At 42.8% G+C, this 57,671-nt stretch carries 57 protein-coding genes and 2 pseudogenes (2 of these 59 only partly in view); 14 read left to right on the plus strand and 45 right to left on the minus strand.

All coding sequences use genetic code 11. The features are described 5' to 3' along the window. The 3 genes from mreBH to M1D69_RS13200 form a co-directional block, all read left to right on the plus strand. Positions 1–852, plus strand: partial view of a cell shape-determining protein MreBH gene (gene mreBH / locus M1D69_RS13190; protein WP_024121252.1) — the 3' portion only. 156 nt of this gene lie to the left of the window's left edge; only the last 852 of its 1,008 coding nucleotides appear in the window; its start codon lies off the left edge, out of view; the stop codon is at positions 850–852. Positions 853–954: 102 nt separating this feature from the next. After that, positions 955–1,086, plus strand: coding sequence for a protein YkpC (locus tag M1D69_RS13195; RefSeq protein ID WP_024121251.1), 132 nt, complete (start codon positions 955–957; stop codon positions 1,084–1,086). Between the two features lie 113 nt (positions 1,087–1,199). Next, positions 1,200–2,432: an aminopeptidase gene (locus M1D69_RS13200; protein WP_458105847.1), complete on the plus strand. Its 1,233-nt coding sequence runs from the start codon at positions 1,200–1,202 to the stop codon at positions 2,430–2,432. A 27-nt stretch (positions 2,433–2,459) separates the two neighbouring features. On the opposite strand, the gene M1D69_RS13205 is transcribed toward M1D69_RS13200, so the two are convergent. Both M1D69_RS13205 and M1D69_RS13210 read right to left on the minus strand, forming a co-directional pair. Beyond that, positions 2,460–3,371 carry a ketopantoate reductase family protein gene (locus M1D69_RS13205; RefSeq protein ID WP_458105846.1) on the minus strand — a complete coding sequence of 304 codons (912 nt, stop codon included), beginning with the start codon at positions 3,369–3,371 and terminating at the stop codon, positions 2,460–2,462. Positions 3,372–3,432: 61 nt separating this feature from the next. Further along, a complete protein-coding gene (locus M1D69_RS13210; protein ID WP_024121248.1) occupies positions 3,433–5,052 on the minus strand; it encodes an ABC-F family ATP-binding cassette domain-containing protein in 1,620 nt (539 codons plus the stop codon). Positions 5,053–5,236: 184 nt separating this feature from the next. Here M1D69_RS13210 and M1D69_RS13215 point away from each other — a divergent pair, with 184 nt between their 5' ends. Beyond that, positions 5,237–5,506, plus strand: a complete 270-nt coding sequence (locus M1D69_RS13215) for a hypothetical protein (protein WP_010334087.1) — start codon at positions 5,237–5,239, stop codon at positions 5,504–5,506. Positions 5,507–5,541: 35 nt separating this feature from the next. Here M1D69_RS13215 and sipT read toward each other — a convergent pair whose 3' ends face one another. From sipT to M1D69_RS13295, 16 genes are all read right to left on the minus strand, one after another. Further along, positions 5,542–6,123 carry a signal peptidase I sipT gene (gene sipT, locus M1D69_RS13220; RefSeq protein WP_044156035.1) on the minus strand — a complete coding sequence of 194 codons (582 nt, stop codon included), beginning with the start codon at positions 6,121–6,123 and terminating at the stop codon, positions 5,542–5,544. A gap of 142 nt (positions 6,124–6,265) precedes the next feature. Beyond that, on the minus strand, positions 6,266–8,170 hold the full coding sequence (locus M1D69_RS13225; protein WP_044156037.1) for a PTS fructose transporter subunit IIABC: 1,905 nt from the start codon (positions 8,168–8,170) through the stop codon (positions 6,266–6,268). Positions 8,171–8,184: 14 nt separating this feature from the next. After that, positions 8,185–9,096 carry a 1-phosphofructokinase gene (gene pfkB / locus M1D69_RS13230; protein WP_193660469.1) on the minus strand — a complete coding sequence of 304 codons (912 nt, stop codon included), beginning with the start codon at positions 9,094–9,096 and terminating at the stop codon, positions 8,185–8,187. Beyond that, complete coding sequence (locus M1D69_RS13235) at positions 9,093–9,848, minus strand: DeoR/GlpR family DNA-binding transcription regulator (RefSeq protein WP_044156039.1); 756 nt, start codon at positions 9,846–9,848, stop codon at positions 9,093–9,095. Before M1D69_RS13235 ends, pfkB begins: the two co-directional genes overlap by 4 nt. Positions 9,849–10,126: 278 nt before the next feature. After that, positions 10,127–11,320 (minus strand): sporulation-delaying-protein transporter subunit SkiZ, encoded by a 1,194-nt coding sequence (gene skiZ / locus M1D69_RS13240; protein ID WP_458105845.1) that lies wholly within the window; start codon positions 11,318–11,320, stop codon positions 10,127–10,129. Then, a complete protein-coding gene (locus tag M1D69_RS13245) occupies positions 11,317–12,009 on the minus strand; it encodes an ABC transporter ATP-binding protein (protein ID WP_458105844.1) in 693 nt (230 codons plus the stop codon). The genes skiZ and M1D69_RS13245 overlap by 4 nt, the downstream gene beginning before the upstream one ends. Beyond that, positions 12,010–13,146 (minus strand): efflux RND transporter periplasmic adaptor subunit, encoded by a 1,137-nt coding sequence (locus tag M1D69_RS13250; RefSeq protein WP_458105843.1) that lies wholly within the window; start codon positions 13,144–13,146, stop codon positions 12,010–12,012. A 4-nt stretch (positions 13,147–13,150) separates the two neighbouring features. Further along, a complete protein-coding gene (yknW, locus tag M1D69_RS13255; protein WP_458105842.1) occupies positions 13,151–13,846 on the minus strand; it encodes a toxin SDP protection protein YknW in 696 nt (231 codons plus the stop codon). Positions 13,847–13,966: 120 nt separating this feature from the next. After that, positions 13,967–15,781, minus strand: coding sequence for an ABC transporter ATP-binding protein (locus M1D69_RS13260; protein ID WP_458105841.1), 1,815 nt, complete (start codon positions 15,779–15,781; stop codon positions 13,967–13,969). A gap of 10 nt (positions 15,782–15,791) precedes the next feature. Continuing rightward, positions 15,792–17,549 (minus strand): ABC transporter ATP-binding protein, encoded by a 1,758-nt coding sequence (locus tag M1D69_RS13265; protein ID WP_458105840.1) that lies wholly within the window; start codon positions 17,547–17,549, stop codon positions 15,792–15,794. 238 nt (positions 17,550–17,787) lie between these two features. Further along, the gene (moaD, locus tag M1D69_RS13270; RefSeq protein ID WP_044156050.1) at positions 17,788–18,021 is read right to left on the minus strand and encodes a molybdopterin converting factor subunit 1; all 234 of its coding nucleotides are present in this window, start codon (positions 18,019–18,021) and stop codon (positions 17,788–17,790) included. Next, complete coding sequence (locus tag M1D69_RS13275; protein ID WP_458105839.1) at positions 18,014–18,487, minus strand: molybdenum cofactor biosynthesis protein MoaE; 474 nt, start codon at positions 18,485–18,487, stop codon at positions 18,014–18,016. The genes moaD and M1D69_RS13275 overlap by 8 nt, the downstream gene beginning before the upstream one ends. Further along, positions 18,487–19,008, minus strand: a complete 522-nt coding sequence (mobB, locus tag M1D69_RS13280) for a molybdopterin-guanine dinucleotide biosynthesis protein B (protein WP_458105838.1) — start codon at positions 19,006–19,008, stop codon at positions 18,487–18,489. Before mobB ends, M1D69_RS13275 begins: the two co-directional genes overlap by 1 nt. Then, the gene (locus M1D69_RS13285) at positions 18,969–20,261 is read right to left on the minus strand and encodes a molybdopterin molybdotransferase MoeA (protein ID WP_202852477.1); all 1,293 of its coding nucleotides are present in this window, start codon (positions 20,259–20,261) and stop codon (positions 18,969–18,971) included. The genes mobB and M1D69_RS13285 overlap by 40 nt, the downstream gene beginning before the upstream one ends. Positions 20,262–20,278: 17 nt before the next feature. Next, positions 20,279–21,298, minus strand: coding sequence for a MoeB/ThiF family adenylyltransferase (locus tag M1D69_RS13290; protein WP_458105837.1), 1,020 nt, complete (start codon positions 21,296–21,298; stop codon positions 20,279–20,281). A 51-nt stretch (positions 21,299–21,349) separates the two neighbouring features. Further along, positions 21,350–21,949, minus strand: coding sequence for a molybdenum cofactor guanylyltransferase (locus M1D69_RS13295; RefSeq protein ID WP_458105836.1), 600 nt, complete (start codon positions 21,947–21,949; stop codon positions 21,350–21,352). 132 nt (positions 21,950–22,081) lie between these two features. On the opposite strand from M1D69_RS13295, the gene M1D69_RS13300 reads away from it, so the two are divergent. Beyond that, entirely contained in the window at positions 22,082–23,047 is a 966-nt protein-coding gene (locus M1D69_RS13300) for a sporulation protein (protein ID WP_458105835.1), read from the plus strand. A 43-nt stretch (positions 23,048–23,090) separates the two neighbouring features. Here M1D69_RS13300 and rok read toward each other — a convergent pair whose 3' ends face one another. The 3 genes from rok to ahpA form a co-directional block, all read right to left on the minus strand. Further along, positions 23,091–23,666 carry a transcriptional regulator Rok gene (rok, locus tag M1D69_RS13305; protein WP_044156058.1) on the minus strand — a complete coding sequence of 192 codons (576 nt, stop codon included), beginning with the start codon at positions 23,664–23,666 and terminating at the stop codon, positions 23,091–23,093. Between the two features lie 451 nt (positions 23,667–24,117). Further along, positions 24,118–24,576 (minus strand): thiol-disulfide oxidoreductase YkuV, encoded by a 459-nt coding sequence (gene ykuV / locus M1D69_RS13310; protein ID WP_059292859.1) that lies wholly within the window; start codon positions 24,574–24,576, stop codon positions 24,118–24,120. Between the two features lie 81 nt (positions 24,577–24,657). Continuing rightward, on the minus strand, positions 24,658–25,200 hold the full coding sequence (ahpA, locus tag M1D69_RS13315; protein ID WP_044156061.1) for a biofilm-specific peroxidase AhpA: 543 nt from the start codon (positions 25,198–25,200) through the stop codon (positions 24,658–24,660). Positions 25,201–25,443: 243 nt separating this feature from the next. Here ahpA and M1D69_RS13320 point away from each other — a divergent pair, with 243 nt between their 5' ends. Continuing rightward, positions 25,444–26,247: a mechanosensitive ion channel family protein gene (locus tag M1D69_RS13320; protein ID WP_458105834.1), complete on the plus strand. Its 804-nt coding sequence runs from the start codon at positions 25,444–25,446 to the stop codon at positions 26,245–26,247. A gap of 34 nt (positions 26,248–26,281) precedes the next feature. Here the strand turns inward: M1D69_RS13320 and M1D69_RS13325 are convergent, their stop codons facing one another. The 14 genes from M1D69_RS13325 to fadH all read right to left on the minus strand — a co-directional run bounded on the left by M1D69_RS13325 (position 26,282) and on the right by fadH (position 36,750). After that, on the minus strand, positions 26,282–26,527 hold the full coding sequence (locus tag M1D69_RS13325; protein WP_010334064.1) for a YkuS family protein: 246 nt from the start codon (positions 26,525–26,527) through the stop codon (positions 26,282–26,284). A 60-nt stretch (positions 26,528–26,587) separates the two neighbouring features. Further along, positions 26,588–27,712 (minus strand): N-acetyldiaminopimelate deacetylase, encoded by a 1,125-nt coding sequence (locus M1D69_RS13330; protein ID WP_458105833.1) that lies wholly within the window; start codon positions 27,710–27,712, stop codon positions 26,588–26,590. Positions 27,713–27,782: 70 nt separating this feature from the next. Further along, on the minus strand, positions 27,783–28,493 hold the full coding sequence (gene dapD, locus M1D69_RS13335) for a 2,3,4,5-tetrahydropyridine-2,6-dicarboxylate N-acetyltransferase (RefSeq protein ID WP_024121226.1): 711 nt from the start codon (positions 28,491–28,493) through the stop codon (positions 27,783–27,785). Positions 28,494–28,598: 105 nt separating this feature from the next. Continuing rightward, positions 28,599–29,054 (minus strand): flavodoxin, encoded by a 456-nt coding sequence (locus M1D69_RS13340; protein WP_458105832.1) that lies wholly within the window; start codon positions 29,052–29,054, stop codon positions 28,599–28,601. A 15-nt stretch (positions 29,055–29,069) separates the two neighbouring features. Then, positions 29,070–29,963 (minus strand): WD40/YVTN/BNR-like repeat-containing protein, encoded by an 894-nt coding sequence (locus M1D69_RS13345; protein ID WP_458105831.1) that lies wholly within the window; start codon positions 29,961–29,963, stop codon positions 29,070–29,072. Beyond that, positions 29,953–30,429, minus strand: a complete 477-nt coding sequence (locus M1D69_RS13350; RefSeq protein ID WP_458105830.1) for a flavodoxin — start codon at positions 30,427–30,429, stop codon at positions 29,953–29,955. Before M1D69_RS13350 ends, M1D69_RS13345 begins: the two co-directional genes overlap by 11 nt. Positions 30,430–30,544: 115 nt before the next feature. Next, a complete protein-coding gene (gene ccpC, locus M1D69_RS13355) occupies positions 30,545–31,426 on the minus strand; it encodes a transcriptional regulator CcpC (protein ID WP_044156069.1) in 882 nt (293 codons plus the stop codon). A gap of 146 nt (positions 31,427–31,572) precedes the next feature. Further along, entirely contained in the window at positions 31,573–32,016 is a 444-nt protein-coding gene (gene cbpB, locus M1D69_RS13360) for a cyclic-di-AMP-binding protein CbpB (RefSeq protein ID WP_024121221.1), read from the minus strand. Positions 32,017–32,154: 138 nt separating this feature from the next. After that, positions 32,155–32,346: an AbrB antirepressor AbbA gene (gene abbA / locus M1D69_RS13365; protein ID WP_003218673.1), complete on the minus strand. Its 192-nt coding sequence runs from the start codon at positions 32,344–32,346 to the stop codon at positions 32,155–32,157. Positions 32,347–32,485: 139 nt separating this feature from the next. Beyond that, positions 32,486–33,004, minus strand: a complete 519-nt coding sequence (locus tag M1D69_RS13370; RefSeq protein ID WP_024121220.1) for a ribonuclease H-like YkuK family protein — start codon at positions 33,002–33,004, stop codon at positions 32,486–32,488. 107 nt (positions 33,005–33,111) lie between these two features. Next, positions 33,112–33,351, minus strand: a complete 240-nt coding sequence (locus M1D69_RS13375) for a YkuJ family protein (protein ID WP_003218671.1) — start codon at positions 33,349–33,351, stop codon at positions 33,112–33,114. A gap of 190 nt (positions 33,352–33,541) precedes the next feature. After that, positions 33,542–34,450: a manganese catalase family protein gene (locus M1D69_RS13380; RefSeq protein WP_458105829.1), complete on the minus strand. Its 909-nt coding sequence runs from the start codon at positions 34,448–34,450 to the stop codon at positions 33,542–33,544. 248 nt (positions 34,451–34,698) lie between these two features. Continuing rightward, positions 34,699–35,922, minus strand: a complete 1,224-nt coding sequence (locus M1D69_RS13385; protein ID WP_458105828.1) for an EAL domain-containing protein — start codon at positions 35,920–35,922, stop codon at positions 34,699–34,701. A 63-nt stretch (positions 35,923–35,985) separates the two neighbouring features. Continuing rightward, entirely contained in the window at positions 35,986–36,750 is a 765-nt protein-coding gene (gene fadH / locus M1D69_RS13390; RefSeq protein WP_458105827.1) for a 2,4-dienoyl-CoA reductase, read from the minus strand. Between the two features lie 144 nt (positions 36,751–36,894). Between fadH and M1D69_RS13395 the strand changes: the two genes are divergently transcribed. The 4 genes from M1D69_RS13395 (at position 36,895) to M1D69_RS13410 (ending at position 40,265) form a co-directional block, all read left to right on the plus strand. Beyond that, on the plus strand, positions 36,895–37,755 hold the full coding sequence (locus tag M1D69_RS13395) for a metallophosphoesterase (protein WP_458105826.1): 861 nt from the start codon (positions 36,895–36,897) through the stop codon (positions 37,753–37,755). A 57-nt stretch (positions 37,756–37,812) separates the two neighbouring features. After that, entirely contained in the window at positions 37,813–38,307 is a 495-nt protein-coding gene (locus M1D69_RS13400) for a L,D-transpeptidase family protein (protein ID WP_458106152.1), read from the plus strand. Positions 38,308–38,382: 75 nt separating this feature from the next. Continuing rightward, positions 38,383–39,675 carry an MFS transporter gene (locus M1D69_RS13405; RefSeq protein ID WP_044156081.1) on the plus strand — a complete coding sequence of 431 codons (1,293 nt, stop codon included), beginning with the start codon at positions 38,383–38,385 and terminating at the stop codon, positions 39,673–39,675. Between the two features lie 125 nt (positions 39,676–39,800). Continuing rightward, positions 39,801–40,265, plus strand: coding sequence for a YkyB family protein (locus M1D69_RS13410; protein WP_458105825.1), 465 nt, complete (start codon positions 39,801–39,803; stop codon positions 40,263–40,265). 41 nt (positions 40,266–40,306) lie between these two features. On the opposite strand, the gene cheV is transcribed toward M1D69_RS13410, so the two are convergent. Continuing rightward, entirely contained in the window at positions 40,307–41,218 is a 912-nt protein-coding gene (gene cheV / locus M1D69_RS13415; RefSeq protein WP_458105824.1) for a chemotaxis protein CheV, read from the minus strand. Between the two features lie 207 nt (positions 41,219–41,425). On the opposite strand from cheV, the gene M1D69_RS13420 reads away from it, so the two are divergent. Then, positions 41,426–41,587, plus strand: a complete 162-nt coding sequence (locus M1D69_RS13420; RefSeq protein ID WP_003238943.1) for a hypothetical protein — start codon at positions 41,426–41,428, stop codon at positions 41,585–41,587. Between the two features lie 202 nt (positions 41,588–41,789). Further along, positions 41,790–42,973 (plus strand): annotated as a pseudogene (locus M1D69_RS13425) (aminotransferase A). A gap of 9 nt (positions 42,974–42,982) precedes the next feature. Here the strand turns inward: M1D69_RS13425 and kinA are convergent. Both kinA and M1D69_RS13435 read right to left on the minus strand, forming a co-directional pair. After that, positions 42,983–44,803 carry a sporulation histidine kinase KinA gene (gene kinA / locus M1D69_RS13430; protein WP_458105823.1) on the minus strand — a complete coding sequence of 607 codons (1,821 nt, stop codon included), beginning with the start codon at positions 44,801–44,803 and terminating at the stop codon, positions 42,983–42,985. A gap of 162 nt (positions 44,804–44,965) precedes the next feature. Next, positions 44,966–47,080 (minus strand): peptidoglycan D,D-transpeptidase FtsI family protein, encoded by a 2,115-nt coding sequence (locus tag M1D69_RS13435; protein WP_458105822.1) that lies wholly within the window; start codon positions 47,078–47,080, stop codon positions 44,966–44,968. Between the two features lie 338 nt (positions 47,081–47,418). On the opposite strand from M1D69_RS13435, the gene M1D69_RS13440 reads away from it, so the two are divergent. Continuing rightward, positions 47,419–48,198: a CAP domain-containing protein gene (locus M1D69_RS13440; protein ID WP_458105821.1), complete on the plus strand. Its 780-nt coding sequence runs from the start codon at positions 47,419–47,421 to the stop codon at positions 48,196–48,198. A 39-nt stretch (positions 48,199–48,237) separates the two neighbouring features. Here the strand turns inward: M1D69_RS13440 and M1D69_RS13445 are convergent. Next, positions 48,238–49,103 (minus strand): annotated as a pseudogene (locus tag M1D69_RS13445) (NAD(P)-dependent oxidoreductase). Between the two features lie 138 nt (positions 49,104–49,241). Next, on the minus strand, positions 49,242–51,209 hold the full coding sequence (locus M1D69_RS13450; protein ID WP_458105820.1) for a methyl-accepting chemotaxis protein: 1,968 nt from the start codon (positions 51,207–51,209) through the stop codon (positions 49,242–49,244). A gap of 157 nt (positions 51,210–51,366) precedes the next feature. On the opposite strand from M1D69_RS13450, the gene M1D69_RS13455 reads away from it, so the two are divergent. Further along, positions 51,367–52,068, plus strand: coding sequence for a GNAT family N-acetyltransferase (locus M1D69_RS13455; RefSeq protein ID WP_458106151.1), 702 nt, complete (start codon positions 51,367–51,369; stop codon positions 52,066–52,068). Here M1D69_RS13455 and splB read toward each other — a convergent pair. The 5 genes from splB to ptsG all read right to left on the minus strand — a co-directional run. Further along, positions 52,061–53,089 (minus strand): spore photoproduct lyase, encoded by a 1,029-nt coding sequence (gene splB / locus M1D69_RS13460; protein WP_024121198.1) that lies wholly within the window; start codon positions 53,087–53,089, stop codon positions 52,061–52,063. The two genes, M1D69_RS13455 and splB, sit on opposite strands and share 8 nt — an antisense overlap. A gap of 77 nt (positions 53,090–53,166) precedes the next feature. Then, on the minus strand, positions 53,167–53,406 hold the full coding sequence (splA, locus tag M1D69_RS13465) for a splAB operon transcriptional regulator SplA (RefSeq protein WP_044156104.1): 240 nt from the start codon (positions 53,404–53,406) through the stop codon (positions 53,167–53,169). Positions 53,407–53,496: 90 nt separating this feature from the next. After that, the gene (gene ptsP, locus M1D69_RS13470; protein ID WP_059292877.1) at positions 53,497–55,209 is read right to left on the minus strand and encodes a phosphoenolpyruvate--protein phosphotransferase; all 1,713 of its coding nucleotides are present in this window, start codon (positions 55,207–55,209) and stop codon (positions 53,497–53,499) included. Further along, on the minus strand, positions 55,209–55,475 hold the full coding sequence (locus tag M1D69_RS13475; protein WP_010334034.1) for a phosphocarrier protein HPr: 267 nt from the start codon (positions 55,473–55,475) through the stop codon (positions 55,209–55,211). The genes ptsP and M1D69_RS13475 overlap by 1 nt, the downstream gene beginning before the upstream one ends. 98 nt (positions 55,476–55,573) lie before the next feature. Then, positions 55,574–57,671 carry the 3' portion of a PTS glucose transporter subunit IIABC gene (gene ptsG, locus M1D69_RS13480; protein WP_458105819.1) on the minus strand. The gene runs 2 nt beyond the window's last position, so 2,098 of the gene's 2,100 nt are visible here — the last part of the coding sequence; only part of the start codon is in view: it crosses the right edge, with 1 base visible at position 57,671; the stop codon is at positions 55,574–55,576.

Below are 57,671 nucleotides of genomic sequence, written 5' to 3' on the forward strand. Positions count from 1 at the left end.
ATCGGTAAAACACCGGGAAAAATTGTCGCTGTCAGACCGATGAAAGACGGCGTTATCGCTGACTACGACATGACAACTGATTTGTTAAAGCACATCATGAAAAAAGCCGGAAAGAGCATCGGCATGTCGTTCAGAAAGCCGAATGTCGTTGTGTGCACACCATCAGGCTCAACTGCAGTGGAACGCCGCGCCATCAGTGACGCGGTGAAAAATTGCGGAGCGAAAAACGTCCATTTAATTGAAGAACCGGTGGCAGCTGCAATCGGAGCGGATTTGCCTGTTGACGAGCCGGTTGCTAACGTGGTGGTAGATATCGGCGGCGGGACGACGGAAGTCGCGATTATTTCCTTTGGAGGCGTTGTCTCCTGCCATTCAATCAGAATCGGCGGAGACCAGCTTGATGAGGATATCGTTGCTTTTGTGCGGAAAAAGTACAATTTGCTGATCGGTGAACGCACAGCTGAGCAGGTTAAAATGGAAATTGGCCATGCATTAATTGAGCATGTGCCGGATGCAATGGAAATTCGCGGACGTGACCTTGTGACGGGGCTACCGAAAACCATTATGCTTCAATCAAATGAAATTCAAAATGCGATGCGTGAATCTCTCCTTCATATTCTTGAAGCGATTAGAGCCACACTTGAGGACTGTCCTCCTGAATTAAGCGGAGACATTGTCGATCGCGGCGTAATTTTAACAGGCGGCGGGGCGCTTCTTAACGGGATCAAAGAATGGCTGTCAGAAGAAATCGTTGTACCTGTACACGTGGCGCCAAACCCGCTTGAATCCGTGGCAATCGGCACCGGCCGTTCTTTAGAGGTGATTGATAAGCTCCAAAAAGCGGTTAAATAATCCTTTTCTCGCAAAATCTCAGAAAGTAATTGAAATTCCTGCTTCTTTTTTCCTCTCTCGCTTCATATTGTGGGAAATGGAGAAACGATAAGGAGGAAACAGATGCTTAGAGATTTAGGAAGACGGGTAGCGATTGCAGCCATTTTGAGCGGAATCATTCTTGGGGGCATGAGCATTTCACTGGCAAACATGCCTCATGCGCCTGAAGGCACTGTAAAAATGAATCATCCATAAGTGTTGAAAAGCCCAAGACCATTTTGTTTTGGGCTTTTCTCTTTGCACTCCTTTCTTTTCTTTATAGGAGATTATTTGATATGATGAGAAAAAAGCACGAGGAGGAAAGATTGATGGATACATTTTCAGAGAAACTAAATACATATGCCCAGCTGGCGGTTGAGGTCGGCGTTAATGTCCAAAAAGGCCAGTATGTGGTGGTAAATGCTTCGACGGAGGTTCGCGATTTCGTCCGTCTGATTGTAAAACATGCATATGAAAAAGGCGCAAAAAATGTAACAGTGAATTGGCAGGATGACGAAGTGGCCAAATTAAAATATGAACTGGCGCCGTTTGAAGCCTTTGAAGAGTATCCTGAATGGGAAGCGAAAGGCAGAGAAGAGCTTGCCAAGAAAGGAGCTGCTTTCATTTCAGTCGTATCCTCAAACCCAGATTTACTGCAAGGTGTAGATTCCAAACGGATTGCCGCCTTCCAAAAAGCAGCAGGAAAAGCGTTACATACATACAGACAATACATTCAATCAGATAAAGTGAGCTGGACTGTCGTCGGTGCTGCATCAGCAGGTTGGGCTCAGAAAGTGTTCCCTGACAAATCAGAAGAGGAAGCGACACAGCTTCTGTGGGAAGAAATTTTTAAAGCAACACGCGTAAACGAAGAAAATCCGGTCCAAGCGTGGATCAATCATGATCAAAACCTTCATGAAAAAGTAGATCATTTGAACCAAAAACATTACGCCGCTTTACATTATCAAGCAGAAGGAACTGATTTAACAATCAAGCTTCCGAAAAAACACGTTTGGGCTGGAGCCGGAAGCGTAAATGAAAGCGGACATGAATTTATGGCCAATATGCCGACAGAAGAAGTATTCACGCTGCCGCAAAAAGACGGGGTTGACGGGTTTGTATCGAGCACAAAACCGCTCAGCTACGGCGGGAATATTATCGAAAACTTCACGCTCACATTCAAAAACGGCCGTATTGTTGACATTAAAGCCGAAAAAGGAGAAGACATTTTAAAAGAATTGGTCGAAACAGATGAAGGCTCTCACTATCTTGGTGAAGTAGCTCTTGTCCCGTACGATTCGGCTATTTCACAGTCAAATATTCTTTTTTACAACACTTTATTTGATGAAAATGCGTCAAATCATCTGGCGATCGGCAGTGCCTATGCTTTTAATATTGAGGGCGGAAAACAGATGTCTCGCGAAGAGCTTGTCAAAGAAGGCTTAAATGAAAGCATTACCCACGTAGACTTTATGGTTGGTTCTAAGGATATGAACATTGATGGAATTACTGAAGACGGAAAAAGAGAGCCTATCTTTAGAAATGGAAATTGGGCTTTTTAAATAAAGAAGGAGGCTTTCGCCTCCTTCTTATTTTTTTGCTTCATACATTTGCAGATTGGCATAAACTGTTTCTAATATTGGTGTTGAAAGAGACAAACGCTTTGCTTTATCAAGCAAAAAGCCGTGCAGATGATTTCCTTCAGTCGTTTGACCATTTTCCATATCACGGAGCATGGAGGATTTCATATGATAAGACATGCTTGTCATTGTGCGGAAGCTGTCTTCTTCAAGCTCTGGATCAGCCGGAACTCCTTCCTTGCGCAAGATCATGCCGATTTCCCCAATGAGTGTTCGCGCAGTGTGCCGCCCGCTCTCTGTTTCAAGGATTGGTCCAAGCGGTCTTTGAAATAAGGTTGTCACTCCTGCTTGTGCTGCAATAAACAGATATTTTTTCCAGATGTCTTTCTCAATATGCCCGCTAATGATGACCTCTGCCTTCACTCCTGCAAATGCTTCCTCAAGCTCTTTTATCCGTTCCGTGCGCTCGCCGTCCCATTCACCGAACACAAAACGATGCGACGCACTTGTATGGTTGATTTCTCCCAGATTGTTTAAAGCACTTTCTATGAAACACAGCCCGCCCAGCACCTGATCTTTCGAAAATGCCGTAAACAGCTGCTCGTAGTGACGATAACCGTTTAAGAAAGGAATAATGACTGACTCGCTGTGGACAAAAGGTTTGACATCGCTAATCACCTGACCGAGTGAATATGCTTTAGAAGCGATGATGATCACATCAAACTGTTCTTTTTCTCCTGCAGTGATTACTGCGGGCTGAAAGGACACGTCACCCTTTTCACTATGAATAACTAGTCCCGTTTGTTTTAACTGTTCAGCTCTTTTTTGGCGGACAAGAAACGTCACCGCATTCCCTTTCTCTGCAAGCCGTCCGCCAATATAACCGCCTACTCCACCTGCTCCGACAATTAAAAATTTCAAGTTAATGTCCCCTTTCTTTTCTATGTACAAAAAAAAGCAGAGAATTCTCTGCTTTTTTTTATTACGCGTATAGTTCAGCCAGTTTTTTCTGCACATCAGCATTTTCAAGGAACTCGTCATAGCTCATTTGCTTGTCAACAATGCCATTAGGTGTAATCTCTATGATTCTGTTGGCAATCGTCTGTACAAACTGGTGGTCATGTGATGTAAACAGCATAGCGCCTTTAAAGCTGATTAAGCCATTATTGAGCGCTGTAATAGATTCTAGGTCTAAGTGGTTGGTCGGTTCATCCAAAATTAAAATATTGGCGCCAGAAAGCATTGCTTTCGAAAGCATGCAGCGAACCTTTTCTCCCCCGGATAAAACATTTGCTTTTTTGTGTACTTCTTCACCGGAAAACAGCATGCGTCCTAAGAAGCCGCGTAAAAAGCTCTCACTTTGATCATGAGGAGAATATTGGCGAAGCCAGTCTACAAGATTTAAATCACTGCCTTCAAAATATTCGCTGTTGTCTTTAGGGAAGTACGCTTGAGATGTCGTCACGCCCCATTTAAATGTTCCGCTGTCAGCTTCCATTTCCCCGGAAATGATTTTGAACAAAGTAGTAACGGCCAATTCATTACGCCCTGTAAAAGCAATTTTATCTTCTCTATTCATAATAAAGCTGACATTGTCGAGAACTTTTACACCGTCAATTGTTTTCGTTAATCCCTCTACCCGGAGAACATCATTACCGATTTCTCGTTCCGGTGTGAAGTTGACGTAAGGATAACGGCGGGAAGACGGTTTAATATCATCAAGAGAAATTTTATCAAGAAGTTTCTTTCTTGAAGTCGCCTGTTTTGATTTAGACGCATTTGCGCTGAATCTGGCCACAAACTCTTGTAGCTGTTTAATTTGCTCTTCTTTTTTCTTGTTCGCTTCTTGAGAAAGCTTCAAAGCAAGCTGGCTTGATTCATACCAGAAATCATAGTTTCCGACGTAGATTTGGATTTTGTTAAAATCAAGGTCAGCAATATGTGTACACACTTTATTTAAAAAGTGACGGTCATGGGATACAACAATCACAGTGTTTTCAAAGTTAATCAGAAACTCTTCCAGCCACTGAATTGCCTGAAGGTCCAAGTGGTTCGTCGGCTCATCAAGAAGCAGGACATCGGGCTTGCCGAATAATGCCTGAGCCAAGAGAACCTTCACTTTTTCGGAACCGCCAAGGTCTTCCATCTTCTTCGTGTGAAGATCTTCTGAGATGCCGAGACCTTTTAGAAGGATCGCAGCTTCACTTTCTGCTTCCCATCCGTTCAGCTCTGCAAATTCACCTTCGAGCTCTGCCGCACGAATTCCGTCTTCATCCGAGAAATCAGGCTTCATGTAAATTGCGTCTTTCTCCTGCATAACCTCGTATAAACGCTTATGTCCCATAATCACAACTTTTAGCACTTCATATTCTTCGTACTCAAAGTGGTTCTGTTTCAGGATGGCAAGACGCTCGCCAGGACTCATATGAACATCGCCTGTCTGAGGCTCAATTTCTCCTGATAACACTTTCAGAAACGTTGATTTACCAGCACCATTGGCACCAATTAACCCGTAGCAGTTGCCTGGGGTAAATTTAATATTTACATCTTCAAATAACTTGCGATCCGCAAAGCGCAAGCTCACATTATTTACAGCAATCATTTAATATCCTCCATCATGTCTATCATCATTAAAAGTATACCATGAATGGAAGACAAGAGAAATGCTTCCCTGATAAAAGCAGGCAGAAACACTTCTACACTAAAAGGGCGAAGCTGTGATACAATTGAAGACAAAGAGGATGCATCCAGATGGAAAATCATACATTCTTACTCGGAGGAACACATTGAGGCTTTTAACACTGACTGAATATTGCTTATTGATCTTTTTTACAGGCTTTTATCTTGCCGTAACTGGCTTTACCGCCAAAGATATCGGCTTATATATCGGGATCGCCCTGATTTATATCTTCTCACATATCTTCTCTAAACGGTTATTAGAAAAACGCGGCAAAGAGAACAAGCAAGTGCACCTTTTCTTCAGTGTGCTTGCCATTATCGGTTCAGTATTTGTCACTGTATTATGCATTGCATTGGTCGCTTCTTTTTCCAATTAAAAAACGCCTGCTGTCCAAAGGCCAGCAAGGCGTTTTTATTTGGTTTGGCGCATTTCATTAAACGGGAAAAATACAAACTTCGACGTACCCACAATCCGATCTTCCGCAATCAGTCCGAGGCCATTTCTGCTGTCCATGGAGTTTAGCCGGTTATCCCCCATGACGAAATATTTGCCTTTCGGTACTTTCACCGGGCCAAAGTCGCCTGTAAGACTGACACCAAGCTTTTCTGCCTCTTTTTTGTTTTTAGACAAATAAGGCTCGGCAACTTTTTTTCCGTTTATATAAAGCGTGTCATCCTTCATTTCCACGGTTTCTCCAGGCTTACCGATCAATCGTTTGACGTAATGGATTTTTGAAGTCTCACCATTGATGATGACGATATCTCCCCGCTCCAGGTCACCGATATAGTGTACCGTTTTATTGACAAACAGTCTTTCGCCGTCATGTAAAGTGGGGTACATAGATGAACCTTCGACTAAATACGGTTCAAATAGGAAGTGGCGGATAATGAGTGCCAGCAGGACAGCAATGACAATTGCTTTTCCCCATTCCCAATACGTATTGGTTTTTTTCTTCCCCGCTTTTTCAGTTTTTGTTTGATTTTCTTCGGTCAAAGTGTTTCCTCCTAGACGATTGCTATGTCAGTTGTTTCCCTTCTTTTACTTTATCATAATTTATTATAAAATACATAACTTAACCGCGCTGCCGCGAGAAGATAGAGAAAAAGCGTCCTTTAGTAACAGGACGCTTTTTTCCTTATTTTTCAGTTACAGGTTTTTTCACGATACCTAGGATCATCGCCATAATCACAGCACCAATTACAATACTTAATAAGTAAAGGAGCGGATGGTTTGTAATAAAGGCTACGAATATGCCTCCGTGAGGTGCAGGAAGGGTTACACGGAAGAATTCAGTTAATCCGCCGGCAACCGCTGCACCGACCACAGCCGCTGGAATGACGCGAAGCGGATCAGCCGCAGCAAACGGGATTGCGCCTTCTGTTACGAAAGCCGCACCCATGAAGTAGCATGTAATACCTGCTTCACGGTCACGCTGAGAGAACTTGTTTCTGAAAATTGTTGTTGCAAGTGCGATACCTAATGGAGGAACCATACCTCCGGCCATGATCGCTGCATGAGGCGCATAGTTGCCTGCATCAATCATCGCGATACCGAACGTGAAGGCTGCTTTATTAAGCGGACCGCCCATGTCGATCGCCATCATACCGCCTAAAATAATACCCATTAACACCAAGTTTCCAGTACCAAGGCTTTGAAGCCAGTCTGTTAAGAAATTCATGAATGCTGCTACAGGTGTATTGATTACAAATTGCATTAATACGCCAGTGATAAAAATACCAAACAGCGGATAAATCAATACAGGCTTCAATCCATCAAGTGACTGAGGGATAAACACAAATACTTTTTTCAATAAAATCACGACATAACCAGCAAGGAATCCGGCAATCAAACCGCCTAAGAATCCAGCATTCGCTTGAGTGGCCATAAACCCGCCGACCATACCAGGAGCAAATCCCGGACGATCTGCAATACTCATCGCGATAAAGCCGGCCAGAACTGCAACAATCAGTTTTAATGCGTTGTCGCCGCCGATAAAGTTCAATGCTGCAGCAAACGTATTGTAGCTAGGATCATTCGGATCTGAAGAATGGATACCCCAGAAGAATGAAATTGCAACGAGTATACCGCCGCCCACTACGAATGGAAGCATGTTGCTGACACCGCTCATAAGGTGCTTATAAAACGCGTTTCCAATGCCGCCAGATTTGGCTTTTGGTTCATTTTCATCACTTTGTGCAGAAGAACCGCCGCCGCTGCCTTGATAAATCGGTGCGTCTTGGTTCACCGCTTTTTCGATAAGCTCTTGCGGACGTCTGATACCTGCCGTTACTGGAACCTGAAGCACGCGTTTGCCTTTAAAGCGCTCCATTTCAACCTGCTTGTCCGCTGCGACAATGATTGCAGGTGCATCTTCAATTTCTTGAGCAGTTAGCTTGTGCTTAATACCGCTTGAACCATTTGTTTCAACCTTAATCTCAACACCAAGCTCTTTCGCTTTTTCTTTAAGGGCATCCGCTGCCATGAAAGTATGGGCGATACCTGTCGGACAAGCTGTAACCGCTAGGATTTTACCTTTTCCGGCTGGTGCTGGTGCCGTTTCTTCTTCTTCTTCCTCTTCGTCATCATCTTTATCATGCTGATTGATAATGTCAATAATCGCGTCTTCTGATTCAGCTTCTAGCAGCTGTTTGCGAATTTCTTCACGCATTAACAGCGTAGACAGTCTTGACAGTGCTTCAAGGTGAGTGTTGTTTGCACCTTCAGTCGCTGCAATCATGAAGACCAAGTGTGCCGGCTGGCCGTCTAGTGATTCATAATCGACACCGTCTTTTGAACGCCCAAACGCAATCGCCGGGTTGATAACGCTTGCCGTTTTCGCATGCGGAATAGCGATTCCTTCACCGATACCCGTTGAACTTTGGCTTTCACGATTTAAAATGGCTTCTTTGTAGGCTTGTCTGTCATTTAATTTTCCAGCCTTATCAAGAACTGTGACCATTTCGTCAATAACGTTTTCTTTTTCTTTGCTTTCAATATTAAGCTTTATCGTATGCTTCGTTAAAAGCTCAGTTATTTTCACTTTTGTTTCCTCCTCTATAGACGTGTGACCTTAACTTCAGGAAGAAGCTGCTGGACAAATTCTTCTGTACCAAGTTCCTCAGAAAACGCGGTAGCGCTGCCTGATGTAACTCCTAAGCGGAATGCCTCTTCAAGCGGCAGCTGCTTGGAAACACCAGCAAGAAAACCTGCAACGACAGAATCTCCTGCTCCGACTGAGTTTACCAATTTCCCCTTTGGTACATTTGCAAAGTAAACGGCATCCTTCGTAAACAGAAGCGCTCCGTCACCGGCCATGGATACGATTACATGCTCAGCGCCTTGTTCTACAAGCTTTTTCCCATAAGGAACAGCTTCTTCAACAGATGAAATTGTCGTTCCGAACATTTCACCAAGCTCGTGATGGTTCGGCTTCATCAAAAACGGTTTCATTTCTGTTGCTTTCATAAGCGCTTCGCCAGAGATATCTAACACAACACGTGCGTTCTGCTGTTTGCAGGCCTCTGCGATTTTTTCATAGGTATTTTGAGGCAGTGAAGATGGAATGCTTCCAGCAAGAACGACAATATCCCCCTCCTGCAAAGATGTAAACTGTTCTAAAAAGGCATTGAAATCTTCGTCTGAAATCGTTGGTCCCTGACCGTTAATTTCCGTTTCATCACCAGTTTTCAATTTTACATTGATGCGGGTATCTTCTTTTACTTCAGAAAAAGCTGTTTCCAAGTTTTCTTCGCGCAAAAATGTTTTGATATATTCTCCGGTAAATCCGCCGACAAATCCGAGCGCTTTAGACTGAACATGATGTCTTTTCAGCAGTCTCGATACGTTGATGCCTTTTCCCCCTGGATACTTTGTATCGTATGCGGAACGGTTCAGGCCTCCTACAGTAAAATCTTCAACGTGAACAATATAATCGACAGATGGATTAAGTGTTACAGTATAAATCATGGTTTCACTACCTTTACGACAGTTTTTTCTTGGTAATTATCGAATGTAAGCTCTTCAGCGTCAGTCGTAATGATTGTTGCGTCGCCTATGCCGGCAAATGCCGAAAATGAAATTTCTCCAAATTTCGAAGGGTCCGCTAAGACGTAAGCGTGTTTTGCCTGTTTGACAGCCTTCGTTTTCAATAGGGCTTCATCAGGGTCAGGCGTTGTGAAGCCGGCCTCTGTATGCACACCGTTTGCCCCCAGAAAACTCTTATCGAATCTGTACTGATCCATGGCAATCAGTGAAGCGCCTCCGATAACCGCACCCGTTCTGTGCTTTACATATCCTCCAAGCAGATAAAAAGATATTTCTTTCCTTATCAATGCGTCGATGTGCATTACCCCGTTCGTGACCACAACGATATCTTTGCTTTTATCCATAAAATCAATCATGTGCAAAGTCGTTGTGCCCGCATCGAGATAAATGCAATCCCCTTCCTCCAAAAGTGAAGCGGCTTTTTCAGCAATCTTCAATTTGTCTTGAAGGTTTTTGGATGATTTTTCAAGCATATCAGGTTCAAGTCTGATATCGGAAAGCTTGGCAGCTCCCCCGTGAACACGCTTTAAAAAACCGCGTTCTTCAAGCGTCGATAAATCTCTTCTTATTGTAGATTCAGAAGCATTTGTAAGATTTATAAGCTCTTGAATCTTTACCACATCATGCTTTTCTATTTGATCAATAATCAACTGATATCTTTCAGGAGTTAGCATGCTTCACCTCCTAATGAAAACGTATTCATTTTGAATACAATTTCATTGTAAACGCTTTTTTTACAATAGGCAACTAAAATCATTCAAATTCATTCAATAACTATCAAAATCTTTCACGTTTCTCCATATTAACGTATGTATATAGGGTTTGTAAACTGTAAATTCGACAAAAATAAGGACAATTGTATGACTTTTTCTTCTTATCTTAATGTAAAAAGTCTTTTATATTCATAGTAAAAAGCATCAAACATAAAAAAACCTCATGCATATGCATGAGGTTACTCGTAACGCAGCGCTTCAATCGGATCGAGCTTGGCAGCTTTATTTGCAGGAAGCATTCCAAAGACAACGCCAATAAGCATACTGAACAGCACGCCTCCGCATACGACCTGCCAGGATACTAATGAAGGCCAGCCGGCAATGGCAGAAACCAGTGCGGCCCCTCCGTATCCGATCCCGATCCCAATCAGTCCGCCGATAAGCGTTAATACGACTGATTCGATTAAAAACTGGGTCAGAATTTGTCCTCTCGTCGCTCCGAGAGACTTCCGAATCCCAATTTCCCGCGTTCGCTCTGTCACTGACACGAGCATAATATTCATGACACCGATTCCGCCGACTAAAAGCGAAATGCCTGCAATTGAGCCGATAATCGTGGTCATGATTGTTGTGATCTTTCCAATTCCTGCTGCAATCTCTTCCATGTTCATGACTTGATATGAATCCTCAGTGCCATGATGGTCATTCACCAGCTGTACCGCTTCTTTTCCGATAGATTTTATATCATCAGCCGATTCGACCTGCAATGATACATTACTGAAGTCACTTGTACCGAAGGACGATTTCATCATATTAAACGGCACATACATTTCACTTAGTCCGAAAGACAGCAAACCTGTTTCCTTCTTCAGCACACCGATAATTTCAACAGGCTGTCCGTTTACCCAGACAACTTCACCGAGAGGAGAGGATTTATCAAACAGCTCTTCTGCCATTTTTTGCGATATAATGCCCGCCCTTTTTCCCGCAAGAAAGTCATTATCAGTAAAGGTTCTCCCGCTTTCTATTTCTAAGGAATTGACATTCATATATCCGTCGTTGATTCCGTTAATGGTTACATCGGTTTCTTCCTCATGATAACGCGCCTTCATGCTTTCAGAAGTCGATGCAACCACTTGTTTTATCCCTTCTATATCTTTTAATCCGCTAATATCGTTTTCTGTGAAAGTTGACTCCGTTACGGCGTTCGGATTGCTTGCAAGCTCTTCGTCACTCGGCATGTAGTATAGTTCCACCGTATTCCCCGGACCGCTGATGGACTGCTTAAGCATTTGCTCGCCGCCCTGTCCTACAGCAACGACAACAATAACAGAGCCAACACCAATTATGATTCCGAGCATCGTTAAAATGGAACGCATTTTATGTGCAAGAACAGAGCTCAAAGCCATTCTGACGTTTTCTAACAGACTCATTCCCCCACGCTCCTTTGTCCGGAGCCGGGAGGAACAATTTCTCCGTCTCGCACCATAATGACCCGGTTCGTGCAATCTGCAACTTCCGGCTCGTGGGTGACAAGTACAATCGTTGTTCCCTCGTCGTTTAACGCTGTAAATTGGTCCATAATCGCTGCACTTGTTTTCGTATCCAACGCGCCAGTCGGTTCATCCGCCAAAATTAATTTTGGTTCATTGACGATTGCCCTCGCAATGGCCACACGCTGCTTCTGTCCGCCGGATAACTCATTCGGCATATGAAGCATTCGATCGGCTAATCCAACCTTTTCTAAAGCTCTTTCGGCTCTCTCCTGGCGTTCTTTTTTTCCAATGCCGGAATAAATCATCGGCAGCTCGACATTTTTTTTAGCGTTCAGCCGCGGGAGAAGCTGGAATTGCTGAAAGACAAAACCGATGGATTTGTTGCGGACTGCTGCCAGTTCTTTGTCTTTATAAGATGAGATGTCTTCGCCGTCCAGCTTATATATACCGGAAGTCGGACGGTCTAGACAGCCGATAATATTCATAATCGTTGATTTTCCCGATCCTGACGGCCCCATGATCGAAACGTATTCCCCTTGATTGATGTTCAAATCAATCGCATGAAGAACATCAAACGTTTCTCTGCCGATCTGGTAGCTTTTTCGCACATTTGAAAGCTGAATCATTTATGCTTTCACTTCCGTTCCGTCAGCCAAATCATCAGCAGGATTTAAAATGACCTGATCATCCTTAGAAATTCCTTCTTTTATTTCCGTTACATCATCTGTTACTTCCCCGATTTTGACGTCGACTCGCTTGGCTTTACCGTCCTTTACTGTATACACATAATATTGATCATCTTCTTTTTTAACTGCCTTAGAAGGAAGCGTATTGGTTTTCCGCTTATCCGTTTCGATATTCATAATGAATTTAAAACCTGGCTTTCCTTCAGGAAGATCACCTTTTATTTTGACTTGAAGCGGGTATTGTACCGCCTGATCTGTGCCAGCTGCTGCTGCGGCGTTATCCTGCTGATCCGGCACTAGTCCGACAGCGGAAACTGTACCTTTCCATGTTTTATCCTGAATGACATCTGAAGTGAGTGTGACCTTTTGGCCTTTTTTGACTTTAAGTGTATCGTATTCAGACAATTTTCCTGAAACGACAAGGTCTTTAGGATTGCCGATATGTATGACGGGCTCTTGAATATCTGACTTTTTTGATGCCGCTTCCTGGTTGACAGAAATCACAGTGCCTTCGATCTCGCTTTTCACTTGAAGATCTGACACTTGATTGGCAAGCGACTGCCGCTGAAGCTCAGTTTGCTTTAATTCAATTTGAGCTGTTTTTTCCTGCATTTCAAGCTCTGTGCGCTCAGAGTCAACTTGTTTTTCTGCTTCTTTCTTTCCAAGCTGTTTTGTCAGTTCTTTTTCTTTACTGTCCAACGCTTGTAGCTTTTGTTGAATCTGATCGATTTGCAGCCGGTTCGATTCAGAGGTCAATTGATTCTGTTCTTTTTCCAGACTAAGCTGCTCATTTGTATAAGTGACTAACGGCGTACCCTTTTTAACTTTGTCGCCTTCCTTCACTTTAATGTCGTTCAAAGTTCCTTTATCGGCTTCATAAAACACATATTGTTCATTTGAAAATTTAAGTGTGCCTGGAACCATAACAGTTGACGATATCTTTTTTTCTTCTAGACTGCCCGTCTCGACCTTCTGGCCGGCGCTGCCGCTTGTCGGAGCGGCAGACCGGTAAATATTAATTCCTATAAAAAGAGCGACTAATACTGCAATCCCAATTCCAATCCAGACTTTTTTCATCTATTTATGCACCTGCCACAGAGTTTATCGCCCCTGAAATAAACGAAAATGCGACCAAAAGGACGAAAAGAATAATAACGGATATCCACCCTGCTTTTTTGGAAATGCCTCCCGTTTTGTGAAGACCGATCGCTAATAATACATAGCTCCAAATGCTGAAGATTTCAAATATATTTAATACATTGGCTAAAGGCATGTCTGAAGGAATAATTCCCGCAAGTGACGTCATGCTGTAAAGTGAACTTGCGTCAGTTGTGAAAGCAACAATTCCGTTGATCAATACTCCTAAGCTGCTGATTAAGGAGACAAACAGACCAAGAGAAAGCATTTTCTTATACGTCGTAACGCCTCCTGATATTTTCACACAGAGCCAATAAATGAGAGGAGCAATAAATAAAGCTGCAATTCCGCCGAGAATCGAACCAGCCATTGCTCCAAATTTGGTAATGGCTGCAACAGTTGAAATCTGCTCAGGCGATAAACCTTCAATATCCTTCGCTTTAAGTAGCTCGCTATAATCCGTTCCGAGACCCTGCAATACAGCACCAACTATGATGATTGCCGCAACAATCAAGAGCGGGCCCCATACCACCGGCCTTTCTCTTATTCTCTCAAATTGAGTTCCAGGACTTGTGATCACTCCAAAAAGGGATGGCTTTTCAGTTGACACTCCGCCGTTTTTTTCTACATTTGCTTCCATATATAAAACCTCCTTGAACATATCTAGCTGATAATACGAAAGGACCTAAAAAAAGTTTCATATTTTTTTAAAAATACCCTAATCATTCAAAGGGCCTTCAGATTTTCAAACTGAAGGCTTTTATTCGGCAGCTATGCTGTATTGCGCTTTCACCAGTCCTGCATAAATACCTCCTTTCGCAAGCAGCTGTTCGTGACTGCCCTCTTCCATTTTCCTGCCGTGATCAAGAACGATGATATGGTCGGCGTCGCGGATCGTGGACAGTCTATGGGCAATCATGACGGCTGTACGGCCTTTCAGCAAAGTTTTTAAAGCCTGCTGGATTTTGACCTCTGTCTCTGTATCAATGCTTGCCGTGGCTTCGTCAAGAATGATAATAGCAGGATCTGCGAGCAGCGCCCTTGCGAAGGAAATGAGCTGGCGCTGACCGGCGGATAGTACGCTGCCCCTTTCTTCCACTTCTGTTTCGTATCCTTCTGCTAAACCAGAAATAAACTCATCCGCTCCGACTGCTTGAGCAGCTTTTATCACTTCTTCGTCTGACGCATCCGGCCTTCCGAAACGAATATTTTCCATAATCGTTCCGGAGAAAATAAACGTGTCTTGAAGCACAATGCTGATTTGAGAACGTAAACTGGCAATGGACAGGTCTTTTATCGGAATGCCGTCTATTTTAATGGTTCCTCCTGTTGCATCATAAAATCGGCTTATTAAATTGGCAATCGTTGTTTTCCCGCTCCCCGTGTGTCCGACAAGTGCAAGTGTCGAGCCTGCAGGAATGGAAAAGGAAACGGCATGAAGCGCCTTTCGTTTTTCATCATAAGAAAATTCAACCTCTTCAAAGCTGATATGGCCTTTCATATTTTTCTTGTGAATGGCATCCCGCTTTTCCTTGACGTTCGGCTGTTCGTCTAAAAACTCGAAAATCCGCTCTGACGAGGCCATCCCCATTAACAATTGGTTATAAACCTGGCCTAATCTTGAAATAGGCTCCCAAAACATGCCTAAATAGAAGGCGAAAGATACGAAGATACCTATTGTAATGGTTTGGTTCATGATGAGTGTGGCGCCATACCATATTAATACAGCCGTTCCTATCGCATTTGTCATTTCTACCAGCGGACGGAACACAGCATTTTTTCTTGTTGCTTCCCGCCATGATTGATAGTTCTCCTGATTGACTCCGTCAAAATACGCCATGTTTTCTTGTTCCTGCGTGAAAGCCTGCGTTACGCGGATACCTTGTATGCTTTCGTTTAAATGGGAGTTCAGCTTTGATTGCTTCAGACGCACCGTTTGCCATGAACGGCGGATTTTTTTTCTAAGACTTGTTGAAATAAAAAACATAATCGGCAGAGTCACCATGATGGCTATGGTCAGTTCAGGACTCAGCGTAAATAAAATGATGACGACTCCCGCCAAAAGCAATAAATCTGTTAATAAGTTAATCACGCCGCTTGTGAAAAGCTCTTGAAGGGAGTTAATATCATTCATAATTCTGACGAGAATAGACCCTGCCGATCTCTGATCAAAAAATCGGTGGGACAAGCGCTGCACATGGGTAAATAAATGCTGACGCAAATCGTAAATGACATGCTGGCCAAGCTGGTTCATCCATCTGATCCTTAGCATATTGGCTGCATAATTAACAGCGTATAAAACGCTGATCAAAATAATCAGCTGCATCAGCAATTCCGAATTCTTTGCTGTAATGGCTTGATCGAGAACATAAACACCGATCAGAATGGGAATGACAAGCTTCACAGCAGTCCCAATCAAAACGGTGAGAAAAGAAAGCGGCAGAATATTTTTTCGGTACGGTTTGACATAGCTTAACAGCCGCCACATTTGAGCCCAGTTAAACGGTTTTTCAATGATTTCATCTGAAGAATAATAGAAACGCTCCAAAATCCCCTGTTTTTTTGCTTGTTTCATATGTTCCTCCCTATCCGACCTGATGCGGCTCATTTATCATATTGGCATCCCGGTATTGCAAATCGTATATCTTTTTGTAATAGCCGTTCTCGGCAAGAAGCTCATGATGATTGCCTCTTTCACGAATGCTACCTTTATCGAAGACAAGAATTTCATCTGCGTGTTTCAGTGAAGAAATGCGGTGAGCGATGATAAAGGTTGTGCGGTTTTTCATGACTTCTTTTAACGCAAGCTGTATGCTGTGCTCAGTTTGCATATCTACTGCACTTGTGGCGTCATCTAATATTAAAATGCTCGGGTTTAAACAGATGGCTCTGGCAATAGCAATGCGCTGCTTCTGGCCTCCTGAAAGCCCCAGCCCCCTTTCTCCAAGCATGGTGTCATATCCGTCAGGCAGTTCCATAATAAAATCGTGAGCCTGAGCTCTTTTTGCCGCATTTATAATGTCATCCATCGAAGCATCCGGCTTCCCGTATGAAATATTTGATCGAATAGTAGATGAAAATAGGAATGATTCTTGAAGTACAACTCCAATATTTGAGCGAAGGGTTTTTAATGAATAATCTGTGATAGGTTTATGATCAATCGTAATGATTCCGCCTGCAGGGCTGTAAAATCTAGTGAGGAGCTGTGTGACTGAGCTTTTTCCAGATCCCGTAGGGCCCAAAAGTCCGATCATCTTTCCGCTTTTTGCTTCAAAGCTTACATCGGAAAGCGCGTTCGTTTGTTCATTTCTGTATGTGAGAGTTACATCTTTGAATGAGACATCTCCGGTTAACTTTGGCTGATGTAAAGCATGAACGTGGCCTTTGATGTCTTCCTCTTCATCAAGAATGTCTAACAGACGCTCTCCTGAGGCTTTTGCCTGAGAAAACATATTAATCACAAAACCTAAGTTCATGATTGGCCACATCATATAATTGACCAGACTGAAGAAAGCGACAAGCTCACCCGGATTCAGCTGATTTTGCATGACCAAATAGCCGCCGTATGAAAGAAGAGCCACAATACAAATATTGCCGATAAACTCCATCAGCGGAAAATACGCAGACCAGATGGATGACGTTTGTAAATATTTTGTTCTGTAGGCCGCATTTGCCTTATTAAAGGCGCTGATTTGAAAATCTTCTCTTGATAGTGACTTCACTGTGTTGATGCCGCTGATATTTTCCTGCACCTTTGTATTGAGTTTCGCAAACGATTTTCTGATGCCTCGGAAGGCGGGGTGTACTCTTTTGTCAAACTGATATACCGCGACCGCCAGAAAAGGCAAAGCAGCGATTGTTACCAGCGTAAGAGGAACCGAATAGTAAAACATGACCGATAAGCTGATCGCAACCAGCAAGCCGAATCGAATAAACTCAGCAAGCCCGTAGGATAAAAAAAACCTGAGCCCTTCAACATCGGCTGTCAGCCTGGACATCAAATCACCTGTTTTTGCGTTGTCATAGTAAGAAAAAGAAAGCCTCTGCAGTTTTGCATACAGGCCATTTCTCAGCCGGTAAACAGATTTGATGCCAAACATATCACCTAAATACTGATGAAAAAAAGTGGCGGTTCCTTTTACAGCCATAACCGCAATAAATCCCAGACTGACCCATGCTGCAAGCTGATACTGCCTCCCCAGTACGATCTCATCGATCGTAATTTGCAGAATGATCGGATAAACGACCGTAATGGCTGTCATCAAAAGCATCGCCAGAAGCGACCACATAAACACCTTTCTGTACGGCCAATAAAATGATTTTAATCTTTTAAATGTCTCCATACCCAGCACCCTTCCAGTTTTTTCACCCTTACTATATTGATTCCCGAAATAAATTTCTATCTTATTTCGAAAATTCAATCTAATGATGGAGATGGTCTCTTACTTTATATGGTGGGACTTATGTAAAATAAACGCTTACAGAAAATCATTGTATGCAGGATGATCAGCAAGATATGCAAAAAACGGAGAGATATGGCTTTTAACGCAAAAACCGGACGGCTTTATCGCCGTCCGGTTTTCATCCCCCGCTGACAGGAGGAATAACAGCCACCGTGTCACCGGAAGATACTGAGGTATTTTCTTTGACGTAGTTTTCATTTACAGCAATCATAGCCGTATCAATTGATTCAAGTCCGTATTGTTCCTTTAATACCGCTTTTATATCATCGGTTGTTGCTTGTTCCATATCAATTTCAAGCGTTGACGTGCCGGCCTTTTCAGCAAGTCCCGCAAACAAAAGAATGTTAATCATGCTGCTTTCCCTCACTTACATCTGGTTTTCCATTCGGATAAGCTGTTGTCTCAAGCTGGTCACCGATCCATTGCTCTCCGTCTTCCCAAATTTCTTTTTTCCAAATAGGCACAATCTGTTTAATGCGTTCAATTGCATACTCATTGGCTTCATAAGCGGCTTTTCGATGGGGAGAAGACACAGCGATGACAACTGCCGCTTCGCCGATATCCAGTACACCGATCCGATGTGTGATAGCAGCCGAAGCCCCTTTCCATTTCTCTTCTATTTCAGCCCCGATTTGGGCCAGCATCTGCACAGCCATCGGTTCATAAGCCTCATATTCCAGCCGGATTGTTTTTTTTCCGTTTGTCCACTCCCGAACTGTCCCGATAAACGTGGTAATAGCTCCGGCTTCCCGTTTCTCTACTTTTTTTATGATATCTTCAGTAATGATGGGTGTTTTCGTAATCTCAAACCGTCCCATTACACAGATTCCCCCTTCAGCTGTGAAAGCACAAAATCAACTGCCGCTGGATCATCCGCGTGAAAAACGGGTAATCCTTGGTGTGCAGCCATTTGTTCTTTTTCTCTGTATATAATTGCGATGATATTTACTGCCTGCAGTTTAGCCAGATCATTCTTATCTCGTACTATTACTACTTTAGGATAAGGAGCTTTTTTAAAGCCTTCTATGAGCAGGCAATCCATATCGAGAAAGCGATATAACTCGATCAGCTGCGGGAGATCCCATTTACGGCGGGCCGTAAGCTGTAAAACACCCGCTCCTTCTACTGCTGTTACATCAGCTCCCGCAGCTTGGTAACGGTCAGTGTCTTTTCCTTCAGTGAATGCTTCCGGTTCACCGCCATGACCGTGATGCTTCAGGCAGCCTGCATGCAGTCCCTGTAGTGCGGTTTTTTTAAGAATACGCTCTATCAGCGTTGTTTTTCCGCTGTTTTGGAATCCTACAACTTGGACGATCGGGAAAGGACGGACCAAGGCCACTCACTTCCATTCTCTTCTCTGATCAGCAGCACGTGGACCGTTCTGCCTGATTCGTAACCTCTCGTACCGCCCGGCAGGATGATAAACGCATTCGCTTCTGCAAGTGAAGTGACAGAGCTTGACTTATCTAATCCAACGGGAGCCGCTAACAGCTTTCCTTCCTGATGGTGTACATAAGCACGTACAAATCGGGTAAAAGGATTCGGCTTCGGAAAGTCCTTAGTCAAAACAGCTTCTGCGCAAATTGGATGCGGTTTATCATGAAGCAGCCATGACCGGATCATCGGTTTTACAAACAGTTCAAAACCGACATAGCATGCCGACGGGTTACCTGACAGCCCAAATAGCAGCATATCGTTTGCATGAGCCACAGTCGTTACACTTCCCGGGCGCATAGCAACTTTATTAAAGAGCACATCAGCTCCGAGCCTTTCATAGATTGCAGGCAAAAAGTCAAAGTCACCCACTGACACGCCGCCTGTTGTGATTAGAAAATCAACCTTTTCCATTGCTTCCTCAACCGCAGCAAAGCTTTGATCAAGATCATCGGAGATTTTCCCTAAGTAAAGAGGTGAAGCGCCCGCTTCGATAACTTGTGCATATACCATACTGGCGTTGCTGTTACGGATTTTCCCCGGCTCCAGCGGGTCACTGACATTCAGCAATTCAGTGCCGGTAGCAATAATCCCGACAACAGGCTTTCTCACGACAGGCACAGAAGCGTATCCAAAGGTTGCCAGAAGAGCTGTTACCCCCGGGGTAATTCGCGTGCCCTTTCTGACTAAAACGCTCCCTTTTTGAGCATCTTCACCTGTTTTTGAAATATTGTCCCCTGGCTGGAAGCGGCGTTTTAAAGACATAAACGGCTGACCATTCTCTTCAAAGGTTTGAGTCAGCTCAATCATGACCACGGCATCCGCGCCTTTTGGAATTTGCGCACCTGTCATGATCCGCACTGCCTGAAACGCAGCAAGTTCTTTCTCAGATACAGCTCCCGCTCCGATGTGGTCAATGACCTCAAAGCGGACAGGGTGCTCGCGTGAAGCTTCAGCCGTATCACATGCTCTGACAGCAAAACCGTCATATGGCGAACGGTCAAATGCAGGCACATGGTGATCTGCCGTTACATCTTCAGCTAAAAATCGGTGAAGGCTGTTTTCAAGCGCCACCCATTCTGTTTCCCCTCGTTTTTGAAATCGGCTGACACGCCGAACAGCTTCATCTACCGGTATCGGTGTTCTTTTCTCCAGCATTCTGAACCCTCCTGTTGTTACAATCCGATTACTCTTGCCAACACAGAATTAGCTTCTTTCACATCACTTGTTCCGTGTATCAGAGCCCGTCCGTCATTAAAAATGACGATTCTGAAATGTTCATAATAGATATGAAGCAAAAATGCATTGGCCTCTACCTTGCCGATTGTTTTCAGCCGACTGGCGAGCTCCTGCTTCGGTATTCTTTTTAATGACTCTGATCTGACTTGAACCGTATCACGGCCGCACAGCACAGCCGCTTTTGGCGTGTTCCAGTCTTGAAGATAAGGATAAACTGCGTGTGCGCCGCACGACGGACAATCTTCGACTCGTACATTGCTAACATTGATTTTCATATGTGAATTGTTCCAGACATCAAACGTGACAAAGCCGCGCTGTGTCGCTTCTGTGTTTCCCGTTAACAGTTTCAGCGCTTCCGCCTGCTGATAGGCTGAAACCATATGGACCGCGGGCGGAATAATCCCCGCTGTATCGCACGTCGCTCCGCCGACAGGAATTTGCTCAAACAAACAAGACAAACAAGGTGTCTCCCCCGGAATAATTGTCATGAACATCCCTTGGCTGCTTACACAAGCGCCATAAATCCACGGTGTCTTTGTTTTCTGAGCTAGATCGTTAATAAGCATGCGTGTTTCAAAATTATCTGTTGCATCGATAACAACATCCGCTTTTTCGATCAGCGGTTCAAGCGTTTCAGCCGTCCCCTCTGTAACATATGCCTCAATATGTATGCCGCTGTTAATAGCGGATAAATGTTCTTTGGCAGCCATAGCTTTTGGCATGCGGAGTTCCGCATCGCTTTCTGTATAGAGCTGCTGCCTTTGCAGATTGCTCCATTCAACATAATCACGGTCAATGATGGTGACGGTTCCAACTCCCGCTCTCGACAGCCCTTCAGCTCCGGCTGTTCCGAGCGCTCCTGCTCCTACGATCAGCACGCGGCTGTCTGCCAGTCTTTGCTGGCCCTCTTCTCCAATTTGCTTAAATCTGATTTGCCGTGAATAACGCTCTTCCATCAAACCTGATCTCCTTATCTTTTATGTCAATCATACCATGATTTCCGCCCGTCAGTCCCACCAGGAGAATGTCTTGAGTTCTTCCAAGCGCCTATAGTCATGTCGTGTATTAATATTCATAAACTCTTCCGGCACTGCCGCGATTTCCTCTGCCTGTACGTAACGAACTGAAATACGGTCTAAGAAATCTGATAGTTTTAATTTTTTCTCAGATAGCTGTTCATATAGAATAGGCATGACCCTTTTATGATACAGTGCTATCAACGGCTGCACCCGTCCGCCTGATATCGGGATGACTGCGTCCGTATCGGCAGTTACCATGCGCCTGAGCTCCGCCATCGTCCTTTTTCGTATCAGCGGTGTGTCACAGGATAGAATCGTATAAAGGTCACCATCTGTCTTTTCAAAAGCAGTATAGATACCAGCCAATGGGCCCATTCCTTGGAACGGCTCCGCGTCTTGATACACTTCGGTTTCGCCATTCTCTTGAAATCTATCGATAAACTCGGGACGGCTGATGATGACCGCTTGCTCACCCAGCGACTTTTTAGCCCATTCGTAAAACATGCGGCCTCTCCATTTTACAAACGCCTTGGGCTCCCCAAACCGGCGTGAGGCTCCTCCTGCTAAAAGTACATTTATCTGTTTCATGCTCTCACCTCTAGTTACCAAAAGCATAGCAAAAGCAAGGCCCCAACGCCAATGCTTGTCTGTTTATTAAAGAGGAATAGCTGTTCAGTATTTGCATATTGTAATGTTAACATCATGAGGGAGATGGTTCGATTGAAAAGAACAGGTCCTTTTTTCCATGACGTGTCACAGGAGAACCTTTATTTAAAATCAGAGCTGTCAAGGTGCCGTAAACTAATTTCCGAGCTTGAGGCAAGCTACTTCCATCAGAAAAATAACAAACTGCTCAAAGAAAATACCAATATGAAAGAAAAACTTCAGCAGCTGTCCGCTGAGCTAAAGCAAATATCAATGAAAGAACAACACGCCTCCTATACGAGCCATACACTTCATCAAATGAGAGCCGAACTGCTCGATAAAATCGTCACCTTGCAGGAGCTTCTTTCCGCAGAAACTTACAAACGCAAAACCGAAATTGAAGAAAAACATAAGCTTCATATCGAAAAAATCAAAATTGAGGAAGAAAATAAAAATTTGCATAAACAAATTATTCATCTTAATACCTCTATCCAGCGGGAACAGAACCAATTGTTTCAAGCCAAGCAGCAAGCTGAAACGATAAAAGCCGAAAACGGACGCTTGAAAGAGCAAATGATAGAAAAAGAATACCAGCTAAAACATATCAAAATAGAAATAGATCATATGAAAGATCGAATCACAGAAACGAAAGAAAGGCTGCTTGAAATAGAAAAAACGAAAGAAAAGCTATTTCAAGAAACTATTATTTCGTACAAACGGCAGCTTGATGAAAGTGATGCCTGGATTGCTTCTCATTTTGCCGATATTGATGGCGGTGCGAAACAGAAAGAAAAAACGGCAGAAGAAGCTCAAACCGTTTACACACCGTCAAGTCATGTAGAGACCATCCTTGAAGATGTCACAAAACAAGTAAATGAGCTTCAAAAGCAGCTGACCAGAGCCCAATCATCTGACCAGCTTATCAATCATAAAATTGAAGAGCTGAAGAGCCGTGCCGCCGAAGAAAAACCTTATCAAAAATGGGTGTATAAGCTAAATCTTGAAAAAGAAAACAAACCTTCACCGAAAAAAACCCAATAATAAAAAAAACTGCTTGAGCTCGCCAAGCAGTTTTTCTGTGTGCTTATTCTGTTGCTGATTCAGCTGATTCGATGTCACCCTCTAAAATGTACTGGCCGCGATACGGTTTTTTCACTTCCGGATACATTTTAATTAAGCTTTGCATAAACGTTGTCATATTAGGGATTTCAAGACCGCTTTCTTTTTCAATCTCTTTTTGAAGCTCGGAGCTCTTAATTGCCGCGTTGTGGCGTTTTAATGTTTTAATGGCAGCTTCACGCAGCTTAGCTGCTTTCGATCCCGGTCTTGCCGTTCCTCTTCTTCTTCGTGTTGTTCCGTCTGGTATACCGGCAGGAAGAGAGGAAATAGATTGAAGCTGAGGCTGTACAGACTGCTGTTGTGATGGCGGCTGATAGCTTCTGATTTCCTGAGCCGCAAGCTCGGCGAGAACCGGCAGAGAGTCAGTTTTTCGTTCAGAACGAAAATCCTTTTTGACTTCGGAAGGGCTTCCATTTCTGTCCAGCTCTCTTAATTTTGCGTATATTTTATCACGTTCGATTTGATATTCACGAATGACTTTCACTTCAGCTTCATTTAATTGTTCTAATCGCAAGCGCAAAGCTTCTCTTTCATTAAACATTCCTCAATGTACCCCCTATCAAAATTAACATCTTTAATTAAGATATTAGATTACAAAAGTAATTTTATCAACTATTATTTTAGCATTTTACTATTATATTTACTCTATGAAAAATTCCTTATTTTCTGAAAACGTTTTATTTTTTAACAGACCTCTTTATTCACAAGGGTTCAAGAGCTTATGTCAGTCATTTGGAATAAAGTTGAAAATATATCTTTTAATTACTTCTTTAATGAAATTTAGTGTAATATCTACAATTTTCGCGTCCAGGGATATGAAAAATATCTAAATATGCAGAAAAACATAAGAAATTAGGTCTCGTTTTTAGAAGATAAATCATTAAAAAGCGTTTTTCTCATACCCAAATATGGAAAAATAAGCTTCTTACTCTTTTCCTTTTTTGTGCAAATAAAAAAACCTGATTAGGATCAGGTTTTTAATTTGCGCACAATTATTCCGCTGCTTGTTCTGTTTCAGCCAGAACGCGGTTCACACGCTTTTCAAGCATTTTCATGCCGCTGCCGCCGGCTTGGAAATGACGAAGCTGTCCGGTTTTATCAAACACATAGTAGGCAGGCACATACTCGTTTTCAAATGCGTCGGTTAAGGCGTGGTCGCTGTCAACAAAAATAGGCTGAGTAATGTCATGTTCAGCTGCTACTTCTTTGATTTTGTCGAGATCCAGGTCATCTTCGGAACGAGGCATATGAACAGCTACAACGTTCAGCTTGTCTTGATATTTGTCCCGGAATTCATTCACCTGCGGCATTGCTTCTTTGCACAGGTGGCAGCTGATGGACCAGAAATGAATAAGTGTCGGTTTTTCTCCAATCAGTTGTTCTTTTGTTACTTCACCATTGAACCAAGCTTTTTCTCCTGTCAATTCAGGCATTGGCTGACGTAATTTCATCGCTTTTCCCTCCTAGTGAGCAGTAAGAGTCAAAAAGGCCTAACGAATTGTTAGACCTTTTTCTTTCGTTCTCAAAAAGAATTAAAGTGTTTTTTGACCTGGTTTCCAGTTAGCCGGACACAGTCCGCCTGTTTGAAGTGCTTGCAGCACTCGAAGCGTTTCATCAACGTCACGGCCGATGTTGTTATGGAAAACCGTTTGATATTGCAGCTCGCCTTCAGGATTGATAATAAACAATCCGCGAAGTGCAACGCCTTCTTCTTCAATTAAAACGCCATATTCACGGGATACTTCATGGTTAGTATCAGCAGCAAGCGGATATTTCAGCTGACCAAGACCATTTTCTTTGCGGTCTGTGTTGATCCACGCCAAGTGGGTATGGATTGTATCAGTTGAAACGCCGATCACTTCAGCATCAAGATCTTCGAATTCGTCATAACGGTCAGACATCGCTGTAATTTCTGTCGGACAGACAAAAGTAAAGTCCATTGGATAGAAGAAAAGAACCGTCCATTTGTCGTTTTTCATATTTTCTTCAAGACTTACTTTGCCAAATTCCTTATCTGCAAGGACTGCTTCCATTTCAAAACGAGGAGCTTGTTTACCTACCATACGTTCTGCCATATGTATCCCTCCAATTGATAGTTTGGCTTTAAAAGCCAAAGAACAAGAAAATAAAGGAAAATATTCCTTATTTCGTCAATAACCTCACGATGACTATTATATCGAACCGCATTTCCCCAGTCAATTTTTAACAAAGAATACATGTCTTTGCCTTCGACATTTTACGGTAAAAAGTTTAACATGTTCATGTATAGGGAAACAAACTTTAACATGCTGCAACACATTCAGAAAGGAAGCCCCAACATGGATTTTATTACACAGTATGATTGGGCAGGTCTTGTCACCAGTGCGGGTGTTTTACTCATTAAGCTCATCATTATGATTTGTCTCTATTTTATCGTTCGATCTGTAGGCATGAGAATTATTAAACATCTATTTGCAAAATTTGAAGCCCAAAACAGCCTGTCTATCGGACGCGCTCACACGCTCCGAAGCCTGACACTTAACGTGTTTGCTTACATATTGATTTTTATTTTTTTCGTTATGGTTCTGGACTTGTTTCATTACGACCCGAGCGCTCTTTTAGCAGGTGCGGGAATCGTAGGTCTGGCGGTCGGTTTTGGCGCCCAAGGCCTTGTCAGCGACATCGTGACAGGTTTTTTTATTCTGCTTGAAAAACAATTGGATGTCGGAGATTATATAACCGTTGCGACTTTTGACGGAATTGTGGAGCAGGTCGGTTTAAGAACAACCCAAATCCGCAGCTTTGACGGCACACTGCATTACATTCCGAACCGGAACATCACAAATGTAAGCAACCATTCTCGCGGAACGATGCAGGCGCTGGTTGATATTAAAGTCCCGGCTGAAAGAAACCTCGATGAAACCATTCACATCTTACAACATGTATGTGACGCAACGGCAGCTGCTCTTCCGCAAATAAAAGAGGGTCCTAATGTCATTGGCATTCAAGAGCTGGGAACCTCTGAAATTGTGATCAGAGTCATTGCCAAAACAGAAAATATGGAACAGTGGCGTGTCGAACGCGTGCTGAGAAAAGAAATAAAAACCGCACTCGACCGCGCTTTTCCTAAAGAAACAGAATAACAAAAGAACCGAAGCTTTTGCTTCGGTTTTTACTTTACTGAATTCTGCTTTCAACTTCGCTGCAAATTTCTTCAGCAGTCATCCCGGAAGCTGTAATGACTGGTGCTTGTGTTACTGTATCGGCAATCCCTTGCACATTGTTGTCTAGCCCTGTTACGACACAGCAGTCACAGCCTTTTGCATCTGCAGGACTTTTCATCATGACAACGTCATATCCTTTTTCTCTTAATGCAGCTTCTACATCTGATAACGACTGTTCAATTCCTATTTTTTTTGTCATAAAGAACACCTCCGTTAAATAGGGTGCTCATCATATGGCATTTTATTCTTTCCATTGTACTTAATTGGCATAAACAGAAAAATAACCTGTCATCACGTTAACCGCTGTTTCGATCGCATTTTCATCAGGATTCAGCTTTGCGTGATGGAGTCCGTGCGCGGAATCAGCGCCGAGCCAGAACATGAAACCCGGGTATTTTTTCAGCATGTAGCCAAAATCCTCTCCGGTCATCGCTTCTTTTGCTTCGATTACTTGTGCCAATTTTTGCTCAGCAACAAAAGACATAAACTCCTCTGTGAGCCCGCTTGTATTGTAAACTTGGTGATACACAGACGGATACGTCACTTTTCCTTTACAGCGGAAGCCGATTTCGATTCCCTTCACTAAATCTTCGATCCGTTCCTTTACCTGCTTCATGGATTCTTCAGAAAGCGTGCGGATTGTGCCTTCCAGGTGAGCTGTTTGCGCAATGATATTTTGCGCGGAGCCGCCCGTTATCGTACCGATAGTAATTACAGCGCTGTCCAGCGGGTCTGTGTTTCTGGAGATGATCGTTTGCAATTGAGTAACGAGTGTGCTGGCCGCTACCACCATATCTTCAGCTAAGTGCGGATAAGCGGCATGCCCCCCTTTGCCTTCCAGGTCAATGACAAGCTCTGATGTATTCGCAAAAAGCAAACCGCTTTTTGTCGCGATGGTGCCGACCGGAAGCTCTGGAGCAATATGAAGCGCAGTGATGAGATCAGGCTGCCACTTTTTTAAGACGTCGCTCTCAAGCATCGGTTCCGCTCCTCCTGGCCCTTCCTCTGCCGGCTGAAATAAAAAGAGCAGATCATGCTTAACAGGGTGATGAACAAAGTAGTCGATGATGCCCAGCGCAATCGTCATATGCAAATCATGTCCGCAGGCGTGCATGTTGCCGTGATGCTCTGATGCGAACGGCAGGCCTGTCTGCTCTTCGATTGAAAGCGCGTCAATGTCCGCTCGGTATCCGAGCATTTTGTCCGGCGCTGTTCCGTTCACTTTCACAAAAAGCCCGGTTCTCCATTTTTCAATTTCAATTCTGTCTTTCGGATATTGCTCCAAGACGTTTAATAAATATTGCTGTGTTTTGAATTCCTGAAATCCAAGCTCGGGAATACGGTGCAGATCTCTGCGGATTGCAATGAGCTCCTCTTTCTTCATTTTCATTTCCTCCTGCCTATACGAATAAGGCGTGGATATATCATCCACGCCTTTTTGATCAAACCATTCCTTACAGCTGGCGTAATTCCTGCTTGATTTCAGTTTTGCCTTTTGTTTTCTCATCGATATCTTTGATTTTTTTAGCAGGTGTTCCCGCAACAACTGTGTATGGCTCAACATCGTTCACTACGATCGCTCCCGCAGCGACAACAGCTCCTTTACCGACTGTTACACCTTCGAGTACGACAGCATTTGCACCGATCACAACGTCGTCTTCAATGACAACCGGTTTAGCGGATGGCGGCTCAATAACGCCCGCAAGCACAGAACCCGCACCGATGTGACAGTTTTTACCGACAGTAGCTCGTCCGCCAAGAACAACGTTCATATCGATCATTGTACCTTCTCCGATAACTGATCCGATATTGATAGAAGCTCCCATCATGATGACTGCGTTATCGCCGATTTCAACTTGGTCGCGGATAATCGCACCCGGCTCGATGCGCGCTTTGACATCTTTAAGATCAAGCATAGGAATCGCAGAGTTGCGGCGGTCATTTTCTACCACGTAATCTTCGATTTTGCTTTGGTTTTCTTCAATTGCTGTTTTGATTTCGCTCCATTCACCGAAAACAACACCAGTGTTTCCGTTTAGAAAAGCTTTCGCAGATTCACCGAAATTGATTCCTTCCAGCTCACCTTTTACATAAACCTTTACAGGTGTAGATTTTGTGCTATTTTGAATAAATGAAATAATTTCATTTGCGTCCATCATTTTCATATGTATAGTCCTCCTCCTGATTTTCTACCTCATTACTGTATCAAAGGAAAGATACAAAGACAAGAAAAAAAGGAAACACCCGCTCGGCAGTTTCCTTTGCATCTTTCAGACAGCACAGCCGCTTTTTCTGGCAAATTGCCTGCCGAATTCCTTTAATACTTCCTCTTCTTCCCCTTCAGGATTCATTTCAACCTTTACGGAAGGAAGCACCATTTCGCCGCCTCGTTCTTTTATTTTCTCTTCAAGCGTATCTACAGCACCGCAGAAATATTCATATGCTGTATCGCCGGAACCGAAAACGGCGCATGTTTTCCCGGTAAAGTCAAGTGCTTCCATTTCTTCGGCAAGGTCAAGAAATTCGTCAGGCAGATCACCGTCTCCCCATGTATAGGTTCCTAAGATGATATGTTCATAATCATTAAACAGCTCGGCATCATCAATATCCATCGCTTCAAATCGATCTACTTCCGCTTCCGCCTCCTGAAGCCCCTTTTCAATCAAATCAGCCATGGCTTCTGTGTTGCCTGACATCGTTGCGTAAACCAGCAAAATCTTCCCCAATTCCGTATTCCTCCTCTAATGAATCATTGCTGAAACTTCGTACGGCTGGACAAATTTACATTCATACAAGCCTGCACAAAAGAAATTTTCTCTTTGATTGGCGACTCTCCATCCATGACCTTTAATGGTATCGAACCATTTTAGCTCTCGGGCCTCAAGATCAGCCTGATAAATCCTCGAATAGCCATTTTCATCTTGAGCTGTTGTGACATAAATAATGCCATCATCCTCTGAAATATCAAGAAACGATTCTTCTTTTTTGATCATGCTGGAATGTATCGTGACTTCTTCAGCCGTTAAAATATGCTGTGCAGTGACGGCTCCGCGCTTTCCTTTTGCAGAGCCCATTGCAGCAACCAGCCATTTATCATCGAACACAAGCATGGATGCCGTCATACGGCTGTCTTCTTTTTTTACCAACCGGACAGCGCCTTGTTTGAAATCGTAAGCCCAAATCCCTCCGAAACATTCGTGTATTTGTGTACCAATATAAAGATTCCCGCCATGAAGACACAGTGAACGGATAACAGGCGGATGTTCAAATTCCGCAAAGGGTTTGGCAACCCGCCACGAAATACCGAAGTCTTCTGATACATAAATGCAATGCTTGCCATGGGCGCAAACAAATCCATCATTCCTGCCGGTAATCGACCACACTGTCGCATTTGTCGGGAAGCTCGACATCGTCCAGCTTTTCCCTTCGTCAGATGAACGAATGATCGTTCCCTTTTCACCGACACCGAATAAGTAAGGACCGATGTAACTGATGCAGTGTATTTTCGCTTTTAAACGAAAAAGCTTTTTCCAGCCTTGTTCCAAAGAATAATGAAAAATGCCTTCTCGTTTTACAGCTACAAAATAGCCAGAAAACGCCGATGCCGCAACAGCTGTCGCCCCTTTATGAAACATGGCTTTTGCCCTTGTTCGCAAAGTCTGCCCATGCAAGAAAACCTCTTGCAAATTCTCTGCAGCTTTCCACGTCATCATCCGTTTCAGGGGCAAGCTCAATTTTAAGTGTTTCTTGATAGACAGCAGCTCCCGCCTCTTGCAGCATGTCACTGAACAAATTGACAGCTTCGCAAAACTTTGGATAAGAGTAATCCCCAGAGCCGAAGCAAGCTGTTTTCAAACCGTTCAGCTGGAGATGCTGAACCTCTTCGAAAAAGTCCTCTGCTTCATAAGGTAAATCGCCATCTCCCCATGTGTAGGTGCCAATGAGCACATAATCATAAGAAGTCAGAGCTGATGCCTCCGCGTCATCCATATCGATGCAATCAATGTCTAAACCATATTCCTGCAGCGTATCTTTTATAATTCCGGCAATGTCTTCGGTATTTCCTGACATGCTGGCATATGTAATCAAGGCTTTTGCCATGTTATCACCTCATAATTGATAATGATTTTCAATATCATATGTATCACTTTAAATGATAATGATTTTCATTGTCAATATATAAATAAAAAAAGACAGCCTTGTGCTGTCTTTTCTCTTAAAATGGGTGCTCTTGATCAAGCATCTCCTTTACAACTGAAACAAAAGCTTGAACTTGCTTCAGTTCAAAAGCAGGTTCATAGCCTAATAACCAGGTATCCCGCCCGATAGGGTTGCCTTTTACGTCTAACAGAGGCATTTTATTGACTTTGTCTTCGTTCTGAAGGGTAACAGACGGCAAAATCGCATATCCGATTCCGTGCAGCGCCATCTGTTTGCACGTTTCAATCTGATCAACCAATATAGTCTGTTTTGGTGACGTTTTAAATTTTTGATGCCACCAATGCTGAATCTCCTGAAAATAAGTGCTGTCGCTTTTAAATTGGATAAACGGCCGTTCTGTATGAGCAATATCTTCTATACAAGAGATTTCAGTGTCGACTAAATACAGGTGGTCTGTCATTAAATAGTCTTTGCGGCCTTTCCACTCGGGGTTTCCTCTAATAATGCCAATATGAACCTGATCCTCATAAAGGCTTTTCAGCATTTCGCTGCTCCAGCCGGTAATGAGCGAGACCTTTGCATTCGGATACTTTTCAACATACGTTTTTAGAACTTTAGGAAGCCAATGCTGGCCGATGATGGAGGCGACGGCAAGCTTCAGTGTGCCGTGAATTTCTCCTTCGAGCTCATCGATATTTTCTCTAATTCTATCCTGCTCTAACGTAACGTCATTCGCAAACTGAATGATTTTCTCTCCGGCCGGCGTTACCGTCAATCCTTTTTGGGATCTTAAAAATATCTTTGTCCCCCACGCCTTTTCAATGGTTTGTAAACGCTGAGATAAAGCCGGCTGGGATACAAAAAGCCGTTCCGCCGCCTTTCTCATATTTAACTCCTCAGCTAAAACTACGAGCATATGAAGCTCTTGAAGCTGCATGTCGTCCTCCTTTTTATTATCAATAAGTTTTTCTTATCTTCTATTCTAATAAAATCTTAGTTTATGATTCAAGTCCTTTTCACCCCAATTTATGTATGCGCTTTCTTTATTACTCTGCAAATATAATAAAAAATAGGCTGAGCAGCCTACTTGTTCAATGAGCGAATATGCTTATTCAATTCCTTCAAAACCACTCTTCTTGTGAAAATCCCCTCAAAGACCTGATCATCATTTTCAACGCAAACAAACCCGTTATCAATGACCATGCTGAATCCTTTGATAATTGGATCATTTATATGAAGACGCGGAATATCAGTCAGCATAACTTCCTCAACGGTAATCTGGTCAAGCTTTTCAAATTCAATTCTTTCAAGACCAAAAATGCTGTTCATGATCATATTGGTCCCGATTAAGCCGTGTAAACGATATGACGCATCCAGCACCGGGATGGCCGTGTACCCTGTTTTTGTCAGCACTAATAAAGCGTGCTCCAGGTTGTTCCCAACTTGAACGTGCGCTACTTTATCCGCCTCAATCATAAATTGTCCGACTGTTGCCTCAAGAAGCTGATCTGATTGCAAGCTTATCATGTTTTCGACCCCTTTTCATTTTCATCAACACATACATTCCCTATACTACAATAATATAAACTTTATCAGTATTTGTCGAAAAGTTTCCTTCAATAAAAAAGATACTCTTTGGAGGAGTATCAATTATAAGGTGTGCCATTAATTTTCAAATCGAAATCGGTCGTATAGCGTTACAAGTTTTTTGTAGGTGGTTCCGTCAACGTTTTTGGTTCCTGTCTCTATATCGTTGATCTCACTGCTTAAAAGCTCGATAGCATACTCATGGTTGATCAGGATATTCAGCAGAAGTTTTTGTTCTTCTTCTGTAAATCGTTCACCGATAAGACTCATTCGTAATCAGGCCCCCTGTTTTATACTGAATACCTCTGAAAGCAAGAAAACTTACTTTCAGCTCTACCGCTAGAATAAGTAATCAGAAAACAATCGTCAACCGCATAATTCGACATTTCCCTCGGCTTGCGAGCCGGAATTATTTTGTGAAACGATTTGCATAGCTGAAGGCTGTGTATGAATCCGGTTTGATTTTAGCCTCAATCCCCATTGAAGTAATGCGCCCTGTCATTTCTTGAATCAGTTCTTTTGTAAGCCCTTTTTTCCCAATATCCAAGTGAACCTCAAATGTAAGATCCGCCCCTTCGCCTGTAAAAGGCAGGAGCAGATCGGTAATATCCATCAAGTGTCCATCCAGAATATAGGCGGCTGTTTCTTGACTGTACGCCGTTTCTAACGAAATCTTTTCACGAAGGCTATGTATGGGTCTGTCGACTGCGTGGTTTTTCAAGCAGCCCCAAGCTCCCTTGCCTGTACGATGCAAATGTAATGCAGTAATAAACTTTGTGTAATCACGATAAACCTGTGAATCAGTTCCGATCGATAACACATATGAAGAACGGGGATCCCTTCGAATAAAGGCTTTAAGCCGCTCCATCACATCTTGAAAGGTCATCTGTGCTTCTGAAAGATTATAAAACAGAAAAGAATCGGCCATGACGACACTCCTTTTCAAGGATTTACAACCATGAAACAAGTATGCTCCTTACCGTTTATTTCGATTACATGCTGCAACGAAAGCTTGTTTCCCCTATATCAAGAGTCTTACTGCAGAAGTTCAAAGATTTCGATTGAAACCATGTCGATATTATCAAACGGATATGTGTTCGGCTTTTCACCTTTTTGGAAAACCGTCAGTTCAAACGTTTGATTTTTTTCGAAATATTTAACACTGCATATTTTCTCACCATTTACTTCGAAGTAGCGCTGCATTGGCTCGTTAGCCGCTTCCGCCGTTTCTTGCAGACTTTGCAGCCGTGTGATGATACCCATTAATTGTGACATTCTAAAAAAAGACTCCTTTCAAAAAACAACTTCAAATCAACAAGTATTTATTATAATACAAGTTCTATTGAGCATCATACCATAAAGTCGGACAGGATGGCATTTTCCCTGCTGAATTTAAGAAAAGAAAAAAAGTGAAAAAACTATTTTTACGTAGTTTGAGGCTTTTTTTGGAATGTCATACACACAATTATGATTTTTTTGATATTCCGGCAGAATCCAACAGCCTTTTTGCAATTTCGTCAAAATCCTCTTTTGAAATCCCGGGAGCAAATTCCTCCGGCACTTCTCTGAAATCAGGAACGGCCGCTCCCTGAGGGCTTCCCTCAATGACATGAAGCTCACTGCCGTCTATCGGATGCTCACCTTTCCAGATTTTATTGATATCCTTGTAATCCGTATCACTGAATGTATACAGCTTTGTATGAATTCCCTGCTCTTCGAATTTTCTGGCTGTATCAAAATGTTTATTATCAAGATTCGGGATCGGAAGCATTTTGCCGATATTTACGCCGGTCGCAATCTCAAGCGCTTTGGCATACGCCACGATATGAACGCCGCCGCGCACGAGCAAATAACCGATCATTTCTCTGGCCACCGGGTGATCAGTCATTTCATACACTCTCATTTTGTGAGTTCGGGCGCCGCATTCCAGGAAAAAGTTATGGAGCAAATCCAGCACCAGATTTCCGCTGTTAAACACATTTTCACCGGTCCAGGCTTTCCCCATCGAATCAAACGGATAAGACGTTTGAGCCGTTTCAATAAAATGCTGGGAATTTCGTTTATTTTTTGCATCTCTCATCGGTGTAACGTCGGGATCACCTTTAAATGTCGAACCTGTCAGCATTAAAGATATCGTATTAGACACAAGCTCAACATGGCCGAATTCTTCAGCGGTAATGCTTGATACGAGATCGTAAAACGGTTTTAATTTTTTCTTGCTGCGAAAGTTAAAGGACTGGAACATATAATTATTGAGAGTGGACATTTCACCAAATTTGCCGCCTAACAGCTCTTGAACCGCCGCTGCCGCATTTGGGTCAGGATGTTCTGGGGTTGGAAGGTCAATAAGCAGTCTGTTGCTCCTTTTGAACATGTTTGTACCTCCTAGTGCCGTTGTTTACCACTAATAAGGTTTATTGTTTCTATGGATTGTCTTATGCGTTGACAAATAAAAAACTTGGCGGGGGTAGCGCCAAGCTTTTCGGATCTTGATCTGATAGAGGGGTTGGGGAACAGAGAGTAGCTTCTCTCTATAATTAAATGATAATGATTCTCAGTATCAATGTCAATCGTTTTTTGATATTTTTTTCAATTCATAAAAAAAAACGGCTCTTCAGCCGTTTAAATCAATCCATCCTGCTCATATAAATAAGAATACGGCAGGTCTATAAATAAATATATTTGATCATCCATCGGATATGAAAACGTTCTGATCATTTCGCCTGTTTCCAAATCGCTGTACAAATCACTGAAAAACCCTTTTCTGAGGTTTCTCATTCTCATGATGTTCTCCAGAAAATAAGGACGCCAGCTCCAGTTCTTCTCCGTATACTCCGGCTGGTAAATCCATTCTCCGTCTTGTTTAAACACATTTCCAGTCAGCTGATCGCCTTCTTCATCACAGATATAAATTCTAAAGCTGCAATCCGTCAGCTCTTCCGCCAGCTTTTTAATAAAATCATCATCCGGAGACTGACTGTTTTTTCGCAATGATGTAACAGCCTGGTGCACCCGTTTGTAAAACTGTTCAGAGTGCTCATAGACGGTTTCTAGTTTCTTTTTCTCATGTGTGATAAATTGGTGAAATTCAGCCTTAAGTCTTCGCTTCAATACATCTCTCTCTAAAAACGTTTCTGACGGGGACACTAAATAATAGCCCTGAAAATAGCGGCCGCCGTTTCTCCATGCGTATTGAAGCTGAAAATTCGCCTCAATATCTTCGTAAAGCAGCGCCGCACCGATTTTTCTTGCTAATAATGAAATGCTGTACAGCACATGCTCATAAGACGGAGATGGCTGTGAGATTTTCAGCGCCTGTAAATCGATTTTTAACAAATCTGGCGATAGCAGCGCAATTCTGTCCAGATTGCTGCTTTCTTTTCCGATATTATCAACTGCAATTTTGATTCCGTATGTACGATAGTAGGCAAGCATATGGTAAAGCTGCTCAATATCCCCTTCAAAATTGTGCTCCGTAATTTCAAGCACGAAACGATGAAGTTCGATCCCTCTCGCTTCATATTCTTTCAGAAGCTCAAGAAAGCTTTCGCCGTGATCAAGCATTAAAAGATTGGCATCCTGATTCATAAAAATCAGCAGATCAGAATCCGCTTCTAAAAAGCGGTCTAGAGCCTGGCGGATAATTCTGTTATCAACCTCTAATTTATATTCTTCGGGTATCCCCGCATCTAAAAAAAAGGGTCCGAGACTTTGAATTTCTGAATCTGCCAATATACGTCCCAGCACCTCATACCCGACGATTTTCTGCTCCTCGGCACTGAAAATCGCCTGGTAATATGGGAGGACATCATCAATGTTCGTTAAAATATCAAGTGGATCCAACATGTTATCACCTGCTTCTCTATCTTTGTCTGATTATACCACATTGAATCCAAAGATTAATATGCTTTAAAACGGATAAGGATTCAGCCATTGCCCCCCATCCAGAGTGACACATTCCCCATTCATATAGGAAGCTTCATCAGAAAGCATAAACGCGGCCAAAGCGGCGATTTCCTCGGGTGTGCCAAGCCGGCCGAGCGGCACACTGTTCATCGTGCGGGCCTTCTCTTTTTCCGATTCAAAAAGCTTCTCCGCACCGCCTGTTCGTTCAATTGGACCGGGTGCAATCGCGTTTGTGCGGATTCCGTATTGACTGCCCCACTCTACGGCAAGAGTTCTAGTGAGCGACAATACACCAGCTTTTGCCGCAGCGGAATGAACAACCCCCGCTCCCGCTCCCCACGCATATGTGGCGGCCATATTTAGAATAACACCCCTCTGCTGATGCTCAATCCAGTGCCTGGCTGCGGCTTGGCTGCAAAAAAACGTACCATTTAATACAATCTCAATTACCGCTTTCCATCCATTGGGCGTGAGCTTTTCTGCCGGGCAAATAAAATTGCCGGCCGCATTATTAATAAGTGCATCAAGACGCCCAAACACATGTAACGCTTCTGCAACCATTTGTGCTGCCCCAGAATCAGAACGGACATCCATTTGAAAACAGGCAACTTGGCCCTCAAAGGTTTCAATTTCTTTTTTTGTTTCTTCAAGTGCTTCATGGTTCCGCCCTGTTATCATGACGTTCCAGCCCGATTCGGCCTGTTTTTTTGCCATTGCTTTACCCATGCCGCTTGACCCGCCGGTAATAATAACAACCTTTTTTTCCATTGTATGATCCCTCCTGTTATGAATGAGTATTCATTCAATATTATTCTATCATTATATGCCAGCTGCTGTCAGCACATGCTGAGATGAGATTTTTTCAAGTTACAGGTGATATAATAGAAAAACTCTACTAAAGGTTGGTTTGAAATGAAAAAGATGTCCAGAAGACAATTTTTAAAAGGAACGCTCGGCGTTTTTGCGGCCGGGGTTTTAACGGCCAGCGGGGGATATGGCTATGCCCGCTATCTGGAACCGCATATGATTGAGACTACTAAACACACGATTAAAAGCTCTCTCATTCCCCATGGATTTGACGGTTTTAAAATCGTGCAGTTCAGTGATACACATTTAAGCGATTATTTTACGCTTGAAGACTTTAGAACTGTCATCCTGACGATCAATGAAACTAAGCCTGATTTAATTGTTTTTACCGGGGATATTATCGATAACCCTGATACGTATCAACATTATCAGGCAGTGATTCCTTTTTTGAGAAAGCTGCAAGCACCCTTCGGCAAGTTTTGTGTTTACGGCAATCATGATCACGGCGGCTATGGAACCGATGCTTATAAAAGCCTGATGTCATCAGGAGGTTTTACGGTATTCCGCAACGCCTATCATAAATTGACGCTCACAGACGGCAGCGAAATTGAGATCGCTGCGCTCGATGATTTAATGTTCGGCAAGCCCGATTATGAAGGCACCCTATCGAAACTAAGCGAAAGGCTTTTTTCCATTTTGCTCGTCCATGAGCCTGATGCTGCCTTGAATACAAAAACATATCCTGTCAATCTGCAGCTATCCGGACACACACACGGCGGGCAGATCCAGCTGCCCTTCTACGGACCGCTTATTACGCCTCCGTACGGAAAAGTCTATACCGAAGGAATGTACCAAACAGGCGACACTCATATTTATGTGAACCGCGGCCTCGGGATGACGAGACTGCCTTTGCGATTTCTGGCTAAACCTGAAATCACAGTCTTTACATTAAAAAGCACAACTTAATGTAGCAGAATGGGTTCCTCATCAATACTTATAAATAAAAAAGAGAGGATGAGGAAACTGCTTACGTACCAGATTAAACAAGGCGATACACACACCAGCATCGCGGCCGATTTCAGAACCAGCACCGCGGCTTTGATCCAAGCCAACCCTTCGCTGCAATCAGGAGTTATCGCCGGACAGCGCATTGTCATCCCCGGTCTGCCGGACCCAAATACGATCCCATATCATATTGCAGTCTCTATTGGGGCTAAAACCCTTACTTTGTACCAAAATCAGCAGGTAATAAAAACTTATCCGATCGCCGTCGGTAAAATACTGACACAAACACCAACTGGCGAGTTCTACATTATTAACCGCCAACGCAATCCCGGCGGCCCATTTGGCGCTTATTGGCTGAGCCTTTCAAGGCAGCACTATGGAATACACGGAACGAATAATCCCGCTTCGATTGGCAAGGCTGTGTCTAAAGGCTGTATCCGAATGCATAACAAAGATGTTCTAGAACTTGCTTCAATTGTGCCAAACGGAACAAGAGTCATGATTAACCGGTAATGTTTTCTTATTTGTTTCAAAAACAGGCGGTTTATAATATGATAAAGTGGGACCTTTAGGGTAAGGAGCGTTTTTATGGATATATTTAAAAATCGTAATTTTGTTCGTCTATTTTTCGCAGCACTCGCTTCTCAAATGGGCACGACAGTAGGCAACATGGCATTTGCTTTTTTCTTGCTGGACCGCTTCAGCAGCCAGCCTTCTTACACAACCTTGGCTGAACTGATGTATTCCCTTCCTACAGTATTTGTGTTTTTGCTTGTGGGAGTCGTTGCGGACCGGTTTGACAGAAAAAAAGTCGCGGAAAACTGTGATTGGATCAGAGCCGCCCTGACTGTCGTACTTTTTTTCACTTTATTTACCGGCAATATTCCTCTTGTTTTCTGTATTTTGTTTGTCAGAAGCGCTGTAACCAAGTTTTTCTTTCCTGCAGAAAACAGTTTAGTACAAGCCATCCTGCCGAAGGAGCATTATGCGAAAGCGGCCGGGCTTAATCAGATGCTTTTTAGTATCTTTATGGTATTTGGCGTTGGAATCGGTGCTTTTATGTATAACACAATCGGAATTCATGGAGCGATTATTCTTGATTTTGTCAGCTTTATTATTTCCGGCCTGCTTATCCGCACCTGCCGGATTCCGAAAGAAGCCAGACAGCCGAACGGCACATTTAACTGGAGACAAGCTTCCGTCAAGGATTCGATAAACGATTTTAAGGAAGGCATTGTCTACATTTTAAAAAACAAGCTGCTGGCCTCTCTTATTTTCGGTTTCTTTGTTTTTGGTTTTGTGAACGGAGGATTTGCTGTATTGCCAATGTTTACAATGAAGTATGGACTGGCACCCGACCGTTATGAATGGCATACATCCGTATTTACAATCGCAATCGGGTTTGGGCTTTTGGCAGGAAGTGTGATCGGCACGTTAATCTCTAAAAAAGTGAAGCCTCACTTTTTAATGTCGGTGCCGATTTTAATTGCAGGCTTGCTGATTTTTGTCCTTGGCTACACCAAAGTTTTATGGGTGTACTACGCGACTACTTTTGTACTGGGGATGTGCATCGGTCCGGTAAACATCGCCATTGGGGGATGGATGCCTAAGATTGTCCATCCTAAGCTGATGGGACGTGTAAGCGGCTGGCAAGATCCTTTTATGATGTTTGCGCAGTCTTTGACACTTGGCTTAGTGGCGCTGTTATTCCCTAAGTTCGTATCAAACATCGATTATCTGTATTACGGCATGGGCGTTTTCATCCTGGCTGTTTTCATTTTCTATTTTGTCGCACTGCCAAAATACAGTGCGCAGGCTGTAGAAGTGAATGTACAGGAAACATTTCAGGCTCAGCCGAAAAAGAAAGCAAAATCTGTATAATATAAGTTGAAAATGCGCTTTTTTTCCATATAAAAAGCGCATTTTTGCATTCAATATTTGCATTTCAACCTTAAAAAAGTATAATCTAATCATAAGAAATTTGATAAGAGCAAAGGAGAGAAATAATGGACGACCATGCATACTCGAAAGATCTGCAGCCAACCGTAGAAAATCTTTCAAAAGCAGTTTACACTGTGAACCGCCATGCAAAAACCGCCCCCAACCCTAAATACCTATATCTGCTGAAAAAACGGGCTTTGCAAAAGCTTGTCAAAGAAGGTAAAGGAAAGAAAATAGGGCTTCATTTTTCAAAAAATCCAAGGTTCAGCCAACAGCAATCGGACGTGCTTATCTCAATCGGAGACTACTATTTTCACATGCCTCCAACTAAAGAAGACTTCGAACATCTTCCGCATTTAGGTACACTTAATCAGTCGTACCGAAATCCAAAAGCTCAAATGTCTTTAACAAAAGCAAAACACCTATTGCAACAATACGTCGGCATGAAAGAAAAGCCGCTTGTGACGAATCGCCAGCAGCCCGCTTATCATAAGCCTGTCTTTAAGAAACTCGGCGAGAGTTATTTTTAATAAAAAAAGCCGATGCCACTTATGGCATCCGGCTTTTTTTATTAATCGATCACATACGTATCCACTTTTTTAATCAGATCGCTGATTTCCGGCTTGCTGATTTGCTCATCGGCGCCGACTACTTCTCCCCGGTGACGCAAATCATCTGTAATTAACGATGAGAAAATCATTATCGGCACATCAGAACTCTTCGGATTGTCTTTAAGCAGCTTTGTCAGCCTGTGTCCGTCCATTTTCGGCATTTCAATATCACTGATGATCATATCGATTTGTTCTGTTAAATCATCGCCGCTTTCGGTAAGGTTCATGATATAGTCATATGCATCTTTTCCATTCTCAAACGCTGTAATATTGTTGTATCCAGCTTCGGTTAATTCATCTTTTAAAAGGCGCATCAGAAGCGGTGAGTCTTCTACAATGATAAGCTTTTTATCAGTTCTTCTTTCATCAAAGCCCTCGGTATGCATATTGTACGTATCAACACCTGAGTCTGATTCGATATCATAGATGATTTTTTCATAATCAGGCAAAAAGATCATCGTTTCTTCCAGTTTGATTATGCCTGTGAGGTGCCGCTCCATTCCTTGATTTAAGGAAGTCGGTTTTTCAATCGCTTCCCATGAAACTCTGTGAATTTGAGAAACAGACCCGACATGGAAAACAATTTTTCGCTTATTAAATTCGGTTACGATATACTTCTCGTCTTTTGATCCCTCAGGCTCCACCCCGAAAAAGGAAAACAGGCTGATGACTGGGAGAATTTCTCCTCTTAGTTTAATCATTCCTTCTACATGCTGGTGGGAGTGAGGCACTGATGTGACCTCGACAGGCTGAATAATCTCTCTCACTTTCATGACGTTAATGCCGAAAGCATTGCCACCAACGCCAAACTTCACAATTTCTAATTCATTTGTACCAGAATCCAATAAAATTTCGTATTGTTGTAACGACAATTCAATCCCTCGCTATTCGCATTCAGTATTGTACTGTATATATCGGCGAAAATTATTAAAAATGAATGGTGAGGCTCTTCAAAATCCTATTCTGGCGACAGTTATGCTGATAACCTTAAAAAAAGAAACTTTTTTCCTAATGACCATTGACTTTCCAACTGACAGTGATAAAATAGTCAAGGATTTTTCCAAAGAAGGGTGTAAATAATGGGTACTTTAGTAATATTTAAAGAAAATGAAATGACTGTTTTAGAGGATATCAGTGAAGAGACTTATCTTCATATGAAGAAAGAATCTGCTGATCTTCAAGAAGAGCATCCCCCGTACATGATTTGGCACGAAGACCTTCATTTTGATTATGGTTATTGATGAAATTGGCACATATAAACAATAATAGAACATGATACAATAAAGACAATCAAATCGCTGGTTGTCTTCTTTTTTTTCTGAGAAGGAAGGTATGTTTAGAAAATAGGCGCATACAATCGAAATATATCGGTTAAAAAGGTGACAAATGGCCAGCTAGTGGTAAAATAGGAGAAACTCATTATATATATTAAGGTGATGAATTATGGAACATTTGCTGAATCCGAAAGCCAGAGAGATTGAAATTTCAGGAATACGCAAATTCTCAAATCTTGTATCTCAACACGAAAATGTCATTTCACTTACGATCGGCCAGCCTGATTTTTTCACGCCGCATCACGTGAAAGCTGCCGCAAAAAAAGCCATTGATGACAACGTTACGTCATACACTCCAAATGCCGGCTACCTGGAATTGAGACAAGCTGTTCAGCTTTATATGAAGAAAAAAGCGGACTTCAACTATGAAGCTGAAAGTGAAATAATGATCACAACAGGAGCGAGCCAAGCCATTGATGCAGCATTCCGCACCATTCTGTCTCCCGGCGATGAAGTCATTATGCCAGGTCCGATATACCCGGGTTATGAACCAATTATCAATTTATGCGGCGCCAAGCCTGTCATTGTTGACACGACGTCTCACGGGTTTAAGCTCACAGCCCGGCTGATTGAAGAAGCTCTGACTCCCAATACCAAGTGTGTCGTGCTTCCTTATCCGTCAAACCCTACCGGTGTGACATTATCTGAAGAAGAGCTGAAAAGCATCGCGGCTCTATTAAAAGGCAGAAATGTCTTCGTATTGTCAGACGAAATATACAGCGAATTAACATATGACAGACCGCACCATTCGATTGCAACACATTTGCGGGATCAAACCATTGTCATTAACGGCTTGTCAAAGTCCCACAGCATGACGGGATGGAGAATCGGATTTTTATTCGCTCCGAAAGACATAGCAAAACACATTTTAAAGGTTCATCAATACAATGTGTCATGTGCGTCCTCTATTTCTCAGAAGGCAGCGCTTGAAGCTGTGACTAACGGATTTGACGACGCTCTGATCATGAGAGAGCAGTACAAAAAACGGCTGGATTATGTGTATGACCGCCTCGTGTCTATGGGACTTGATGTCGTAAAACCGTCTGGCGCATTTTATATTTTTCCTTCTATTAAATCCTTTGGGATGTCTTCGTTTGACTTTAGTATGGCTCTTTTGGAGGATGCTGGTGTGGCGCTTGTGCCCGGCAGCTCGTTCTCAGCGTTTGGTGAAGGATATGTAAGGCTGTCTTTTGCATACTCGCTGGACACATTAAGAGAAGGATTAGATCGTTTAGAATTATTTGTACTAAAGAAAAGGGAATCGATGCAGACGATATAAACAACGGCGTTTAAGCCGTTGTTTTATTTTTTTGGAAATGAGATTTTAAACGCTGTGCCTTTATCCGGCTGGCTGTCTACATGGATAACGCCTTGATGATTCTCAATGATATTAAATGTTACCATCAGCCCGAGCCCTGTTCCCTTTTCTTTTGTCGTTAAAAATGGTTCTCCAATACGGTTGAGCACCTTTTCAGGTATGCCCTCCCCTTCGTCCTTGACGGTAACATGAACAGAATGCTTATCCTCTGTTACGATAATGTCTACAGTGCCTCCGTCAGGCATAGATTCTACTGCATTTTTTATTAAATTAATAAATACCTGCTTCAGCTGATTTTGGTCCCCGTTTATATAAATGCTGTCTTTCTCATAACGGGTTCTGATAAAAATCCCGTTTAAATTCGCCTGGGTTTCCAGCAGCGCAGAGACTTCACCAATTAGTTTTTTCAAGTTCAAATGCTTTTTCACGGCATTCTGCTGGGGCTTCGCCAGCATCAGCAGTTCACTGAGTATTAATTCAATTCGGCTGAGCTCAGAGAATACAATGTCAAAATAATGTTCATTTCCTTCCATCGTCGGTTTCATCAGCTGTAAAAACCCTTTGATCGCGGTCAGCGGATTGCGGATCTCATGCGCGATTCCCGCTGCGAGCTGTCCTGCGATAGATAACTTTTCTGATTTAAGCATGAGTTCCTCTGTTTGTTTTCTCTCAGAAATATCACGCAAAATGACTTGGACAGCCGCTTCACCGAAAAAGGTCGTCGGAATGCAGACCATCTCCGTGTAGATGACCCTGTTCTGAAAGGTAAACCATGATTGTTTAACGATTTCCGATTCTGTTTTTTGCTCGGCAATGTTTTGGATTCTCTCTTTCACGTCCTCATGATCGCAAGGGTGGAGCTGATCGTATATATTTTTGCCGATTAAATCCTCATAGGTAGCCGCTTCAAACAGCGAAATTCCCGACTCATTCATAAACACCCATTTCCCATTATGAATCACAGCAATAGTATCGATTGAATTTTGAATCAGCAGCTGATATCGTTCACGGCTTTTTTGCAGGATGGTTTGAAATTTTTTCCTTGAAGAGATATCGATTAGCAGAAGCAGTTCAGCCTGCTGGTTTTTGTAGACGGTCGGGGACGCTTTCACTTCTAAATGAACAGGTGTGCCATCAAGCCTTTTCCACGTCTGTTCAATCATTCCGACTTCCATTCCTTTTTGCATTCGTATAATTCTGTTTTTCACGATATCATGATACTCTTCCTCAATAAATTCATAGGACCATTTGCCAATAACAGCATCCTTGCTTTTTGCTCCCAGCATGGAAAGCATCGCGCTGTTCACATAGACGATTTTGCCGCTGACACTGATGCATAGCGGGCTTGGAAGATTTTCAACTAGCCGCTCAAAATCATCCGTTTTATATGTAGTTGATTCCGGGTTCGCAGGCTCAATTTCATGTTTTTCGCAGGTAAGAGGCTGATGCCCGGACTCTTCTTCGAGAATCTTCATTTTCAAAATGATTTCCCGTTCCGTCCGCTCAGCTCTCGTCGTCACAATTTCTACTGCAGCCTCCACCCATACAATCGTATGATCTTTTTTAATGAAACGAAAGGTGCACGGCATCAGATGATGTTCATTATAAAAATAGCTTTCAACTAAAAATTGGTCTTCCTCATGCAGAAATGTCTTGAGGAATGATCCGATCATTTCTCCCTGGAGATAACCCAGATACAGTTTGGAGTTGGCTGATATATAAATGATGCGTCCATTAGAAGCCAAGACTGCATGAATATCGGTTTTCGTTTGAAATGGCTTAACATACTGCGTATCCTGTTCCACAGAATCCCTCCTTTGCATGATCATCATGTTCGACATTTACACATTGACTTTTACCTAGTATGATTCGCTAGAAAATGAGTATTCTCCTTCTATTCTTATAGTGATCTCTAATTTTTGAGGAAAAGAAAGGGCACACAATCTGTCAGATGTGCACCCTGTTTTTTATTTTTCGCTATTTTTCTTTTCGAGCTCTGCGTAAGCGTGTATGGCTCTTTTGGCAATAATTTTATTGATCTTATCATCATCATCTACTGATGGAACAACAACACTAAAGGCCACTTTTGGATTTTTCGACGGGTAATAGCCGACAAAAGTCAGATTGTATGTTTTTTTCCCCCACCAGTTCCGATTCGTGCCGTAGTAAAATGTTTCTGCTGTTCCAGTTTTTCCCGATACATCTTCTGTAAAAGTATTTTTAGCTGTTCCTGAAGAGGTTACTAATTTCATACCTGTTTGCACTTGCTGTAAATCACTTTGGGAATTATTGATCTTATTCAGCACTTTAGGTTTCCTTTGCTCGATTGCATTACCGAGTTCATCTTTTTTGCCTGGCTCATGTATGCTTGTGACGATTCTAGGCTGTACACGGTATCCTCCGTTTGCAATCACAGAAATGTACTGCGCCATCTGAAGCGGTGTGTATGTATCATATTGACCGATGGCCAAGTCTAAAATTAAGCCCCCTACAACATCAGGTGTCGTTTGCATTCCTGCAGATTCCTGCGGCAGGTCAACACCTGTCTTGACTCCAAGGCCAAACTGGCTGTAGTAATTTCTCATTTTGAGCAGATCCTTCTGATCAGCAGGAAGCGATCCATGCGGCTTATACGTTACCCCAGCTATATGCATAGCAACATTAAACATATATACGTTTGAACTTTTTTGCAAAGCCGTTAATTCATTGATGGTTCCCATATTTGTGTAAGATTTTTTTATGAGGTTCGTTCCTAAATGCATCGGCGCATCATGGAAATATTTATAATGCGGGATACCATCTTGATAGCCGGCGAGAACGGTTGCACCCTTAACTGCTGATCCCATTTCATATTGGGTTGTAAAAGCACCGATCGCATAGTCTTGAATTTTATTCGTTGCTAAATCTATCTTTTTTCCTGCCATCGACAAAATATCGCCGTTATTCGGATCCATCATCACAACAAAGGCCCGGTCAAGCATATAGTTTCCGCGCGCGCGGCTATTTCTCACTTCTTCTTCAACAATCTTTTCTACCTTTGCCTGCAGCTCCATGTCAAATGAAAGCCGTAGATCAAAGCCCCTGCTGCCTTTGTCGATTGTTTTCTGGCTGACGACATTTCCTTTATTGTCTTCCACGTATTCCACTTTTTCTTTATGAGAATTTAAATAGTCCTCATATTGATACTCCAAATAACTTTTGCCGACTCTGTCATTACTCGCATAGCCTCTCGTAACATAAAAGTCTTTCCGGTCGCTGAGCAGCCCTTGATCAGGTGTTGTGACACCTCCAAAAACGGAATAAAGTGTTTTGTCATAAGGGTATTTTCGTGTCCAATCGTTTACGACATCTATCCCCGGCAGCTCTTCTAAATGCTCAGATACAATAGAAATTTCATCATATGTTAAATCATTTTTCGGTCTTTGCGAGGAGTTTTTCTTTTCATCAAGCAATGATCCGTTTTTGCCGTTGCCGTTGCTGTCATTTGGGTCCATCGCTTTTACAATCTGAGGTTCATACGCATTCCCGCTTGAAAATCTTGTGTATATGGCCGCTGTTTGCATTTCTTCGTCATCCCGCTGGATGGCCTTCAATTCTTCAGCCGGGACGCGTTCAACTTGAAGCTTGTAAGCCTGTGTCCCCTTCAGATTGCTTTCAGATTCCTTTAACAGGCCGAGAGCTTTTTTTGGATGAGAAGCGAGCCAGTAATCACGTAAATCTCTATCCTTTAAAAATTCGGTATCAATATCGATCAAAGCGGCAAGCCGTTTAGCTGTTTTGATTTTGTCCTCAGTTTTTGTGCTCGATGTTGAGACATACACAATTTCCGGCACGCTCTGGTTATCAACAGCCACTTTCTCGTTTCTGTCATACATCTTCCCCCGAGGCGCTGGATAATACGCTGTCTTCGCATTAGCTCTCTTAGCGTTTTCTTCATGCTGTTCGCCTTCGACAATCTGAACAACACCAAGCTTAAAGATTAATGCAGTAAATAGAACAAAGACCGCCAGGAAATACAGATTCATTCTGATTGCTCTGTTTCCTTTGCGCTTTTTCTTTGGTTCACGTCCTATTTCAGTCACTTCTGGTTACCCCTCTCAAATCATTCAATATATTTACATATACTGTTTTTAATTGTAACACCTTTGTAATAGTTGTTACAGCGAAAAGTGATAAAAAAAGTTGTCAATATTGAAATACATTAAAATATAACTAACGATTCAAAAAATAGGAAGTTATGTAACTGTGAGATAAAGTCCCTACATACGCGTTACTCGCTTGTCATCAGCGGTTCAGCGCGTTTTGATTACAAAAATGACAATCGCCATTTGTCAAAGGAAAGTGATGGATTCTTTATGACAAAAAAGCTATGTTATGATTTTTTTGTAGAAAACAAACAACTCTAGGAGGTTACGAACTAATGAAAAAAGCATTTATTTTATCTGCTGCCGCTGCGGTGGGATTATTCACATTCGGAGGCGTACAGCAAGCATCAGCGAAAGAACTCTCCTGCCAGCCTGTGGTAACGGTCAAAACGGGGAACACAGTGCAAAACCTTACACTTAAGGATGTAGTGAAAAAGCTACATATTAAAACAAATATAAAAACACTAAACGCGGCTAACGAAAAAGATCTCGAGAAGCTTCTTCAAAAGCACGCGAAACAGTCCAACATGAAGATTCAGGATGTTCAAAAGCCGGAAGCTGCAAAGCCAGCCCAAAAGGCTCCTGAAAAAGCCGCTGCTGATAAAAGCACTGCTGCTAAAGCACCGGCTACTGCTGAAAAAACAAGCAATAATACAACAACAGCTGCACCTTCATCTGTAAGTGCATATGAGAAAAAAGTTGTTGAGCTGACGAATGCAGAAAGACAAAAACAAGGTTTAAAACCGCTTCAAATTGATGAAACATTAAGCAAATCTGCACATGCAAAATCACAGGATATGAAAGACAAGAACTATTTTGATCACCAAAGCCCAACGTACGGCTCACCGTTTGATATGATGAAATCTTTCGGAATCAGCTACAAAACAGCTGGTGAAAACATTGCTAAAGGGCAAAAAACACCTGAAGAAGTAGTAAAAGCTTGGATGAACAGTGAGGGCCACAGAAAAAACATTCTTAACCCTAACTTCACACACATCGGTGTCGGTTATGTTGAATCCGGCAGCTACTGGACACAGCAATTCATCGGAAAATAATAAAAAAGAGATTGCCTGTTTTGGACAGGCAATCTCTTTTTATTTTACCCAAAGCTTATATATACTTTGGGTTCCGCTGTTTTCTTCTCCTTGTGCGGCAAGTTGGTCATATAATGATTTCGCAAGCGACAAGCCTGGCATTTCTTCACCCATTAATTCAGCTTCCTCTAAAGCAATTCCCATATCTTTGATAAAATGCTTTACATAAAATCCTGGTTCGAAATCACCTTTCAGCATACGCGGGGCAAGATTTGACAATGACCAGCTTCCTGCCGCTCCAGTTGTAATGCTCTTCAGGACATTTTCCGGCTGAAGGCCTGATTTTTGGGCATAAGCCATCGCTTCGGCTACACCGATCATACCTGCCGCAATCGCGATTTGATTACACATCTTTGTGTGCTGCCCGCTTCCTGCCGGCCCTTGATATTGAATATTCTCTCCCATTAAAGTGAAGATGGGCAGGCAAGCTTCAAACGCTTCTTTTTCTCCTCCGACCATAATCGCCAGTGTTCCGTTTTGCGCGCCGATGTCACCTCCTGAAACAGGTGCGTCTAAGGCAAATAATGATTTTTCTTTGGCTGCCTCCGCAATTTTTTTGGCTAACGACGGTTTGGAAGTCGTCATATCAATGAGATACGCGCCTTTTTAGCATTTTCAATAATTCCGCTGCTGCCGAAATACACTTCTTCCACATCACTGGGATAGCCTACCATTGTAATCATGATATCCGCTTCTTTCGATAGATCTTTTACAGTGTCTTTCCACACCGCGCCTTTGTCCAGTATGCTGTCCGCTTTTGCTTTTGTCCGGGTATACACCAATACGTGATGTCCATCTTTAAGGATATGTGAAGCCATACTGTTTCCCATTACTCCAAGACCGATAAAACCGACTGTTTTTTTCAAGAAAATTCCCCCAGACGTTAGATTTCATTTAGTTAAAATTTATCATTTTTTAGACTACCATATCTAGTAATCATATAGTAGCGTCTAAAAAATAAAAAAACCCAAAACTTGAAAAAGTCCTGGGTATCCAATGATGAATTATAATGTGAATTTAGCAATAGCGTTCATAAGCTCTTGGCTTGCATGTTTTAATGTATCAGTTGAGTGTTTGACTTTCTCAAGCGTGATCAGCTGTTCATCGGTTGAGGCGTTGACTTCCTCCGCTGCAGCAGCCGATTCCTGTGATATAGCTGAGATGCTTTGAATCGCTTCAGAAATGGCAAGCTGTTCTTCACTCATTCTTTGTATTTCTTCGTAAATTTGATCAATACCTTGAACAAGTGACTGCATTTCCGCGGTGATGGTGTTTAATACTTCGCCAGTCTCATGAATTGCGCTGTTTTGTTCATCATTCATTTTACTTGCTTCAACCATTGCATGAGAAGCCTCTTTTGTTTCAAGCTGAATCAACTTCACTGTCTCACTGATATGCTTGGTGGAAAGCGCCGACTGCTCGGCAAGCTTCCGCACCTCTTCAGCCACGACTGCAAATCCGCGTCCGCTTTCACCGGCTCTGGCTGCTTCAATACTGGCATTTAAGGCAAGTAAATTGGTTTGATCCGAAATATTTGAAATCGCAGTAACCACTTCTTCTATATTCTTCGTTTGATTTTCTAAATCCAGCAGCATCGTTTCGACTTTCTTTGTTTCCGTATTGGCTTCGTTTGATTTCATCAGCAGCTGGCCGAGCGCGTCAAGCCCTTTATAGCTTGCATCCTCTGAGGATTTTGAACGTGCTTTCATGCCGCCTGCCTGATCAGCAATTCGTCTGATTTTAGCAGACAGGTTTTCTGATTTTTCGTTAATGGTCTCAACTTCTGAAGCCTGTTCCGTTGCCCCTGCTGCCACTTCTTCGATCGCTTTCGCAATTTGTCCGCTCGTTTCATTGGTTTCAGCGGAGACAGCTGTTAATTGTTCAGAGGTGTCAGACACTTTTCCTGAAGAATGTCTGACTTGTTCCACCATTTCCTTCATGTTTTCAACCATCTGATTAAAGTCTCTTGTTAACATGCCGACTTCATCCTTGGTCTTTGACTCTGCATGCACTGTCAAATCGCCTGCAGAGACGGCCTTTGTTTTTGCAATCAGCTGCTGGATCGGCCCGGTTATTGTTTTGGCGAGGAAGTAGCTGAGAATAATCGTCACCGCCAGCGCGATGAGTGAGATGAAAAGGTTCGCCCGATTCATTTTATCTGAAATCCACATTAATTTATTTGTGTCAAATTGTGTTCCGACTTTCCAGCCCGTTTCTCCAACCGTTTGATACACAATCATTTTTCCCTTTGCATCTTGTATCCCGTTTTTGTCAGATGCAATGTTTTTTAATGTTTGGTCCTTGGAGATATTTTTTCCTTGGTTTGACGGATGTGCTAAAAGATTGCCGCTTGCATCAGCTAAAAAAGCAAAGCCATTGTATGGCACCTTTTGCTTATTTACCATGGTCTGGATGGAAGAAAGTTTCAGATCATAACTGGCAATGCCTATCACCTTCTGCCCGTCAATAATTGCTTTTGAGGCTGTGACGATCATTTCTCCCGTCACGACATCTTTATAAGGTTCCGTCCAGACGACTTTATCCGGTGTTTCAGCCGCGCGCTTATACCATGGTCTAGAAACCGGATCATAATCTTCTGCAAATTCTGCTTTCGGATATGTAAACATTTCTTTTTTTGCGGTGCCTATATAGGCCATCGCCACATAATCATCGTTTTCTTTAATTTGTTTAATGTCATCATTAAACAGCCTGGCAGTTTCTTTACTTGAGTTTGTCACAAACGCACGTGTTAACTCTCCATTTGCCAATCTTAACAGCGAAATGTCATAACTCTTTAATTGCAGTTCGATATTTTGTTCAAGCGAGTTTGTTACGTTTTGTGTCGTGTTTTTCCCATCCTCTGTAATCATCGGTTTTAACGTCAGGTAAGAAGAAAGCATCAAAAGAACAACTGTGACGATTAACATGATAGAAACGAAAACAGCAATCTTCATGTGAAGTTTTTTAAACAAACCAATCCCCTCCTATTTTCTATATCGGTCTTTTCACCCAAAAAATGAATAATCATAAAATAAATTATATTGAAATCACAAGATATTTACTGAAGATTCTAACTTATCGTGTTTTAGCAGTTTGGATTACGATATAATAAACAGCACAAGGAGAATGATTGTCATTTTTAAACAGATGTATGTCCATAATGGCATTAAATTTGAGCGGCTGACGATCAGACATTATTTGAGAACAGACATAGAGGGCTTGCTTTCTCTTCAGAAAGAGTGTTTCCCTCCTCCATTTCCGCAGGAATTGCTGTGGTCAGAAGAACAGCTTGCCAGCCATATCAACACCTTTCCGGAAGGCGCCTTATGCGCGCTGGTTAATGGTGAGATCGTCGGTTCGATGACTTCTCTTATTGTGCATTTTGATCCCGATGCTCCCGAGCATACATGGGCGGAGACAACAGATAACGGCTATATTACATGTCATGATCCGCAGGCAAATACGTTATATGTAGTGGATATTTCGGTTTCCCCGCATTACCGGAAGCTTGGAATAGGAAAATGGCTGATGAATACGATGTATGAATTAGCCGTTGAAAAGCGAATGGAACGGTTACTCGGCGGCGGACGTATTCCTTTTTATCATAAGTACGCACATGAAATCAGTGCTTCACAATATGTAGAGGATGTTATAGAAGGAAAAAAGAAAGATCCTGTACTGTCATTTCTCCTCCATTGCGGGCGTTCACCGCTCTGTATCGTCAGCAATTATTTAGACGATGAAGAATCCTTGAATTACGGGGTTTTGATGGAGTGGAAAAATCCCTTTTATGAAAAAACGAGCTGTGAAGCTGACAGCCCGTTTACGTGAAATATTCAATTTTTGCATTAGGAAAATACGTATCAATATAAGATTCAAGCGTTTCTCGAAGCACATGCTCTTCATCTTTCTGATAAATATATTTTCCGATCCCGTAGCGTCCCCATTTATAGCGTCGCTTTTCTTCATCTAACTCAAGCTTTGTTTTTGGATAATTCTTCTCAATGACTCGTTTCGCCGGCTTCGTAAATCGATGCTGAATCAATTCAAAGGTAATATCATGTCTGACATCCTGCGGCAAAGCGGCATCAAGTTTTTCAAAAAGATGTCTGTACCCTTCCTCCCAGCCTTCATGGATGTAAATCGGCGCAACAATAAAGCCTAACGGGTAGCCTGCTTTCGCTACTTTTACAGCCGCTTCAATCCGTTTATCGAGAGGAGAGGTTCCCGGCTCAAAATTCTTAATCACATAGTCAGCATTTATGCTGAATCTGAATCTTGTTTTCCCGTTATGTTTCGCATCCAAAAGGTGATCAACATGGTGAAACTTCGTGACAAATCTGAGCTTGCCCAGCTCACTCTGTCCAAAATGTTCAATGGCGTGCTTAAGCGTATGTGTCAAATGGTCGATGCCCACAATATCCGAGGTACATGAAGCTTCAAACCTTGTAAACTCCGGTGCACGTTCTTTCATATACTGATCCGCCTGGTCCAAGATTTCTTCGACATTTACATAGGTTCTGATATAGGGTTTTGTTCCCATTGTGGTTTGTAAATAGCAGTAATGGCAATGCCCCATACAGCCTGTCGCAAACGGGATCGCATATTCAGCTGACGGTTTTGAAGAATCAAACTTTAATGTTTTTCGGACACCGATTACTAAAGTTGATTTTGCATTACGGTATTGCTGAAGATGGTTTTTACCAGGAATATTGCGCACTTGGTTATGGGACGTTGTTTCTCTGATTTCGATGCCCATTTTTTCAAATTTATCATGTAATTCCTGTGCCAATGGATATTCCATTGCTCTCGGTTCAATATAAACGAGCTGCGGAACAAATGGGTTCTGCATGGTGCCACATCCTTTTCCTTTTCTACCGTTACTTTTCTCATAAGGCAGAAAGGATATGAGTTGTAATGTTTTCCTTGTTACTCGTACGGATCGATATCAAATAATTCTTTGTAAAGCGTTTTTGCTTCTTCATAGCTTGCAAAAACAGCATCATCCTCAGCAAACGGATGGTAGGTTTCAAATATAAACAGGGAAAGCTCACCCTCATGGTATGGGTGATGCACAATTTCAGCTTCCTTTATATGAGCAACATTGGCGGCGTGCGGATTTCTGTAGATCACGTAGACTGTATCTCCTGCGTTAAATTCGTTTGACATTCTATCCCTCCTAGCCATGTTATTGTGCCCCGCTGCATCCCTGATTATGAAAAAAACCAGACAGGCCGGAGGCCGTCTGGTTTTTGTGCATTACTTGAATGTTTCTTTTACGAACGCGACAACTTCTTCTGTCGTGCTCATAGATAAGATTTTCTCTTTGAATGACTCAGCTTCTTGTTTAGACAATTTGCTGATTTGTGTTCTTGCTGGAAGGATAGAAGTTGCGCTCATTGAGAACTCATCTAAGCCTAAGCCAAGAAGAATCGGAATCGCAATTTCGTCTCCTGCCATTTCTCCGCACATGCCGACCCATTTTCCTTCTTTATGTGCCGCTTCAATTACAAGTGTAATTAAGCGAAGGATTGCAGGGTTGTATGGCTGATACAGGTAAGATACACGTTCATTCATACGGTCAGCTGCCATTGTGTATTGGATCAAATCATTTGTTCCGATACTGAAGAAGTCAACTTCTTTAGCAAACTGATCAGCGATAACTGCAGTTGACGGAATCTCAACCATCATACCGACTTCGATGTCGTCAGATACAGTTTGTCCCGCTTTGACAAGCTTTTCTTTCTCTTCAAGAAGGATCGCTTTCGCTTCTTTGAATTCGTTAACTGTCGCAATCATAGGGAACATGATTTTCAAGTTTCCGTATGTACTTGCACGAAGCAGCGCGCGAAGCTGTGTTCTGAAGATTTCTTGCTCTTCAAGGCAAAGACGAATCGCTCTGTAGCCCAAGAACGGGTTCATTTCTTTAGGAAGCTGCAGGTAAGGAAGCTCTTTGTCTCCGCCGATATCAAGTGTCCGAACGACAACTGATTTTCCTTCCATACGCTCAAGAACCGTTTTGTAAGCGTCAAACTGCTCATCTTCTGTAGGCAGCTGATCTCTTCCCATGTAAAGGAATTCTGTACGGTAAAGACCAACTGCTTCTCCGCCGTTTTCAAGAACACCCTTCACATCATCAGGCGTACCGATATTCGCTGCAAGCTCTACATGATGACCGTCTTTTGATACAGTCGGTTCATTGACCAGCTTCGCCCACTCAGCTTTTTGAGCTAAATAAGCGTTATGTTTTTCTTCATACTCTTTTACAGTTTCCGCAGAAGGATCGATAATGACATCGCCATTAATACCGTCAACGATAACAGTCACGCCGTTTTGGATCGTGCCTGTAGCCGCTTTCGTTCCGACAACTGCAGGAATCTCAAGAGAACGCGCCATGATGGCAGAGTGAGATGTGCGTCCGCCGATATCAGTTGTGAATCCTTTTACGAATTCACGGTTTAATTGAGCCGTGTCAGACGGTGTTAAGTCTTCAGCTACAATAATAACCTCTTCTGAAATCATGCTTGGGTTTGGAATTTCAACGCCAAGCAGGTGGCCCGTTACGCGTTTTGTTACGTCGCGGATATCTGCCGCACGCTCTTTCATGTATTCATTATCCATAGATTCAAACATGGTAACGAACATAGAAGACGTTTCTTTTAGAGCGAATTCAGCGTTTACAGAATCAGAGCTGATTTTTTCTTTCACAGGATTCAGAAGCTCAGGGTCACTGAGAACTAAAAGGTGAGCAGAAAAAATATCAGCTTTATCCTGACCCAGTTCTTTCAAAGCATGCTCTTTGATTTTTTCGAGCTCTTCTTTAGAACGTGCAATCGCTTCATCAAAACGGCTTACTTCCGCTTCAGAATCAGAGATGTTTTTCTTTTCAACCGTTAAATCTGGCTCTTCAAGCCGGTACGCTTTTGCAATCGCGATGCCGGCTGAAGCACCAATCCCTTTTAATTCTTGCATTACTCGCCGAGTCCTTCGCTTTTCATTGTTTCTTCTAAAGCGTTAAGAGCATCGTTTTCGTCAGCGCCAGCAGCAGAAATTGTGATTTCAGCGCCTTTAGCGATTCCAAGAGACATAACACCCATGATTGATTTAAGGTTTACAGTTTTGCCGTTATATTCCAAATTAACGTCAGCGTCATATTTGCTTGCAGTTTGTACAAGAACTGTTGCAGGACGAGCGTGAATTCCAGAATCTGCAGTTACTTTGAATGTTTTTTGTGCCATTTTTATCATTCTCCTTTTAACTTAAAGCTATATTACTTTACAATATTATATCATACAGCCGTACTTGTCATCTGACAAGCACAGCGTACTATATACCCTTATTTTTCAATCTTCACAATGTCTTCTTGCTCTCTGTTAACTGATCCGCTTGCCTTAATGCTGACTGCTTCTCCTTCAGCAAGGTTCGTAAATACGATCGGTGTCATCAGAGACGGTACATTCGGTTTTACTGCGTCCAAATCAACTTCAAGAAGCTTTTGTCCAGGCTCAACGCGGTCCCCTTCTGATACGAAAGACGTAAACCCTTCGCCCTTGAGGCTGACCGTATCAATGCCGAAGTGGATCAAAATTTCTTTTCCACCGTCGGATTGCAGGCCGATTGCATGTTTTGTCGGGAAAACATTTAATATTTTTCCTCGTACAGGAGAAACGACGATGCCTTCAGAAGGAAGGATCGCAAAGCCGTCACCCATCATTTTTCCTGAGAAGACTTGGTCAGGAACATCAGTAATCGGGTGAATTTCTCCAGCAATCGGAGAAACAAAGACTTCCTCGCCAATTTCATTTTGCAGCGGTTCTGCAATGACTTCCTCAACCTGCTGCCCTACTTCTTCCTCAGCGGATGTTTTCGGTTCAGGTCTTGGTTTGCGTCCCGCGATGATGTCCTGCATTTGTGTTTTTAATCCGTCAGAACGCGGTCCGAAAATCGCCTGAATATTGTTGCCCACTTCCAGAACCCCGGAGGCGCCAAGCTGCTTCAGACGGTCTTTATCAACCTTTTTCTGATCGTTTACTGTCACACGCAGACGAGTGATACAAGCATCAAGGTGTTTGATGTTTTCCTGGTCACCCATTGCCTGCAGGATCTCGTAAGGAAGGTCGCCTGCTTCTCCTGTTTTCCCGGATGCTGCTGTTTCAGCTGAAGCATCCTCACGGCCTGGTGTTTTCAGATTAAATTTGCGGATCGCAAATCGGAATCCGAAGTAGTAAATAAGCGCAATCCCTAAACCAACAGGGATGACAAGCCACCAAGCCGTCCGGTTCGGTAAAATGCCGAAAAGGAAGTAGTCAATTAAACCGCCGGAGAATGTCATACCAATCTTAACATTCAACAGCTGCATGACCATGAATGAGAGCCCTGCAAACAAACAGTGAATCGCAAACAGGACAGGGGCAACGAATAGGAAAGAGAATTCCAATGGCTCTGTGATCCCTGTCAAGAAGGATGTCAGTGCTGCTGAACCCATAATACCAGCAACAAGTTTTTTGTTTTGCGGTTTTGCTTCATGATAAATCGCAAGCGCCGCAGCAGGAAGACCAAACATCATAAATGGATATTTACCTGTCATGAACGTACCTGCTGTTAATTGTACGCCGTCTTTAATCTGCGCCATAAAGATGCGCTGATCCCCGCGGATGATCTCTCCGGCTGCACTTTTGTAGCTGAAGAATTCATACCAGAATGGCGAGTAGAAAATATGATGCAGACCAAATGGAATAAGCGAACGTTCAATGGCACCGAAAATAAATGCAGCAAGGGTTGGATTCGCTTCCACTAATCCAGTTGAAAAGGCATTCAATCCATGCTGGATCGGAGGCCAGATCACTAACATAATAAGACCCAGAATCAGTGCGGAAATTGACGTAATAATCGGTACGAAACGTTTACCCGCAAAGAAACCAAGATATTGCGGCAATTCAATTGTATAAAATTTGTTAAACAACAATGCCGCCAGCACACCGACGATAATACCGCCGAATACCCCTGTCGCCAAGGTAGGTATGCCGAGCATGTTTACATATGCCGGGTGGTTTTCCGTGAAGAACTTGGCTCTTTCGATTGAATCGGAAGGAATGGTTCCGTTTGCAAGAAGAACCGCACTCATGGATACGTTCATCACCAGATAACCGATAATTGCTGCTATCCCGGCAACTCCATCTCCGTTGGCAAGCCCGATGGCTACACCTACTGCGAAAAGAAGCGGAAGGTTATCGAAAACAATCTGCCCAGCGCTTTCCATCACACCCGCTACGAGCTGAACATTGTCATTGCTAAGGAAATGCAGGACTTGAATCATGTCCTTGTTTTGCATTGCATTCCCGATCGCAAGCAAAATACCCGCCGCAGGAAGAATCGCAACTGGAAGCATAAGCGCACGCCCGATTTTTTGGAGAACGCCGAATAATGCTTTAAAC

Source organism: Bacillus sp. PK3-037, from assembly GCF_054161355.1.

What these genes read in the sequence shown, in the direction of transcription:
- M1D69_RS13260 (WP_458105841.1), bottom strand. Translation starts at nt 15,781, where the DNA reads ATGAAACAAGCAAAAAAACAGGGGATTTTGGAGCGTTTCTATTATTCT.
- dapD (WP_024121226.1), bottom strand. Translation starts at nt 28,493, where the DNA reads ATGAAAATGATGGACGCAAATGAAATTATTTCATTTATTCAAAATAGC.
- M1D69_RS13410 (WP_458105825.1), top strand. Translation starts at nt 39,801, where the DNA reads ATGGACGACCATGCATACTCGAAAGATCTGCAGCCAACCGTAGAAAAT.
- pfkB (WP_193660469.1), bottom strand. Translation starts at nt 9,096, where the DNA reads ATGATTTATACTGTAACACTTAATCCATCTGTCGATTATATTGTTCAC.
- rok (WP_044156058.1), bottom strand. Translation starts at nt 23,666, where the DNA reads ATGTTTAATGAAAGAGAAGCTTTGCGCTTGCGATTAGAACAATTAAAT.
- M1D69_RS13200 (WP_458105847.1), top strand. Translation starts at nt 1,200, where the DNA reads ATGGATACATTTTCAGAGAAACTAAATACATATGCCCAGCTGGCGGTT.
- M1D69_RS13420 (WP_003238943.1), top strand. Translation starts at nt 41,426, where the DNA reads ATGGGTACTTTAGTAATATTTAAAGAAAATGAAATGACTGTTTTAGAG.
- M1D69_RS13395 (WP_458105826.1), top strand. Translation starts at nt 36,895, where the DNA reads ATGAAAAAGATGTCCAGAAGACAATTTTTAAAAGGAACGCTCGGCGTT.
- M1D69_RS13440 (WP_458105821.1), top strand. Translation starts at nt 47,419, where the DNA reads ATGAAAAAAGCATTTATTTTATCTGCTGCCGCTGCGGTGGGATTATTC.
- M1D69_RS13380 (WP_458105829.1), bottom strand. Translation starts at nt 34,450, where the DNA reads ATGTTCAAAAGGAGCAACAGACTGCTTATTGACCTTCCAACCCCAGAA.
- skiZ (WP_458105845.1), bottom strand. Translation starts at nt 11,320, where the DNA reads ATGAGTCTGTTAGAAAACGTCAGAATGGCTTTGAGCTCTGTTCTTGCA.
- M1D69_RS13385 (WP_458105828.1), bottom strand. Translation starts at nt 35,922, where the DNA reads ATGTTGGATCCACTTGATATTTTAACGAACATTGATGATGTCCTCCCA.
- splB (WP_024121198.1), bottom strand. Translation starts at nt 53,089, where the DNA reads ATGCAGAACCCATTTGTTCCGCAGCTCGTTTATATTGAACCGAGAGCA.
- abbA (WP_003218673.1), bottom strand. Translation starts at nt 32,346, where the DNA reads ATGAGTCTTATCGGTGAACGATTTACAGAAGAAGAACAAAAACTTCTG.
- M1D69_RS13405 (WP_044156081.1), top strand. Translation starts at nt 38,383, where the DNA reads ATGGATATATTTAAAAATCGTAATTTTGTTCGTCTATTTTTCGCAGCA.
- M1D69_RS13345 (WP_458105831.1), bottom strand. Translation starts at nt 29,963, where the DNA reads ATGTTTCATAAAGGGGCGACAGCTGTTGCGGCATCGGCGTTTTCTGGC.
- M1D69_RS13195 (WP_024121251.1), top strand. Translation starts at nt 955, where the DNA reads ATGCTTAGAGATTTAGGAAGACGGGTAGCGATTGCAGCCATTTTGAGC.
- M1D69_RS13325 (WP_010334064.1), bottom strand. Translation starts at nt 26,527, where the DNA reads ATGACAAAAAAAATAGGAATTGAACAGTCGTTATCAGATGTAGAAGCT.
- M1D69_RS13265 (WP_458105840.1), bottom strand. Translation starts at nt 17,549, where the DNA reads ATGGAGACATTTAAAAGATTAAAATCATTTTATTGGCCGTACAGAAAG.
- yknW (WP_458105842.1), bottom strand. Translation starts at nt 13,846, where the DNA reads ATGGAAGCAAATGTAGAAAAAAACGGCGGAGTGTCAACTGAAAAGCCA.
- M1D69_RS13235 (WP_044156039.1), bottom strand. Translation starts at nt 9,848, where the DNA reads ATGCTAACTCCTGAAAGATATCAGTTGATTATTGATCAAATAGAAAAG.
- M1D69_RS13475 (WP_010334034.1), bottom strand. Translation starts at nt 55,475, where the DNA reads ATGGCACAAAAAACATTCAAAGTAACTGCAGATTCTGGAATTCACGCT.
- M1D69_RS13290 (WP_458105837.1), bottom strand. Translation starts at nt 21,298, where the DNA reads ATGGAAGAGCGTTATTCACGGCAAATCAGATTTAAGCAAATTGGAGAA.
- M1D69_RS13375 (WP_003218671.1), bottom strand. Translation starts at nt 33,351, where the DNA reads ATGTCACAATTAATGGGTATCATCACACGGCTGCAAAGTCTGCAAGAA.
- ccpC (WP_044156069.1), bottom strand. Translation starts at nt 31,426, where the DNA reads ATGCAGCTTCAAGAGCTTCATATGCTCGTAGTTTTAGCTGAGGAGTTA.
- M1D69_RS13210 (WP_024121248.1), bottom strand. Translation starts at nt 5,052, where the DNA reads ATGATTGCTGTAAATAATGTGAGCTTGCGCTTTGCGGATCGCAAGTTA.
- M1D69_RS13245 (WP_458105844.1), bottom strand. Translation starts at nt 12,009, where the DNA reads ATGATTCAGCTTTCAAATGTGCGAAAAAGCTACCAGATCGGCAGAGAA.
- M1D69_RS13320 (WP_458105834.1), top strand. Translation starts at nt 25,444, where the DNA reads ATGGATTTTATTACACAGTATGATTGGGCAGGTCTTGTCACCAGTGCG.
- M1D69_RS13295 (WP_458105836.1), bottom strand. Translation starts at nt 21,949, where the DNA reads ATGAAACAGATAAATGTACTTTTAGCAGGAGGAGCCTCACGCCGGTTT.
- moaD (WP_044156050.1), bottom strand. Translation starts at nt 18,021, where the DNA reads ATGATTAACATTCTTTTGTTTGCGGGACTTGCTGAAAAGGCCGGCACG.
- M1D69_RS13350 (WP_458105830.1), bottom strand. Translation starts at nt 30,429, where the DNA reads ATGGCAAAAGCCTTGATTACATATGCCAGCATGTCAGGAAATACCGAA.
- M1D69_RS13285 (WP_202852477.1), bottom strand. Translation starts at nt 20,261, where the DNA reads ATGCTGGAGAAAAGAACACCGATACCGGTAGATGAAGCTGTTCGGCGT.
- ahpA (WP_044156061.1), bottom strand. Translation starts at nt 25,200, where the DNA reads ATGGCAGAACGTATGGTAGGTAAACAAGCTCCTCGTTTTGAAATGGAA.
- M1D69_RS13370 (WP_024121220.1), bottom strand. Translation starts at nt 33,004, where the DNA reads ATGGCCGATTCTTTTCTGTTTTATAATCTTTCAGAAGCACAGATGACC.
- ykuV (WP_059292859.1), bottom strand. Translation starts at nt 24,576, where the DNA reads ATGAAATTACGTCAGCCAATGCCTGAATTGACAGGAGAAAAAGCTTGG.
- cbpB (WP_024121221.1), bottom strand. Translation starts at nt 32,016, where the DNA reads ATGATAAGCTTGCAATCAGATCAGCTTCTTGAGGCAACAGTCGGACAA.
- M1D69_RS13250 (WP_458105843.1), bottom strand. Translation starts at nt 13,146, where the DNA reads ATGAAAAAAGTCTGGATTGGAATTGGGATTGCAGTATTAGTCGCTCTT.
- fadH (WP_458105827.1), bottom strand. Translation starts at nt 36,750, where the DNA reads ATGGAAAAAAAGGTTGTTATTATTACCGGCGGGTCAAGCGGCATGGGT.
- M1D69_RS13275 (WP_458105839.1), bottom strand. Translation starts at nt 18,487, where the DNA reads ATGGGACGGTTTGAGATTACGAAAACACCCATCATTACTGAAGATATC.
- M1D69_RS13330 (WP_458105833.1), bottom strand. Translation starts at nt 27,712, where the DNA reads ATGAAGAAAGAGGAGCTCATTGCAATCCGCAGAGATCTGCACCGTATT.
- ptsP (WP_059292877.1), bottom strand. Translation starts at nt 55,209, where the DNA reads ATGCAAGAATTAAAAGGGATTGGTGCTTCAGCCGGCATCGCGATTGCA.
- splA (WP_044156104.1), bottom strand. Translation starts at nt 53,406, where the DNA reads ATGTCAAACGAATTTAACGCAGGAGATACAGTCTACGTGATCTACAGA.